Genomic DNA, 57,671 nt, shown 5'->3' on the forward strand with positions numbered 1-57,671 from the left:
GGCCACGGTGGAGGTGGTCATGGAGGAAGCGGAATTATATTCTAAGTTTTAGACACAAAAAAAGGAAACCGAGGAGATTCGGTTTCCAACTTGAGCTAATGAAAATTATATAGAGGAAATTTACTTCGCAAATCCTATTTGAGAGGTTAGATCAGTTTTTGTATAATCTTCCTTCTTCTCTGCTACCTCATCAAAATAGGTTTCGTAATTCGGGAAATTTGTTCCCATGATCCTGTCCCAAAAATTGAAATAGAGGCTATAGTTCCCATGAAACTTTTGGTGATGAAGGTTATGATGAGTAGAAGTATTGATCCATTTTGTGATCGGATGACTTGCCCAACCTTTTGGGAAAAATTCATATCCTAGATGCCACCAGATATTCATTATCATCGCATAAAATGTATGGAATATAAATACTCCGAAATGGATCGGAACCAAACTGATAAACGGCACCACGTAAATCGCTTCTAAAAAGGCTTCTGCCCAGTGGAAATTATAAGCTGCTAAAGGAGAAGGGTTTACGGATTTATGATGGATTGCATGGACGAAAGTATAAACCTTTTTATGATGCATTAGCCTATGAGCCCAATAGAACCAAGTCTCATGCCAAACTGTGATCAAGATAAAACTAAAGATTGTATAAGCCCAACTATGTTCGGAGATATTGAAGTAGAGAGCTCTCGGGAGATATCCTAATTTTTGAAGACTGAACGAAATGACTGCAACTAAGCTAAACATTACCATCGTAACTGCAGATTGTTTGATCTCGTATACTACCTTCTCCCATTTTGGGAAATTTTTCTGGATTCTATATTTCTCAAAGTATCCTTTTTTCCAAACCCAGAATATAAAGAATGCAAGTCCTGCTAAAGGATAGTATCTAATAAAGTTCATTGAAAGTTGGAATAATCCGAAATTCCGAACACATTCCCAACCGAAATCACAAGCGTTGATTGCCATTTTTCCTCCGATCTCTGCATTCAGTTTACAGCGGATCTAAAAAGAAATCGTCCTCCCCGATCGGAGCGGAATAAAATATACGTCCAGACCGATCGAAACGGACTATTTGGACTTATTTTTTCGTATTTTATTTCTGTATTCGGAAGGTGTAAATCCGGTCTCCTTTCGGAAAACCTCGTTAAAAGCGGATTTGGAGCCGAATCCTGAAGAATATGCAATGGATAATAAAACTTCCTGAGGATCTGATTCTATTTTCTTTTTGGCCTCTTGTACCCTGTATTCATTCAATAATTGAAAGAAATTTTTTCCAATCTCGTTGTTCAGATATTCTGAAAGTTGGTGAGTGCTGATCTCTAATTTGCCTGCTAAAAATCCCAGGGTTAGATCTTCTTTTAAGAAAACCTTCTCCTTTTGAAATAGGCTTTCTAAGTTTTGTTTGATATCCTCTAGATCTAATCCGTTAAGTTGTGACGCTCTGTATTTTTTCTCTTCTTCTACTACTCTTTGCACTTCTAAAAAGAATTCGGGGTATCCTTGGCGTAGAATGTACAAAGAACATAAAAAAATCCCCACTAAGGAGCCGACTCCTTCTAAACCTCTGATAGACCCTATCGATACCGATATTGCTCCGTATAATAAAATGATTAAAATACAAACGCTTACTCCTAAGATTGTAAGCATTCTTGGGTCCTTGTATATAACTGAGAATCTAAAGCCCGAAAACAAACGAAAGAATGTAGAAAGTAAGAATACGAACATGAGTCCAAGTGTACTTAATACCGGGATTTTTAAGAATAAGGGAAGGCCGGTTGTCTGTAGATCTTTGAGTAATTCGATCTTTTCTATTCCTCCTAAAAAATAGAAATTAGACATCCATAGAAATATCGCGAGAGCGGGAAGCATCTTCAGGTAGAAAATTTTTTTTGATTCAGGAGTGTTTCCCATGGCAAGGAGAAGATAACGTTCTATAAAAGGACCCATAAGCGCTGATATAGGAAGATGGGTTAGATACAAGCCGGGAAAACGTACGATCATCTTGCACGTAATCAAAAATGCATGAATAAGAAAGAGCCCGACTAATAGGAAAATGAAGGCGAGTAAGTTTTGTTTTTCTCCTTTAGGAGAAGAAAATATTTCTCCCAAAGAAAATAAAAATGCTAGTCCGATCGAAAAGACTAAAAATAGGGAAGTATAAGATTGGGTTCCGAACTCATTCATGGTGTAATTTCCGAGATGCCAACCTTCTCCGCAGCCTTTACTAAGGATAGGTCTGCAGAATATAGTTTTGCACTTCCTAATACACAGCTTGCAAGCAAATGCGCGTCTATCCAGCCGATTCCTAGTCCGGCTAGTGAATTTCTTTCTGAAAAGATCATTGTCTCTTTATGGTTTGCAATCGGAACTTCTTTTAATTGCACATATTCAGTTAGAAAAGAACTCTTATTCTTAAAATTTCCCAAACTGAGTTCTCCTTCTACCATAGGATGACGTCTGACCAAGCCTAAGCGGAGAAGTTCCATAAGTTTCGGATCCGATTTTCGCAGATGATTGATCCAAACAGAAGTATCTACAAGCACTACACTCATTTAGAGATTTTTTTGCGGATTGGACCTTCTGCTTTCGGATCGCTTCCGCCTAAAAGAGCCATTCTTTCTGCGGATTTTTCCCGAATAAGTGCGCGCAATCCCTCTTGCACGAGACGTGTCTTTTCTTGGATCCCGGTGTAGTCTTGGGCGCTGGAGATCAGTTCGTCTGGGATATATAGGGTGGTTTTGACAGCTACCATATAAGGTAATATATGGCAATATATGCCATATGTCAAGAAAGCTGAGCCGGAAAAGTGATTCATGAGCGGAAATGTTGTTCCGCATTGCAGTTAGCAGGGAAAATTTAGAAAGTACATTATCTTCTCCCGAATGAATAGCTCACTTATGTCGCATAAGACTGAAGACATCACGCTAAAGTGGAGTGACGCTCCGGGATACAGGCGGAAAAAAACTTCTCCCTTGCATAAATAATGCCAGCAACTAGGGAATAGCCGCTAAAACCTTGACCAGGGACCCTGGGTAAAAATACTGTGTATTTCTAGCTCCTCTTCTGGGAGCGGGTAGATAGACATGCCCTCTTAGCTCAGTGGTAGAGCACTTCCATGGTAAGGAAGGGGTCACCAGTTCAAGCCTGGTAGAGGGCTAAGTTCGAATAGGTCTGTAGTTTAATGGTAGAACAAGGATCTCCAAAGTCCTTGGTGGGAGTTCGATTCTCTCCAGACCTGGAGTTTTTTCCGCAGGTTCTTTGAGTTTAGGAAGGATTTATATAGTGAAGTTTGGCGCATTTGTACAAGAATGTAGAGAAGAACTTAAAAAAGTTCAATGGCCGAATAGACAAGAGGTGATGCAGTCCACCATCGTTGTTCTAGTCACGGTGTTATTTTTCTCTGCCTTCCTATTCTTTTCGGATACTGCGATTGTGAAGTTGCTTACCGGATTCTGGAATCTGTAAGAACTTAGGGTAAAATGTGATTATGATGGCTGATTTGAAATGGTATGCGTTACAGACTTATTCCGGTCACGAGAATAAGGTCCAGAAAAATCTGGAAAAGCTGATCCAACAGCGCAAGCTGGAGGAGAAGATTTCTCAAGTGCGCATTCCTACCATGGAAGTCGCCGAGATGAAGAACGGCAAAAAGAAGGTCACTAAGAAGAAACTTATGCCGGGCTATGTTCTTGTTGAAATGGATATGGACGAAGACCTTCGATTCATGATCCAAAGTCTTCCTTCTGTTTCCACTTTTGTGGGATCAAAAGATGGGGGACCAGAGCCTCTTTCCGTAGACGAAGTGAAAAATCTTTTCGCGGAAACCGGAGAGTTCCAATCTGAGGAGCCAGTTACTCCTAGATTGTTGTTTAAAGTGGGAGATAGCCTGAAGATTATCGATGGCCCTTTCGCGAATTTTACTGGAGTCGTAGACGAGATCTTCCCGGACAAAGGAAGACTCAGAGTGAAGGTGGAGATTTTCGGACGCTCTACCCCTGTGGAATTAGATTATCTACAGGTCAAAACCGAACCCTGACCGGTGGGAGAACCGGGAGAAACAAATAAGGTGTTTCGCCAATGGCAGCAAAAAAAGTAGTAAAGCAGATTAAGCTCCAGGTTGAAGCCGGTAAGGCCAACCCTGCTCCTCCAGTCGGACCGGCTCTTGGTCAGGCAGGATTGAACATCATGGAGTTCTGCAAGCAGTTCAACGAAAGAAGTAAGTCCCAGATCGGGTACAAACTTCCTGTTGTAATCACAGTATTCTCCGACAGGAGTTTTACATTCATTACCAAGTCTCCTCCGGCAGCTCTTCTTGTTAAGAAAGCAATCGGATTAGAGTCTGGTTCCGCAACTCCTCATACCACTAAGGTAGGGAAGATTTCTCGTAAGCAATTAGAAGAAATTGCTAAAACCAAAATGGAAGACTTAAACGCGAACGATCTGGACGCAGCTGTTCAAATTATCGCTGGAACTTGTCGTTCTATGGGCGTTACGGTAGAGGGTTAATTCATGAAACGCGGAAAAAAATATCGCGCGGCTAAAGAGAAAGTCGACGCAACTAAAGTTTATCCGATCGATAAGGCTGTAGAATTAGCTCAGGCTTCTTCTTACTCTAAGTTCGACGGAACGATAGAAATCGCTACGAAAGTAAATTATAAATCTCTCCAAAACGTGAGGGGAACTATTTCTCTTCCTCACGGAACCGGTAAACTGGTTCGGGTTCTTGTTTTCTGTAAAGGAGACAAACAAAACGACGCGAAAAACGCAGGTGCGGAATTCGTGGGCGATATTGACCTGATCGAGAAAGTTGCTGGCGGTTGGACCGACTTCGACGCTTGCGTTGCTACTCCTGATATGATGAAGGAAGTAGGTAAACTTGGACCGATCTTAGGACGTAAAGGTTTAATGCCTAAGCCTAAGGCTGGAACAGTTACTAACGACGTTGCGAAAGCAGTTGGCGAACTAAAATCAGGACGTATCGAATATCGTCCGGACAAAGGCGGAGTCGTTCACCTAGGTGTTGGTAAAGTCAGTTTTGATCATACTAAACTAGTAGAAAACATTCGTACAGTAGTTCAAACTCTTCTCCGAGATAAACCTTCGGATGCTAAGGGTGATTATCTGAAAACTTTCTCCGTTTCCCCAACTATGGGTGCAGGCGTGAAAGTAGACGTTAAGGAACTGGTCAACACATCCATTTAAGGATGTAGTAGACGGGAGTAGGAACAATGCCCAGCCAGGAAAAAATTGAAGCAGTTGCCGAATTAAAAGGCAGATTAGAAAAACGTAGCGACTTTATCCTAGCCAGCTACAGCGGACTCACAGTAGAAGAGATCACAAATCTTCGCGCGAAACTTCGTAAAGAAGGATCCGAGATGAAAGTGATCAAGAACAATCTCTTTCTACTCGCACTTAAGGAATCCGAGAAGCATAAGGATAAGAACATCGCCTTTGGATCCGAATACAAAGGACCTCTAGCGGCGATTTTTGCGGATGCAAATCTTCCAAGCGCAGCCAAAATTCTAAAAGAATTCGCTAAGACGAATAAGAATCTTATTCTGAAAGCGGGATATTTAGATGGATCGGTTCTGAACGGAGAAGATGTGGAAGCAATTGCGGGTCTTCCGAGCAGAGAACAACTTCTTGCTCAGATCGCAGGCGGTATCAATGGTCCGGCAAGAAGTATTGCTTCTGGCTTGAACCAAATTATCGCAGGACTTGCACGTGCTATCCAAGCAGCGGCAGAAAAGAATAATCAGTAGAACCAATTTAGTAGTTAAAAGGACCAAACGGAATCAAAGGAGCACCAAATGTCTACCACTGAAGCGTTATTAGAACAACTCGGCAAACTTACCCTAGTAGAAGCAGCCGACCTAGTTAAAAAAATGGAGGAGAAGTTCGGAATTTCCGCAGCGGCTCCAGTAGCAGTTGCAGCAGCAGCACCTGCAGGCGGCGGAGCAGCGGCAGCAGATGAGCCTGCTTCCTTCAACGTTGTATTAAAAGGTTTCGGCGATAAAAAAATCGAAGTTATCAAGGTTGTTCGCGAGATCACTGGTCTTGGCTTGAAAGAAGCAAAAGATCTAGTAGAAGCTGGCGGAAAGTCTGTTAAAGACGGCGTTGCAAAAGCAGAAGCTGACGACATTAAAAAGAAATTAGAAGCTGTCGGAGCTCAAATCGAACTTAAGGCTGTCTAATCAGGGAGCCGAGGCTTTGTCTCCTCGATATCTGATTAAAATCCTTTCACTCAGGCAAGGAGGCCAGCGTACTTCCTTGCCTTATTGCATTTTTTCGCGCAGTTATAATTTTCCATCATCCCAGGGAGCACACGAATGTACGGTCAAGTAGAAAGAAAACGGGTAAACTTCGGTAAAATCACCAATTTGGATTACCTTCCTAACTTGATTCAGATTCAGAAGAAGTCTTTCGATTGGTTTCTTCAATCAGAAGTTAAGGATCCCACTAAAAGAAAAAATCAGGGATTAGAAGCGGTTTTTAGAGAAACCTTCCCTATTGAAAGTCCGAACAACGACATGGTGATGGAATACAGTCACTATGTTTTAGGAGACGCTAAAAAATCTCCGCAAGAATGTAAGGACACAGATGCTACTTTTGCTCTTCCGTTAAAAGCAGTCATTCGACTCATTATCAAAGAAACCGGTGAGATCCGCGAGCAGGTCGTCTATATGGGCGATCTTCCAGTGATGACTGAGCAAGGAACTTTTATCATCAATGGAGCTGAACGTGTTGTAGTTTCTCAGCTCCACCGTTCCCCAGGTATCTTCTTTTCTTATGATGAAGAAAGAGATACTTACTCAGCGAGAGTAATTCCGTACCGCGGATCCTGGTTGGAATTTGAAATGGACAATAAGGGAATCTTGGTCGCTAAAATTGACCGTAAGAAAAAATTCCCTGCAACTCTTCTTGTTAAGTCCTTAGGACATGGAACAAACGAAGAAATATTACGTTTATTTTATAAATCCTCCAAAGCAAAAATCGGCGGAGCTTCTACGAAGGAACTCAAACGTCTGATCGGACGTAGAGTGATCGCAGACGTGATCAACATGGAAACCGGAGAGGTAATGCTCGATGCCGGTTCCAAGATCAACGAGGATAATATCTCCATCTTAAAAGAGATGAAGGTGAAGGAAGTTGAACTCGTAGAATATCCTAAAGATAAGGATAATCCTGTATTAGTTAACTGTTTGGAAAAAGACGGGGTCAACGATTACGAAGACGCAGTTCTTAAATTCCATGGGATCATGAGACAGGGCGAACCTTCTACGATTGAAAACGCAGAAGCAGAACTGAATCGTCTATTCTTCTCTCCTAAATCTTTTGATTTGGGCGATGTAGGTCGTTATAAGATCAATAGCAAATTCGAGTTTAATAACCCGAAAGAATTCACAAGTGCGATAGAAAGGGTTCTTCGTCCTGCAGATATCATCGAGACTGTACGTTACCTTCTCAACTTGATATCTGAAACCGAGAACTACTATCCGGACGATATCGACCACTTAGGTAACCGTCGTATTCGTTCCGTTGGTGAGTTGATCGCTAACCAATTGAAAGTTGGTTTCACTCGTGTAGAAAGAGTGATCAAAGAAAGAATGACTGTTCAAGAAGTTGGAACTCAAACACCACAACTTCTGATCTCCATCAAACCGATCACTGCAGTTATCAACGAGTTCTTCGGATCCAGCCAATTGTCCCAGTTTATGGATCAGACAAACCCTCTGGCAGAGCTTACTCACAAACGTCGTTTGAACGCTTTAGGACCTGGTGGTCTTTCCAGAGATAGAGCAGGATTCGAAGTGCGTGACGTTCACTATAGCCACTATGGCCGTATGTGTCCGATTGAAACTCCTGAAGGTCCAAACATCGGACTCATTCTCTCTATGTCTTCATACGCGAGAGTGAACGATTATGGATTCTTGGAAACTCCTTACAGAGTAGTAAAAAACAGCAAAGTTTCTAATAACATAGAATACTTAACCGCGGATAAGGAAGAATATCATTCTATCGCGGTATCTTCTTCTCCTGTAGATGAGAAGGGAGAGTTTAAAAATAAACTGATCTCTACTCGTCACAGATCGGATTACCCGTTCCGCAACCCGAACGAGATCCAATACATGGATTTAGCTCCAATGCAAGTTGTATCCGTTTCTACTGCGCTGATCCCATTCTTAGAACATGATGACGCGAACCGTGCGCTCATGGGTTCTAACATGCAACGTCAGGCGGTTCCTCTTCTTCGCCAAGAGGCTCCTTTCGTTGGAACTGGAATGGAAACTCGTGCAGCTTATGATTCTCGTATTTGTATCATCTCCAGACATGAAGGTGTGGTTACATACGTAGATGCGGAGAAGGTGGTAATCGAGCGCAAGGGCGGAAAAGAGTCCGACACTTACGATCTTACTAAATTCAAGAAGACCAACCAAGGTACTTGTTTCAACCAAACTCCAGTTGTCGGGGTAGTTCACTCAGAGATCGACGGTAAAGTTACTAAAGTCGGAAAAGAGAAGATAGAAGTAACTGCAGATAACGGAAACGTTCGCGAATACAATCTGATCTCCGGTAATAAACAATACCAACCGATCGTTTCCAACGGCGAAGAAGTTCGCAGAGGAACTACTATCGCAGGACAAATCGTTTCCGGCGAAAGAATGGATGAGAATGGTAACATTCTACAAAAGGGTACTGTTCTTGCCGACGGTCCTGCCGTAGACAATGGAACACTCGCACTTGGACGTAACGTTCTTGTGGCATTCATGCCTTGGGAAGGTTACAACTTCGAGGATGCGATCCTAATCTCCGAAAAAGTTGTAAAAGACGATATTTTCTCTTCTATCCACATCGAAGAGTTCGAGATCCAAGCAAGAGAAACCAAACTTGGACAAGAACAAATCACAAGAGATATTCCGAATCTTTCGGACAAAGCTTTCCGTGATCTAGATGAAACCGGTGTGATCCGTGTTGGTGCAGAAGTAAAACCGGGAGATATCCTGGTAGGAATGGTGACTCCTAAAGGAGAAACTGATCTAACTCCTGAATACAAACTTCTTCACTCCATCTTCGGAGAAAAAGCGAAGGAAGTAAGAGATTCTTCTCTTCGTATGCCGAACGGTTTTGAAGGAACTGTAATCGATATCAAACGTTTCTCACGCGAGAAGGGGGATGAACTTCCTGCTGGTGTAGAAGAAATGGTGAAAGTTTTCGTAGCTCGTAAACGTAAACTTCTGGTCGGAGATAAAATGGCAGGACGCCACGGTAACAAGGGTGTCGTTGCACGTATCATGGCAGAAGAAGACATGCCTTATATGGAAGACGGTACTCCAATGGATATCGTTCTGAACCCATTAGGTGTTCCTTCTCGTATGAACCTCGGACAGATTTTCGAAACTCAACTTGGACTTGCTGCAAGCAAATTGGGAATCAATTTCGAAACTCCAGTTTTCGACGGAGCTACTGAAGCGGATGTAGAGAAGTATTGCAAAGAAGCAAATCTTCCTCTCAGCTCTAAATTCAAATTATACGACGGACGTACTGGATTACCTTTTATGAACGAGGTATTCTGTGGTTACATCTACATGTTGAAACTCGCTCACTTGGTGGATGACAAGATCCACGCTCGTTCTACCGGACCTTACTCTTTGGTTACTCAACAACCACTTGGAGGAAAGGCTCAGTTCGGTGGTCAGCGTTTGGGAGAGATGGAGGTCTGGGCTCTCGAAGCTTATGGCGCTTCTCATACTCTTCAGGAACTTCTTACCATTAAGTCGGACGATATGCTCGGAAGAGCAAGAATCTATGAAGCTATCGTTAAGGGAATCCATTCCATTAAACCTGGAATTCCGGAATCCTTCAACGTATTGGTGCAGGAACTCAGGGGACTTGCATTGGATATCGTCATCACCGACTCGGAAGGTAACAGCGTTGATATCTCCGACTACGAAGACGAATATTCCAAGAGCAAGAAGAAGATTAAGTTCGAAACGATCGAGAACGCCTAAGGGTAAGGTAGCATGAGATCCAATAACGATTTTGAATCAATAACAATCAGATTAGCATCTCCGGAAAGGATCAAAGAATGGTCTTACGGAGAAGTCAAAAAGCCTGAGACAATCAACTACCGTACTTTAAAGCCGGAGAGAGATGGTCTTTTCTGTGAGAAAATTTTCGGAACTACTAAGGACTGGGAATGTTACTGCGGAAAATTTAAGTCCATCCGTTATAAAGGTGTGGTTTGCGACAAATGTGGCGTTGAGGTAACTCACTCTAAAGTTCGTCGTGAGCGTATGGGTCATATAGAACTTGCTGCTCCAGTTTCTCATATCTGGTACTATCGTTCCGTTCCTTCCAGAATGGGACTTCTGCTGGATATGACTATCAACCAGTTAAAGAGCGTTCTTTATTTCGAAAAATATGTGATCATCGATCCGGCTGATACCGGAAGAAATCGCGGCGAGTTAATCGACGAGGAAGAATATCACGCATACCTAGACGAGTACGGCGACAAGTTTGTTGCCGGTATCGGTGCGGACGCGATCAAAGAACTTCTTTCTCGTATCGATGTTGATGCAGAAGCTCGTATCATTCGCCAAAAGATCCAAGAAAAAGAAAAGATCTCCGATAAAAGAATCCTGAAACGTTTGGAAGTATTAGAAGCTTTCCGTGATTCAGGAAACCGTCCTGAGTGGATGGTTCTTGATGTGGTTCCGGTCATTCCACCTGAACTTCGTCCAATGGTTCAGTTAGAAGGTGGACGATTTGCTACTTCTGACTTGAACGATCTATATCGTCGTGTTATCAACAGAAACAACCGTCTAAAACGCCTTCTCGCGTTAAAAGCTCCTGAGATCATCGTTCGTAACGAAAAACGTATGCTCCAAGAAGCGGTTGACGCGTTATTCGATAATAGCCGCCGCAAACGTACAGTAAAAGGTAAAGGTAACAGACCTCTTAAATCCATTTCAGACATGCTGAAAGGAAAGCAGGGACGTTTCCGCCAGAACTTACTTGGTAAACGTGTGGATTACTCCGGTCGTTCCGTAATCGTAGTTGGTCCTGAGCTGAAATACCACGAGATGGGTCTTCCTAAGAAGATGGCTCTCGAGTTATTCAAACCTTTCATCATGAAACGTTTGGTGGATCTGGACCTAGCTCCTAACATCAAATCTGCTAAGAAGAAAGTAGAAGCAGAAGAGAAAGAAGTTTTCGACGTTCTTGAAACAGTAGTGAAAGAACACCCGGTTATGTTAAACCGTGCTCCTACTCTTCACCGTTTAGGGATCCAAGCATTCCTTCCGGTTCTTGTAGAAGGAAAAGCGATTAAACTTCACCCGTTAGTATGTCACGCATTCAACGCGGACTTCGACGGTGACCAGATGGCGATCCACGTTCCACTGACTCCAAAAGCTCAGTTGGAAGTATGGATGCTCATGCTTTCTCCTCACAATATTTTGAACCCTGCAAACGGTCACCCGATCTGCGGACCTACTCAAGATATCGTACTCGGAATTTATTATCTTACTTCGGAAGTTCCTTCCGAGGCTGGAGTTCCTCTTAAATCTTTCGCAAACCTAGACGAGGTTACTTACGCGATCGATAGAGGAGTAATAGAATATAGAACTAAAATTTCGGTTCTACACCAAGGTAAAATTCTGGAGACTACTCCGGGCCGTTTGATCTTCAACACGGTTCTTCCTGAAGGATATCCGTACGTAAACCGTGCGCTTTCCGATAAAGAGACAAACAGAATTATCGCAGAAGTGTATGAGAAATACGGACCGGCTCAAACCGTTCTGATGCTGGACGATATTAAGAAATTAGGATATCGTTATGCAACTATCTTCAGCCCAACTATCTCTATCGAAGACATCAGAGTGTCTCCAGGTAAGGTTACTCTTGTTGGCGACGCTAACAAAGAAGTCGAAAAAGCCGACGGAGAATATCGTAAAGGTATTATCACAAACGAAGAACGTAAGAAAAAAGTAATCGAGATCTGGACTAAAACCAACGACCTCATCACTGACTCAATGTTCAAGGAATTGGAAAAAGATAAGGGTGGATATAACCCTGTCTTCATCATGGCAGCATCCGGTGCTCGTGGATCTAAACAACAGATCCGCCAGTTGGCTGGTATGCGTGGTCTGATGGCGAAACCTTCCGGAGAGATCATCGAGCTTGCGATTCGTTCCAACTTCCGCGAGGGATTAAGCGTTCTCGAATTCTTCATCTCAACTCACGGTGCTCGTAAAGGTCTTGCGGATACCGCTTTGAAAACTGCGGACGCAGGTTATCTGACTCGTCGTTTGGTTGATATTTCCCAAGACGTGATCGTAGCAGAAGATGATTGCGGAACCGAAGAATGTATCACTCTTGGAACCGTAAAAGAAGGAGAGAACGTTATCGTTTCTCTAAGCGACCGTGTATTCGGACGTTATACTTCTGAAGACATCGTTGACCCTGTTACTGAAAGTGTGGTTTATCCTAAAGGATCTTTGATCACAAGAGAAGTAGGACAGAAACTGGAGAACCTTGGTTACGAAAAGATCAAAGTTCGTTCTCCTTTAACCTGCGAAGCTCGTTGGGGAATCTGTATTAAATGTTACGGTATGGACATGGCTCGTCTGACTCCTGCTGAGATCGGAGAGGCTGTCGGAACTATCGCAGCACAATCTATCGGTCAGCCTGGAACTCAGCTTACAATGAGAACATTCCACATCGGTGGTGCCGCTTCCGCAAAAGTTCAAGAGAAAGAACATAAAGTAGGATACCGCGCAATCGTGAATTCGATTAACGGTAGAATATTACAAACTACTGATAGAGGTTTGATCTTCTCTCGTCGTGGATCCATCGTAGTTCAAAGATTGATCCAACAGTTCAATTCTTCCGACTTAACCAACTTAAGAGTTGAGAACGGACAGAAAGTGGATAAAGGGGAGTTGGTTGCAACTCTTGCTTCTGGAGAAAACGTAACTTCCGAAGCTCCAGGAACAGTAAAAATCGCAGACGGACTCTTCAGAATTCTGGGAGAAGAAGCGGTTGTTCCTGTAAAAACTTCTACCACTTTGAACGTAAAAGTAGGACAGATCACTGAGCCGAACCAAGCATTAGGGGAATTCGACCCGTTCAACGAGATTGGAGTTTCCGAAGTAGAAGGAACCGCTGCATGGGTGGATCTGGAAGTCGGTAAGAACGTTCGTAGGGACGAGGACGTTAAGACGTCTAACGTTAATTATAAAGTAATCGAGCAACGTAGGGAAAAATTGATCCCAAGGATCGTAGTATCTTCTGGCGGAAGCAAAGAAGAGTATCTGGTTCCTGTGGATGCGATCATCTCCGTTCAAAACGGAGACAAAGTGAAAGCGGGAGATATCCTCTTCAAGATCCCAACCGTTGCAGAAAAAACCCGGGATATTACCGGTGGTCTTCCAAGGGTAGACGAACTTTTCGAGGCTCGTCGTCCTAAAGACGCAACCACTCTTGCAGAAACTGACGGAAAGATAGAAGATAATGGAGAGATCGTAAAAGAAAAACGGGTTCTCTATATCGTTCCTGATAACGAAGAGCTGGATAAAGTAAAAGTAACCATTCCGATCGGAAAACAATTACGTGTTCGTCACGGAGACTTCGTAAAACGCGGAGATCAAATGGACGATGGAAACTTGGATCCGCATGATATCTTGAGAGTAAAAGGTGTAACAGCACTTCAAGTATATCTTGTGCAAGAGGTTCAAGAGGTTTACAGACTACAAGGGGTGCATATTAACGATAAGCACATCGAAGTAGTTGTTCGCCAGATGATGCGTAAGGTTTTAATTACCGATTCCGGAGACACATCTTTCGTGAACCAACAACAAGTGGATCGTTTCGCTTTCTTGGAAGAAAACAAGAGAGTGGTAGCTGAAGGAGGATCTCCTGCTCAGTGTGTTCCGATCTTATTAGGTTTAACGAAAGCATCTTTGAATACTGAGTCGTTCTTCTCTGCTGCTTCCTTCCAGGAAACAACTAAGGTGTTAACTGACGCTGCAATCAAAGGAAAAACTGATAACTTAGCGGGACTTAAAGAGAACGTTATTATCGGACACATGATCCCTGCAGGAACCGGAATGAGAAAATATCGCGATGTCGCGGTGTTCAAAGAAACTTACGGGGATCTAGATCGTCCTCTGGAAGTGGAAGAGGAAGAAATTCCGATGGCCATACCGGAAGACAACGAGAATTAAAGGAAAGCTTTACAATAGAGCAGGGTCGGTAGAACTGGTAAAATAGGTCACCGGCCTGCTAAAAAGAAGAAACTCATGCCTACAATTAGCCAACTTATACGTCATGGCAGGAAGAAACAGGTTAACAAATCTAAATCTCCTGCATTAAAAAGTAGCCCGCAGCGTCGGGGAGTGTGCACGAAGGTGACTACCTTCACACCGAAAAAACCGAACTCAGCTTTGAGAAAAGTTGCAAGGGTTCGTTTAACAACCGGTATTGAAGTGACCGCTTATATTCCCGGTGAGGGACATAACCTGCAAGAGCACAACGTTGTTCTTATCCGCGGGGGAAGGGTAAAAGACCTTCCAGGGGTTCGTTATCATATTATCCGTGGTACCTTGGATACTCTCGGTATCGATAAACGTCGTAAGAGTCGTTCTAAGTATGGAACGAAAAAACCTAAGGCGTAAGGGAGTTAGGAATGTCTAGAAGAAGAGGAAAAGTCGAACCACGCAAGATCCAACCGGACTCGGTTTATGGAGATGCAAACATCGCGAAATTCATCAATTGCCTAATGCTGGATGGAAAAAAATCAGTAGCTGAAGGTTTATTTTACGACGCTCTTGATTTAATTCAAAAGAAAACCGGAAATGATCCTTACGTTACTTTTAAAGAAGCATTAGAAAACGTTAAACCACAAGTGGAAGTAAAATCTCGCCGAGTGGGTGGTGTGACTTACCAAGTTCCGATCGAAGTTCGCCCGGAAAGACGTTTAGCTCTTGGAATCAGATGGTTGATCCGTTATTCTAGGGACAGAAACGAAAAAGGTATGGCTAATAAGCTTGCTGCTGAATTTATCGAAGCTCAGAAAGGTACCGGAGCAGCAATCAAGAAGAAAGAAGATATCCGCAAAATGGCAGATGCTAACAAAGCATTCAGCCACTATCGCTGGTAAGAATCTTTTTACTATCGTTCGCGGTTGCATGAGACCGCGAGCATCTTTAACGAAGGGACTCCTAAAGAGTCCCTTTTTTATTTTTAGAAACTAGTTTCTCGATTAGATCTGTAGAATTTTTCAATATGGACTCCGATCATTACAAAAACCAAAAGTAGTGAATACCATAGTATTAATCTTATTTCGGTCCCATTTACAAAAAAGGAGTAATAAAGAAATTTAAGATCTATACCTGTTTTGCTAAGAAAAAATTCACACATGATAAATCTATGATCGAAATGGGTATAATAATTATCCGGTATATTTATGAAAGTCCATGTTTGAAGCAGGGATAAACAAGCAAGGAACCCGATTAGAAAATTCAAGCCGTACTTTACCCATTCGTTTGATCTTCTTTCCCTTATATAGTCGAAGGTTTGCCGAATTCCTAAAAAAGAATAATATGCGATTAAAGGATATACTGCTATCCAATATCGTCCGACGGGGCAGGAGCCTAACCAAAAAATAGTGTGAAATAAATTTGGGAGATGCCCTGCAAAGATCAATGCTAAGGGAAAAATCGATCGAACAAGATTTTTTCTGAATAAGCGAGCAATCTCTATCAACGAAAAAAGAAGAAGGGGATTTAAGGCAAATAAGCCGCGATCCGTATCAAAAAGATATCCTGCATAACGACCGATTAAATCTCTCACAAGTAAATCTTTGGATTGATAAGGAGAGATTGATCCGAATACATATTGGTTATAAAAAATAAATCCAATTATACCTAAGCCATACACGATTGTTCCGAGCATCAATTTGGTTCTTTCATTGCGGAAGATGTAAGCCCAATATAATATTAAGATAACGGAAACTCCTAAGAACTTGATATGTAAAAACGGAAAGATGATCAAAATCGCCGGAATATAACTTTTGAATCGGCTAAATTTATTTTCATAAAGAGAGTAGAAAGAAACGAAAAGTAGAATAGAGATTAATACTTCGGGAAATATTTGACTGGAATAGGCTATATAAGGCATTCCGAATATTGCAGAGACTATAATGAATGATTCAAATTTGGATCTGATCTCGAACAGAACAACCGTTAACATTAAGGCTAAAAAGGCGGAAAAAGCGATGGTGATTAATACTTTAGCGGTCAATACAGGGACAGGTTTGATAGCTCCTTGCTGATTTGCAAATGCAGGAGAGATAAACAGGGCTAAAAAAGGATAGTGTATTGAATATTCTATTCCATTCTTTGAAACGCCATGGTCCCTGAAGTCCCGGAATAATAAAGATGGTTTATCTATTCTTGATTGATTATTTATTTCTAAATCAAAATCCTCGATTAATGATTCACTTAGAATCATATAATGAGGTTCATCTCCGATAAATGGGACCGATGAATTTGCAAAAGAGATATAGAACAAAGGATAGCATATAAGAAAAAAAGAAACAAAGAGTAAGATGGATTTTTGTCTAACTTTGTCATAATTTTGGATCAATATCGAAAGAGAGATGATCAATGAAAGGATCATCGCCTTATAATATATTTTGTATTCGGTAGTTTTACCCTGAAATAAATACAGGTTGATTTCTGGCGTAATCGGTTCTTTTAAAATAAATTTTAGATTGGCCGTACTGTTTTTAGTCGGGATCTCTATGTTAGTATATCCGTTTGCGACAGTCCATTCTCCGATTTTGGACCCATTATTAAAAATTGATAAATTGAATTTTTTCTCTGAAGAATTCCCTAAGGAAAATTTGAAATTTTTATCAATACCTTTGACAAAACATCCTGAAAAAAAGCGATCCTTTATGGTATACATATCGCCGGTTTGAACGAGTCCCGAAGGAGATATTGTGCAAACCGAATCCCCTTGGCTTAAAAAGACAAAAGGTATGAGAATTGATAAAAGAAAAAGGGTTATTGATACCCATATGGATTTTACGGAACGAAAGAATGCAAGAATAGATATCATATCTTCAATACAAAACCCTATACGCTCCATTTGTTCCTGCGGGAACGTCTTTGATTGTTTCGAACTTTAAACCAGTTTCTTGTGCATTATCGAAAACGGTTTGAGTGATCAAAATATCTCCTGCTTCTGCAGTATCTTCCCCTAGTTTACTTGCTGTGTTCACTTCTGAGCCGAAAACATCGGAGTCTCCTATTTTCAAAACTTTTCCGTAGCCTAATCCAACACAAAGAAGTATCTTTTCTTCCGGGATTTTGTCCTTATTATATTCTAATAATTCTTTTTGCATTCTGATCGCCGCTTGAAGTCCTTTCCCAACATTTCTAAAGATCACTAAAAAACTATCCCCCTCCGATTTGAGAAGGATCCCGTCATGGTCCTCTATGATTGGCACTAAAACTCTTTCGGATTCATGGATGGTTTGTAAAAAATGGATAATCCCGAACTTTTCAACACCTCGCGAAAATCCGGAAAGGTCGGTAAACATAATACACCAAACTTCTCCGAATAGGTCCCAGATGCGGGCGTCTATTTTTTCCTTATCTGCTCCCGGTTTTAATCTTTCTAAAACTAGGTTTTCCAGTCTGTCTTCGGACGCACTTGCGAATATACTTCTTTTGAATGCCATAGGATCGATTAGTGGAGCCTTTTTGTTCGGATCCGTCGACCTATTTTTTGAAAGACTAAATCTTTAAAATCGGTTATTCTAATCAAGGAAGGTCGGAATGAGATTCGTTTGTGAATTAAGTTGGGAATACTGTGTATCCGGTTTTGCTCTATACCAATTAAAAATGAATTTTTTGCGTTATTATCCAATCGCAGGAATAGCATTTCTGGTTTTCTGGGTTTGGAAAAAAGACTTATTTCAAAAGTTTAGGATCCAAAAAGATTTTCCTAAAAGGGAAAGGATCATCTTCGAATTAAAACAATCCGCTATTACTCTTATAATGTTTTGTGCGATTGCAGTTTCTGTTTATGTTCTCGGGAAGTTGAAGATACTTCATATAAAAACATATAAGGATTTTGCTGAATATGGATTAGGGTATGCGATATTCAGTTTTGTGCTACTTACAATATGGCATGAGACTTGGTTTTATTGGGCTCATAGGATCATGCATCATCGAAAAATTTATCCTTTTATTCATTCCGTACATCATAGGTCCGTAAATCCTTCTCCCATGGCGGCATATAATTTTCATTGGGTCGAAGCTTTTCTGGAAGGTGTGTATGTTGTTCCTGCTCTATGTATCCTCCCTCTTCATTTTTATGTATTTTTAATCCATACTTTTTATGCAATGATCATGAATATTTGGTGGCATTTGGGGTATGAGTTCTTTCCGAAAGGTTGGACTACTCATCCGGTATTAAAATGGATTAACACTTCTACCCATCATAATCTTCATCATCAGAAGTTTCATGGGAATTATAGTCTCTATTTTAATTTTTGGGATAAGGTAATGGGGACAAATTTTAAGGATTATTCGGAAGTTTTCGAGAATAGTGTAGGTGGGGAGAAAAAAGAGACAATCTCCGTTGTTCCCTCCACCTACTTGCAGAAATCTTAATTTATTCTTTGATCCTGACTTTTAACAATCTTCTTCTGAGGCGTATTTCCTCTTCTAACGATTTGGATAAGGCTCCGAACTTTTTGTTTTCAAGATCTATGTTCTGCACTAATGTTTCATACATCGGGTTGGTCTTTCCATCTGGAACTAAGAAATTTGGTTTTATTTCTCCTTCGGTATAAACCTTAAAGGAAGCCACGTTTGCATCTTCGTCTATGAACAATACTGCTCCTCCGTGAGAGGACATCGGTTGGATCGTATCGACTACCCAGCCACCAGTATTAAATACTTCTTTCCCGGAAATTTTTAAACCTAAGTCTTGGGTTTCGACTGCAAAAGGTTTATGCGTATGACCAAAAATGAATGTGTAATCGTTCGGGAATTCTCTTTTGGTTTTTTGTGTCTCCGCTTTCCATTGCGCCGGAAGAGTCTCTCCCAAATAAGAATCCATATTGTGGACGACTTCATCGCTTAGCACTGAATCGGACATTCCTCTTTCTGCCTGTCCCACTTTGACTACGACTTTAGTAAGAATCGACTTAAGGACCCATGCAAAGATCGTTTTGAGAAAGAGGGCAACTTTTAGATTTCGGACCGCATAATCCGCTACATTCTTCGCGAGTCTACTCACTGCTTTTTCATCTTGCAGCATATCATAAATGAGTCCTATACCTGTACCTACTTTTCCGGATCTCCCGAGTGTAGACCAAAAGAAGTCGATCCATGCAAAGTTCTCTCTTTCTAACACGTAGATGGATGTAGGATTCGGAACTTCTTTTTGTTTTCGGAAAGGGATATAATTCCCCATCTTCGTCCAAATAGATTGAGTAGGTTTCGGTTTATCCTTGTCCTCATCTATTTCGGGCAACAGAACTCTTTGGACGGTGCTCATCAAAGAATAGATGTTTTCCAAAAAATGTCCGTGAGTTAAAAACACAGATCGTTTTCCATTTTTAGAAGGGATTTCTAAATTCGGATAAGCGATAACTGCTTCTGCTCTCTTTAACTTTTTATTCCTTCTTAAAATTCCGGTAAGCAGATCGGATTGTATGAAGTCTGGGTTTACCATCTTTGTGGTATGCCAAGTTTGATTGATATACTGGTTCGGCTTTAGGCTAGCTATATATTCCATGTACTGCTTTTCTCTAGCAGTTTCCCAAAGATGGTGATCATGGTTTCCAGGGATATAAAGAATACTTTCCGAAAAGTGATGTTTAGTTTCCTTATAAGCGATCTCTAAAAATCTTTCGAAGGTCATAGATGCTTCGTTAATATCACCTAATGCTAATTCAAGCACGTCGCCTAATAAGATGAACTGAGGCGGCTTGGAAGAACCATTTATCGAGTGGACGATATGTTTTAAACAGTTTAGAAGTTCAGCAAGTGCAGGAGAAGTTTTCTGAGGATTTACTTTGAATCTATCTGAATCTTTTACCGGATCCGGAAACTCTTCGATGTATGTAAGTAAACTGTTATATGCTCCTAGGTGAATGTCGGAGATAACGATATATTTAATTTTACTCTTAGGCATTTAGGAAGTGAATCATTCAAAAAACGTTAATAAAATCAATTAATTATTGCTATTTTTAGGTAAATGCGGCAAATAAGTAGATTTTTCGACGTTAGGAGGTCTACTTGAAATCTTACGAGGCTATAATCATCGGAACCGGATTCGGCGGTTCGATCAATGCCTGTCGTTTATCTAAAAAATGGCCAGGTAAAGTTTTAGTACTCGAACGAGGGAAAGAATATCCTAAAGGTTCTTTTCCAAGATCTCCAGAAGGAATGTCCAAAAACTTCTGGAATATTCCGGAGGAAGGTCATATTCCTAGATCTTCCAAGTTCAAAAGAGCAGGTAGACAAACTGGATTATTCGATATTCGTAATTATCCAAAGATGGATGTGGTGCTTTCCGCCGGTTTAGGTGGAGGTTCTTTGATCTATGCAAACGTGTTTTTGGAGCCACCTGACCATATTTTTGATCATCGCTGGCCAGAAACTATTAAAAAGAAACATTTAAAACCTTATTATAAAATAGTAAAAGATATCTTGGGTTCAAGACCCATTCCGGATACTAAAGAAGAGAGACGCCAAGTAGTTCGTACTGAATTATACGAAAATTTCGCTAAACATGAATCCAAGGTTTCTAAAAGAGCGGACATCAACGTATTCTTTGGTAACGATTTTAAGAAACCGACTCCTATTGGAGTCCAGGAAAAAAACCGTTTTGGAGCGATCCAGACTTCTTGTACGTATTGCGCAGAATGTGATGTAGGATGTAATACCCATTCGAAGAATACTCTGGATCTGAATTATCTTTTTGTAGCTAGGAATTCCAACAAGGCTGAGATAAAGACCGAACATCTTGCAACTAAAATTATTCCTTTGAATAGCAAGGGAGAAGAAGATCCTTCCAAATCTGGCGAACACGGTTATAGAGTTCATTATCTGAATTTGCAAGATGGAAAAACTTCTGAGTCTTTTGCGGATACAAAACGTATCGTGGTTTCTGCAGGGACTTTGGGGTCTACGGAACTTCTACTTAAATGTAAAACTAAGTTTAAGACATTAGCTAAAATTTCGGATAAACTGGGGACACAATTCTCAGGTAACGGCGACTTTCTTTCTTTTACCGCTAAAGGGAAGAAGCCTGCGGATCCAAATTATGGTCCAGTGATCACTCAATATACGGATTATAATTTATTCTCCGGCTTCGATTCTAAAAAAGCATTCTTACTGGAAGATGCAAGTTATCCGGTATTCGCTTCCTATTTTGTTTCGGGTGCGATCCCTATCGTCTTCAAATTGAAGTATATTTTCCACTTTATTGGAGAGTTATTTAAAAGTATCATTAGTGGGAAAATTTTCGGTAGAGTAGGATTTCTTTTAAGCGAAGCTCTAAAAGGGGATCTTTCTTATACTTCTGCAGTTCTTCTTTGTATGGGGATAGATACTTCGGATGGGAAGATGTATTTGGATAAGAACGGGAATCTTCAGATACAGTGGCCTCAAAAAGAGAATCTAACACTTTATAATACCATAATGGACGTGAACAAAAGGTTCGCGAAATTCACCGACGCAAAGACCAGATTTCCGATGCCGACTTATTCTTGGCCCGTCCGAAATAACGTTACTGTTCACCCTTTGGGTGGTTGCGTTTTGGGACCTTCTGCGAATGTGGGAGTTTGCTCTTCGGATCCTAAAACTTTCGGTAAGGTTTTCGGTTACGAAGGTTTGTATGTTGCGGATGGCAGTTTATTGCCAACCGCAGTAGGTGCTAACCCTTCTATGACTATTTCTGCTCTTTCGGAAATGGTGGCGGAAGGAATTACAGGCAAGAAGCCGAATGCAAGTTTAAGGTAGGATATTCGATTGGCTACAGCGACGAAAAAGAAATCAAAAAAAAATGCCAGCAAATCTAAGTTAGGCAAAACGGGAGTCAATTCCCATCCAGTAAGTTTAGAATTTACTGAGGAAATGAAAGGTTTCGTTTCCATGCCTGGATCTTTTAATTATCAGGAAGATTATTCTGCGGGGAAGAAGGCAGGGAACTATCTAATGTTCCACCTAACGATTCGTGTGAATGACACTCAGTTTTTTGTGTATGACCCGGATGAAACTGGCGAAGCTATCGGTTGGGTAGAATGCCAACCTTTAGGCGGAAGATTCGAAGTAGAAAAAGGGGTCTTCAATTGTTTTGTGGATTATGGAAAACCTTCTGCTAACGAAAAACATATGAAATACCGTTTGTTCTTAAAGAACAAAGTGGGTAAAAAAATTACTTTAAACGGGTTTAAGAAGGTAGTTGACGATGGTATTTTAAATATCTGGAGAGATACTTCTACACTTTATACTACCGTGTATGACGGATATGTGGATGAAAAAGCAGAGCCTAAAGCTAAGGTTCTTGCTAAAGGTATCTTACATATATTAGAAAAAGATTTTATTAAACAGATGACCACCTTCAAATCGAACGGTCGCACTTTTTCGGAAAGAAAAGATGCATTGTTCAGATTCGGTGAATTGTTCATGGGGAATCTTTGGGAAATTTACGGTGCTCAATTCAGAAGAGCAGAACCTGAATTATGGCGAGAAAGAGATATCCCTGTATTCACTTTAGATGGAGTCAAAAATTCTAAGATCACTTTCCATCCATTCACTACGGAAGATAAAATTTCCCTTAATCTAGTTCGTTTTCAGAAGAAGGAGAGTAAGGATGTCGTAATCCTTATGCACGGACTTACTACTTCTACAGACATGTTTGTTATGCCAGAGCATAAGAATCTTGTAACTTATCTGCATGAGAATGGATTTACTGATGTTTGGAGTTTTGATTGGAGAGGAAGTTTACGCTTTAATTATAATCTTTTCCCTCACAGATATACCTTAGATGATATCGCTCTTTATGATGTCCCCGCCGCTTTAAAAGTAGTAAAAGATGCAGTTGGAGCCGGGAAAAGGATTCACTTTGTCGTACATTGTGTCGGATCTATTTCCTTCTTCATGAGTTTGTTCGGAGGAAAGATCGATGGAGTAACTAGCGTTGTTTCTAACAGCGTTTCTTTGACTCCTAATGTGCCTACTTGGTCCAAGATCAAATTAGCATTCTCTCCTTTCTTAATGGAGTCCGTTTTCAGATTCCCGAATGTAAATCCGCGCTGGTACTATCTGCCCGGCATAGCTTCGGGAAAATTATTGTCTAGATTTGTAAGTCTTTTTCATCATGAATGCGATGAACCCGCCTGTCATATGCTGAGTTTGATGTGGGGGACTGGATGGCCTGCTTGTTATGAGCACGCGAATCTTCCGGATATTACTCATAGAAGGGTAGGTGATCTGTTCGGGGCAACTTCTATGAACTATTATCGACATATCAGGAAAGCTGTTGGTCGCAAAGCTATGATCAAGTTTAGGCCTACAGATCGTCGTTATGATGCTCTTCCGAATAATTATCTGGATAAGGCATCTGAGATCAAAACTCCTGTCCTATTTATGACCGGAGATCAGAATAAAGTATTTAAAGATTCTAATATTATAGCTTACGAAACATTAAATCGTTTAAATCCGGGAAATAAAAACGAACTATTCATCGCCGAGGGTTATGGCCATCAAGACACTCTGATGGGAAAGAAAAGCGATAAGGACGTATTTCCTAAGATAGTGGAGTTCCTACGTAAGAATTCCAACGGAGTGAAAAAAGGATAAATATGTCTAAGGAAAGCCGGCCAGTCGTTTTTCTAACTGGAGCAGCTGGAGGGATCGGCAGAGAAACTGCCTCCCTTCTCTCTGAAAAAGGATATCTTCTATTTTTAACCGATCTGCAGAAACAATCTGCAGATCTAAAAAAGTTCGCCGACTCATTAGGAAAAGATCATATCGTTTTTCCTTGTGATATCTCTAAGGCTGCAGATTCAGAAAAAGCGATCAAAGAATGTATAAAACAATTCGGAAAGATCGATGTGCTTGTGAATAATGCGGGGATTATGAGGCCTTCTAAGTTTGAAGACCTTACCCAAGACGAGATCGACGAACAAATAGAGATCAATATTGTAGGCACCATTCGATTGACTAAATTGGGAATGCCTTCCCTTAAAAAGTCGCAAGGTAAATTGGTAATCTTATCTTCTTTAGCGGGGATCGTTCCTGCGCCTCATCATTCCATTTATAGTGCGACTAAATTTGCACTTAGAGGTTTTGCTTTAAGTTTATACTTGGAGTGGAAAGAGATAGGCATACGAGTTAGTTCTATTTTGCCGGGAACCATTCAATCTCCAATGACCAAGTATATGGCGTCTAGAGATAGTTCTCCTATGGCTTATATCAATCCACCTTTACCTCCTTCTGCAGTAGCAAATGCAATTTGGAAAGCGATCAAAACGGATAAGGCCGAGATCTATGTTCCATACTCCCAAGGATTATTAGCTAGAATTGCGTTATTATTCCCTTCTTTATTGTCTTTGATCTATCCGATCATGGCCAAAAAAGGAGTTCGAAATTTCGAATCATGGAAAAGAAAAGGGGTTTTTGACTAAGGCGAAATTAGAAATTATCTTCGCTTAACTCTTTTAATTTTTGATTCATTTTTATATGTGAATTACGCACTGCGGTTTGGATATGCGAACTAAATACATTAGGCATAATTCCGGTTAAGATCGCAGTGTGACTGAATTTGGTGCGACCGGGAGTTATCTTTTCGAAAGTGAAACGATGATCTCCGGCAAACATGTATTTGAAAAAGAGCGGAAAGGCACCTTTCCAGGATATGGATTTAGAATTGGCGAGTTCGTATATCAATGCCTTGGTGGGCAGATACACTCCCGTAAAATAATAATCGAAAACAATAATCGTTCCGTCTTGCACCGGTTTGCCGAGAATCCTTTTTAAGAATGGGTTCCAGGAAGGAAACTTGGAGAAGTCGGTAAAAATACTCCAAATTTTTTCAGGGGATGCCTGGATTTCTATCGAGGTGACGATTGTTTGAGGATTCATTCGTCACATATCTGATGTTCTATCTGAAAAATGTCTATCTAATAAATGTTTAAAATTTGGTAATTTATGAATTGTAAAAGTTTTATTCTCTATATCGTTAGCACTGCGTTATTCGCAAGTTCTTCTTTATCTGCAGAAGATAAGATCCACGTTAGCAAAGATATCGAAAGATTACCTTTAGGTAAGTCAGTCTATTATCTGGAAGATCCGGAAAGGAAATTAACATTCGAAGATGTTTCTAAGCCAGATGTAGAATCGAAATTTATAAAATCCGATCAGGATTCTTTGGATTTTGGGCAATTGAATTATAATTACTGGTTTCGTCTAACTTTCGAAAATGATACTCCTGAATCCGTTTCTAAACTTGTAGAAATCAATTACAGTAATATAGACATAGTTCAATTCTATAAACCGAATATAGATGGGGTTTATTCGAAGGAAGAAAGCGGGATGCTTTTTCCTTTTTCTGCCAGAAGTTTTAAGAATAGAAACTTCGTTTATCAGATAGATTTGGCGCCTGGGCAACAAAAAACTTATTATCTAATGACCTGGACCAGTGGTGGTCTAAAAGTCCCTCTGACCTTATGGGATAAGGAAAATTTTGTACAGTACAACGCCGATGTTCAGCATGGATTAGGTTTATATTATGGAGTCATGGTTGTTATGATTCTTTATAATATATTCATTTTCTTCTCCGTTCGAGACGTAAGCTATTTTTATTATGTAAGTTATATATTAGGGTTTTTAGGAATCCAGTTAGTTCTTACTGGCCACGGATTTCAGTATCTTTGGCCTGACTTTCCGTTCTTACAAAGGAATTTCTACGTTATCTTCACCGGAATCTGTATGGCGGCGGTTTTACTTTTTACCAAAAGATTCTTAAACACAAAGCAGAATGTTCCGGCTTGGTTAGATAAATCTATGAAGGTGATGATTGTAGCTCATGGTCTTCTTTTGTTTACTCCATTGGTTTTGCCTCCTGAAATTACGGTAAAGTTGGCATTGGTCCTTACCATTCCTGTTCTTATCTTTATTCCGATCGCAACAGTAATTAGTTTCCTCAAAAAATTCAGACCTGCACGTTATTTTCTCTTGGCATTTACCGTTCTTACCGTTTCGGGAACTGTTGTGGTTTTGGGATTTATGAATGTCATAGGGTCTTCTTTCCTTACCGAATACGGATTATATCTTGGCTCTACGATGGAAGTTATTCTTCTTTCCATCGCCTTGGCAGACCGTATCAATATTATGAAAAAGGAAAAAGAAGAAGCCCAGGCAAAAACTTTGGAAATGCAAAAGATACTCACGGAGTCTTACGCTCGATTTGTTCCAAAAGACTTTTTGGCAAATTTAGGAAAAGACTCCATCTTGGATGTGAGGCTTGGTGACCAGATCCAGAAAGAGATGGCAGTTCTTTTCAGCGATATTCGGTCGTTTACCACATTATCAGAACAGATGACTCCTGCTGAGAATTTCAACTTTATCAATTCTTACTTAAGCAGGATGAGTCCGATTATCCAACGACATAACGGATTTATAGATAAGTTTATCGGCGACGCAATCATGGCTCTATTTCAAAGAAACGTAATAGATGCGGTTTCCGCCGGCGTGGAAATGCAAAGGTATTTGAAAGAATACAACGAACACAGAAATCGCCAAGGATATATTCCTATTCAGATTGGAGTCGGTATACATTCAGGATCTCTGATGCTTGGGACAATTGGAGCGGAAGAAAGGTTAGAAGGTACTGTAATTTCAGACACAGTCAACCTTGCTTCTAGGATCGAAAGTCTCACTAAAGTATACGGTTCTAGAATTGCAGTCAGCGAAAGTACGATTGAAGAAGTTAAAAAAGACGGTAAATTCCATTTCCGCTTCTTGGATCGAGTAAAAGTAAAAGGTAAACAAAGGCCAGTTTCCGTTTATGAAGTGTTCGATGGGGACGAGCCTCAACACCAGGATCTGAAACTTAAAACCAAAGAATCCTATGAAAAAGGTGTGAAGGCATTTTATTCTAACTCATTCGAGGAGGCAAAACAACAGTTTGAGAATGTAATCTCAATCTTCCCGGATGATAAGGCTACCCAACTTTACTTAAAACGTTTGTACCCTGTAACCCATGATCGGAAGTTAGAAGAAGTAGAAGAATAACCTGTGCCGAACGGCATCCGGTAATGATAAATCATCCGCTATTGGGAACGTGAAAAGGCTATTTTATTCTTTCCTAAAGAAGGGAGGAGTAAAATATTCCTACAAACGTATTCCAATGTACCTAGTCAGGGTTTTCGTTCTAATTTTATGTTTTTCGGCCTCGTCTTTGTTTTCGGAGGAGGCCATTCCTTTATCTTCCCAAGTAGAACGCAAAAGAATTAGTACTGAGGTCTATTTTTTAGAAGATCCTAATAAAGGTCTTGGAATTGAGAAGGTCTCTTCGCAAGAGTATTCCGGAAAATTCAAAAAATCGGATATGGATCCTTTAAATTTCGGACAGACTAACTTCGATTATTGGATCAGGATTACCCTTAAAAACCCAGAAAAGACACAGATCCGAAAAATTTTAGAAATAGATTATACGAATATTGATCGAGTGGACTTTTTTGCCGAGGACATATCCGGCAAACAGGAGTTAGTCAATTCGAGTGGGATGGCTTTTCCTTATCCTGTTAGAAAAGTAAATCACAGAAATTTTATCTACACTTTGGATTTTAAACCGGAGCAGATCCGTACTTTTTATCTGAAGTTGAACACTAGCGGTGGTTTGGTTTTTCCGCTGATCGTATGGAACCCAGAGACATTCTATCATCATAATGCCGATATTCATTTAGGCCTTGGATTGTATTACGGGATCATGTGTGTGATGATCCTTTATCATTTATTGATATTCTTATCCACTCGAGATATCAGTTATCTTTTCTTTGTGACCAATATTTTCGGATTTTTTGGGATACAATTGGTACTTACCGGACATGGTTTCCAATATTTATGGTCAGAACATCCGGATCTACAGAGGAATTTGTACGTAGTTTTTACTGGTATATGTATGTCCTCTTTGGTTTTGTTCGCCCAAAAGTTTTTAAATACTGAAGAGAATATAAATCGTAATCTGAATTATTCTCTTCATTTAACTTGGGTGCTTCATGCTTTTCTAATATTTACTCCTCTGTTTTTACCTCCTGAATTTACCGTAAAAGTAAGTCTGGCTTTAAGTATCCTTGCTCCTTCTTTGGTTTTGATTGCTGCATCTATTTGCTTTTTCAAAAATTATAGACCGGCTAGATACTTTCTATTGGCGTTTAGCTTTTTATGTATCTCTGGAATGTTTGTGGTTTTGAAATTCGCGAACTTGGTTGGGGTATCCAATTGGGCGGACGATGGATTGTATATAGGCTCTTCTATGTCCGCACTGATATTTTCATTTGCGTTGGCAGATAAGATCAATATTCTCAAAAAAGAAAAAGAAGATGCACAACGCAAGATTTTCGAAGCACAAAAAGAAAATCTGGAAATGCAGAAAACCCTGAACGACTCTTTGGAGACCTTGGTAATCGAAAGGACCAAGACGATAGAAGAGCAAAAACTGGATATTGAAGCTAAGGCAAAATTGATCGAGAAAGACCTTGCTATAGCCGGAAAAATCCAATTTTCACTTCTTCCTTCCGTTCTTCCAAAAACACATAATGTAAGAATCGCATATAGATGTATTCCGATGTTGCACGTAGGCGGTGACTTTGTAGATCTCATCTCCGACAGAACTGGTAGAGCTCTCGGAGTATTTATCTGCGATGTAACTGGACATGGGACGGGAGCTGCTATGGTTGCTGCAATGGTCAAGATGGCTCTTGCGGATTGGTCCGATTATTTAAGTGATCCAGGTTACATGCTTGCAAAAATGAGAGCCCAGCTTATGGGAAAACTGAATGGAAACTTTGTGACAGCTACTATGATCACATTCTATCCAGAATCAGGAAGGATTTTAATTGCGAATGCAGGTCATCCGGAAGCGATATTGATACGTAAATCTAATGGAAAACATGAGACCTATCGTCCTTCTGGAATTGCGATCAATGAGTTCTTATCCACTCCAAATTACCAAACCTTAAAGACTGAATTGACTAAAGGTGATAAACTCATTCTATACACCGATGGTCTTCCGGAAGCAAGATCCAGAGAAGGAGACTTTTACGGAGATGATAGATTTTTAGATCTGCTCAAAAATTTCTCTGAATTAGAACCGGAACTTTTTTGCAACTCAGTGATCGGTAAGATCCAACATTTCACACAAGAAGAACAAAGTTCTCATGACGATATGGCAATGGTTGTTCTAGAATATCTAGGATAATCAGTTTTTCATACGCAACGCTGTAGAAAGCCCTCTACTTAATCCGATATTTAAGTCAGCTTCTTAGGCCAAGTTATGATAAGCTCGAATAATCGCTTTAGAGTATATTGGGATTTACTTGTATTCGTTTGTATATTTTGGGCTTCCTTAGAATCACCTCTTAGGATCGTTATTTCTTACGATCAGGATCTCCTTCTTACCGGTATTTACTTCTTTATAGATTCGGTCTTCGCGTTAGATATCATTTGGAATTGTATCACTCCTGAATATAAGGAGGGTAAATGGGTGGTGCTGAGGTCCGAAGTGATCCGAGGTTATCTAAAATCCTGGTTTATTATAGATCTGATTGCGGCAGTTCCTTTCGAATATGCCACCCTTAAAATTTTCGGCCTACAACAATCCCAATATCCTTATCTTTATCTCATTTTGGGAGTTACCCGGATCTTAAAAGTATTTAGAATTTCGGATATACTTCATCGGATCAATCTGGCCTTTCAACCAACGCCAGGGATCTTAAGACTAGTACTTTTTGCCTTTTGGGTCACATTAGTTGCTCATTGGTGCGCTGTTGGCTGGTTGTATATGGATGATCTTCAGGATTATCAAACAGGTCAGTCAGAATATATCAGGGCCTTATATTGGACCGTGACTACTATTGCCACCGTGGGTTACGGGGACATTACCCCTTCTACCGATTTACAAAGAATATATACAATATTCGTAATGATGTTAGGGGCGGGTGTTTATGCTACTGTTATCGGTAATATCGCAAGTATATTAGGAAATCTTGATCTCGCTAAAGCCGCACAAATGAAGAAAATGGCGCAAGTGGATTCTTTCTTGAAAGCAAGGAGTATTCCGCCGAATATGCGCAGAAGAGTGAGAGATTATTATATGTATATCATAGATAGAGGATGGGGAGAAGACGAAAGTGTACTTTTGAACGACCTACCTCTATCTTTAAGAAAAGAAGTGAAAATACAATTGCATCGGAGTTTATTAGAGAAGGTCCCTTTTTTAAAAGGTGCCGATCCTGCTTTGGTGTCGAGTCTTGTTTTTTCTTTAAAACCTACGATCTTTTTGAAAGGAGATACAGTTTTTAAAAGAGGAGAGAAGGGTGATGGTCTTTACATTCTAAGCGAAGGCTCTGTGGATATATTAGGTCCTGATGATAAAACTGTTTTGTTGAACTTACAAGAAGGACAGTTTTTCGGAGAATTAGCATTGGTGACAGAGGAACCAAGGTCCGCAACAGTTCGGGCTAGTAACACTTGTGAAATTTATACTTTAAGTAAATCGGACTTCGATCATTCTTTAGAAAGATTTTCAGAATTCAGATCCGCTATAGAAGAATCTGTTGCTAATTTAAAAAAATAATCGTTCAAATTCCTTTTCATAGATCGATCCCGAAATTACTTGACCGACTCATAAATTCTGCTAAAAAGCTCGGGCGGAAACAGGAGATTTTATGTTACCGGTAATACCGTTAAATTATTTAGCAATTTTGGTTGGAGTTCTTGCAAACGTAGTGATCGGATTTCTTTGGTTCGGCCCGATCTTCGGTAAGGTTTGGGCAAAAGAAATGGGTTATGAAAATATGGAGCCCGATACTAAGGCGATGTTGAAATCCATGGGTCTCATGGTCATCGGTTCTTTTTTAACAGCTTATGTTTTAGCTCATAGTTTATTTGTTTGGAAACCTTCTTCTTGGAATCTTCCTGGAGATGGACCTGCTTGGATGTATGGAGCCTATGCTGCATTCTATACTTGGCTAGGTTTTTATATACCGATGCTTTTAGGTTCTGTTGCTTGGGAATCAAAATCCTGGAAATTGTTTTTTATCAACGCCGGATACAATTTGGTTTCTTTGGCAGCTATCGGTCTCATCCTCGCTGTTTGGCCTGCTTAATAAAAAGAACCACATTCCTAATTTATAAAAAAGGGATTCCAAATCGGAATCCCTTCTAATATCCTAAGCTAAAACCAGAAATTTGTTTCCGAAGGAAGTCCGGAAGTTCTCTTGAAAAGTAAGCATAACGTATTAATTTTTATTCCTTCGTTGATTGGGGCTTTAGTTCTGTTCGGCTGGCTATTGGACATTGAGATCTTAAAACGACCTAGGGATACTATGGTTGCGATGAATCCGATGTCAGCAGTTTCCTTTGTATTTATCGGATTAGCACTTTATCTCAACCTAAATCACTCGGATTTAAATAAATCCCGAATTGCGATTCGTTTGATCGCGTTATTCGTTCTTTCAATTGGCCTTACTAAATTATATTCGATTATCAGTGGATTTGATCTTGGAATGGATAAGGTCCTTTTTTCAGATAAGATAGCAAAAGATATCATAAAAGGTATTCCAAACAGAATGGCTCCGAATACTGCGTTCGATTTTGTAGTGCTTGGTTTTGCAGTTTTTTTGAGTTCCTATCGAAAGGAAGTTTTAAGTTCTATTTCTAATTATTTATGCATTTTGGTACTTTTGATAGGACTATTTTCGGTTATAGGTTATGTATACCAGGTACAGGAATTTTACGGAATTCTTTCCTATATTCCTATGGCAATTCACACAGCCATTAGTTTTATTTTCTGTTCTTTTGCTCTTCTTTTGATCAACGGTCATTTCGGATTTATGAGAGTGTTTACGAGTAAAAGTTCCGGAGGGATCTTAGCTCGGGTTCTAATTCCGTTTTTGATCATTGTCCCTGTTTTGTTCGGTTATATTCGTATTTATCTGAACAGATTGAATCCAGTTAGCTTGGAACTCGGAGTAGGATTCCTGATGACAGGGATCATACTTACTTTTTTTATCCTGGTTTGGTTCGTTGCTACTCAATTAGAAAAATCCGATATAGCAAGAACGGACGCGGAAAGGAAACTTTCGGAATTGAATCATGAATTGGAGATATTGGTCAGTTCTAAAACCATGGATCTATTTAAAAGTGAGAATAGGTTTAGGACTATTTTAGAACAATTTCCTTATCCTGTACTGACTTATGATCCTCAAGGAGTTTGTACAGGAACAAATTTTGCCTGGGAAGAAATGTGGAATACCAGAAGAGATGTATTAGTCGATTATAATATATTAAAAGATCCTCAGATAAAGGAAGCCGGATTTTTTCCTTTTGTAGAAAAGGCATTTGGTGGGGAACCGGCAATTTCAGAACCTTTCCCTTATGATCCGAAACTAATTGGAAGTTCGGGAAGGAATCGTTGGTTGCAGATGGTGCTTTATCCGGTTAAAAATACCGCAGGTAATATCTTAGAAGTGATCGTAGTTCACCAAGACATTACTGCAAGTAAAGAAGCGGAGAATGAGATCCGCTTACTGAATAATGAATTAGAGGAAAGAGTAAAGGTCCGCACAGAACAATTAGTTTTGGCGAATAAGGAATTAGAATCCTTCTCCTATTCTATCTCGCACGACTTAAGGGCGCCTATCCGAGGGATCAGCGGTTTTACTCAGATCTTGATGGAAGATTATGGAGTGAATTTTGACGCGGAAGGAAAAAGGATAATAGGCAAAATTATAGAGAATGCCAAGCAGATGGGCCAGCTAGTGGATGATCTTTTGGAATTCTCCAGGTTAGGAAGAACTGAACTCGCCGAAAGAGAAATTTCAATGAAAGAATTGGCTACAACAGTATATAAAGAATTAATAAACTTAGAATCTGGAAGAGAGATCCGTTTTGAGATAAAAGATATTCCTAATGTTAGAGCGGACCAACCTGCGGTTCGCCAACTTTGGGTGAACTTGATCTCAAATGCGATCAAATATACTAAAAAAGCAGAAGCCCCTCTTATCCAAATTGGTTTTATAGAATCAAAAGAAGGAACCGTCTTTTATGTAAAAGACAATGGTGCTGGTTTCAATATGCAGTATTATCATAAATTATTCGGGGTCTTCCAGAGATTACATTCAAATGCGGACTTTGAAGGTACAGGAGTTGGTCTTGCAATTGTCAAAAGGATTGCTTCTCGTCACGGAGGTAATGTTTGGGCAGAGTCTAAAGAAGGAGAGGGTGCTACTTTCTATTTCACCCTCCCAGGACAAGATTCTAAATTAAAGTGATTCCAAAAATCTGACTAGTTGATCTCTTTGAGAGGAAGAAAGTCCCAATACATATTGTTTACTTCTCTCTGCTTCTCCCCCATGCCATAGGACTGCTTCCATAAAATTTTCCGCTCTTCCATCATGCAATAATTGTAATGTACCATTTACCTTGAAGACGAGTCCTATTCCCCAGAGAGGAGGAGTTCTCCATTCTTTTCCGGAGGCTAAATGATCCGGTCTGCCGTCCTTAAGACCTTCTCCCATATCATGCAATAAAAGATCCGTATATGGTCGGATGATTTGTCCCGATATTTCAGGGGCGCCGGAAATATTACCAGTTAGTAATTTAGGAATATGGCAAGAATTACATCCGGCTTGAAAGAAGATCTTTTTACCTGCAATAGTTTCGGAAGAAGAAGGTGACCTTCTCGCAGGAACCGCGATCAGCCTCATATACTTTTCCATCATATCTATTTTTGCTGAATTCAGCTCAGGTAAGGTGCCATGAGGAGAAGAATCGCATGCGGTTTGAGCGGATGTACAATTTTTAAAAGGAAAAAGAGGACTGCTCACTCCTATATCTTCTAAAAATGCGCGAGAACCTTGTTGTTTCAAATTAGGTTCATTTGCTTTCCAGCCGAATCTGCCTATCTTGTTGGTTCCTGTTGTGATGTCCCGGACCGAATTGACTCTTCCGGAGATTCCATCTAAATTGGAATCATATTCATCTTGTAAAGATAACAAAGTTTCATCGGAGATTGCTTCTAATAACCCCATTCCGATTACCTTGGAAGTATTTCTGAGCGAATATATTTCTCCTTCGGAGGCCAAAGGTCCGTAATTTAAGTTGGAAAATTCTACTTTAGGCTTCCTTAATGTATAGGGAGTCCCATCTTTAAAAACTCCTTCGATTTGAGAATATGAAACGGATACCTTTCCTTCTGCAGGAACACCGCCCAGAGAGAATGGTTGGAATTGTCCTCCATAATTCGGATCATTGCTGAGTCTTACCAATGCAGTTAACATAGTCTCTGTCGGGCCAGAAGGAACTTTTCCTATTCCATTCCCTACATGGCATGCTAAACAGGAGTTTGCATTGAATAAAGGTCCGAGACCCCTTCTATCTATTTGTCCTGAGCTTGAATTCTCCCAAGGAACTTCAAAGACGGATTGTCCCACAGTAAAATCTGAAATTTTATCCAAAGGAAGTCCGGGTGCAAATTGTAAGTAGGCCTTGGAAGTAAAATCGTAAGAGGTCATACCTTGACCTCCAGACAATTCTTCTCCTTCTTCATATTCCCAGGAATCTGTTTGGTTCCCGGAAGCGGAAACCAAATAGATCTCTGAAAATCCACAGGCCAGATCTTGAGGGCTACATTTCCCATTTCCAAAAACTTGTTTTCCGATTTCGGAACATCCTATTAAGGAAATAGAAAATAGTAATATGGATCTTTTTATATTAAATGACACTATTCTTATGGAAATGTTAAAGCAACCGGAGTTTTGGCCGCCCAAGAATCTTGCAAATCAGACCTACCTAAAGAACCTCTAAAATTCCAACCCCAACCATAAACGGAACTGTCAGGCAATAATACAAAACCGTGAAGTGCACCTATTCCTAAGCTGGATCCTTTGGCAATTCCGACTACGCTTAAGTTTGGTTCGGTGACCTTAGTAGCGGCATCCGGGTTTCCTAGATTACCTTGTCCGTTTTCTCCCCAGCCTTGGATACTTCCGTCGGAGAGTAGGGCAAAACTTTGGGTCCCACCGGCGAACACTCGGATCGCATTTGTTATATTATTTACTTGTAATGGAGAATTTTTAGGACTGTCTTGGTTTCCTAAACCTAACTGACCGCTTGCATTTAATCCCCAAGCAAAAACTGTTCCGTCGCTTTTTAATGCGAGGATATGATCTCTCCCGTTTGCGATATGTTTTACACCAGTGAGTCCCGGAACCTTTGCAGGAGTTGAGGTAATTGCAGTACCAGTGGAAGTAGTTCCATTCCCTAAATTCCCGTACTGATTTCTTCCCCAAACATAAACATCACCATTTGAATTTAGAGCAGCTGAATGTTGAGAACCCGCAATTACTTGGATGATATTAGTAAGCCCAACCACGGTTACAGGATTGGAAGAGACTGTTGTAGTAGTAATTGCTGGATCTGCATTTCCTAACTGGCCCACATTATTCTGTCCGAATGAGACTACTGTTCCGTCGGACTTAAGGATTACTGCATGATTAAAACCGAATGCTCCCATAACAGCGTCTGTGATTCCGGGAACTTCTGTAGGAGGTGTTTGTGAGGCGGGATTTCCTGCGGTTCCGACTGCAGGTTCAGTTGTGTTTCCAAGTCCTAATTGCCCTTGAGCATTTGCTCCCCAAGTATACACTTTTCCATCGTCTTTGATCGCTAATGAATTGTTTTGGTTAAATGAAATGCTTACTATCCCTGAGATGGAAGTGAGTTTTACAATATTCGGATTGCTTATATCTCCTTCTGAGAATCCGGTTCCTAGTTGGCCTTTATTATTCCTTCCGCAAGTATAAACGGATCCATCTATTATAAATCCTGAATGTGATCCTCCCGCTGTTAGTTTGTTTCCAAAATAGAAGGAGACGGATTTTTCTAGTACGTTACCTTCTTCATTTGTTAAAACCACTTTGAGCGTGTTTTGACCTCTTTTTGGTTTAAGGCTCGGTACTTGGAACTCAGTGTTTTCGCCTTCTACTTCCGTTTCCTTGCTTTCATTCAGAAAGACTTCGTAGGTCCCGGAGCTTGCGCTTCCGATCCCCAGGTCGAACTGGTAAACGGATAAAATCTCTCCTTCGGATGGGGAGGTTATCTCGAAATGGGGGCTAATTGTGGAGGTAGTTCCGCCTAAAAGCCCCATTGGGGTTTTGGAGGAGGAGTTGGAGCAGGTCCAAAGGAATAGAAAAACTAGGGGTAATAGGCGTTTCATGGCTTTCTCTCTAGATAATGAATCTAAGTCTCAATATCAAAATTACCAAAATCGAAAGAATCCACTTTTGGTCAAACCATTAAAAATAGGAATTTTCGAGCAGAGGTATGTGAGAAAGAGGAAGGTTAGGTTTTAGGCTCCTTCTTCTTCCAATTGAGAACATCTATCTTTTTTTGGGATTGGGAGTCTGAGATGAGGATATCCAACCTTTTAAGTCTGGTTTCTTCCTTTTTAGGGCTGATCACCCACCAAATTGAAGTTCGTTGGTAAGATGGAGCCTGGGTATTAAAGAACTCCCAGGCCTTTTTATTTTTCTGGAATTGTTTTTTATAATTAGAAGGTAGTTCTATCTTATTCTGCTCGAATGAATATTGCGCGGTCTTTTTCCTTTCGGAATGAAAGGCTTGTAGGCCGGATTCTAGGACTAAACCTTCCTGGATCAACTCTTGGACACGTTTAATATTGACCCTGCTCCAAATACTTCCTGTTTTCCTGGGAGTAAAGCGGGCAGAATAACTCTCTTCGTCTATATTCTTTCGGATCCCATCTATCCAACCGAAACATAATGCCTGGTCTATTGCCTCTCCATAAAGAATTCCTTTTTTAGAGGACTTTACTTTATAAAAGCCTAGAAGAAGTTCCGTTTCTTTTTTATAATTTTTGGAAAGCCAGGAGCGGAATTCCTTTCCGGTCTTAAAGAACTTTGGTATCATTAGGAATTTCTACTTGGCAGAAGTTTGAAGTATATATTACTTTATGAAAGTTATTTTCGGTAGGTAGCATGAGTATAATAGGTTCAAGGTCCGGTTTTTTTAGTCTTTTGACCGCGGTCTTATTATTGCAGAATTGTCTGACTGCTTCCGCAAATATCCAGGACTATAAGGAACATTTTATAGGAAATGATCCCAAGGATCTTTCTTCAGAGATCCCAAAGGGAAAAGTAAGAGCGGTATTTTTAGGGACAAGCTCTATTTTATTGGATGATGGAGAGACCCAGATCTTGACGGATGGATTCTTTTCCAGGCCTTCTCTTTTTAGGACCATGTTCTCTAAAATTTCTTCCGATGAACAAGAGATTAAATACGTTATGCTTCTTGCGGGTATTAAACGTTTAAAAGGGATCTTAGTTTGCCATTCTCATTACGATCATTCTATGGATTCTCCGTTTATCGCTAAAGAGACCGGAGCAAAATTATACGGTTCTCTCTCTACCATCCAAATTGGAAAAGGAGGAGGATTACACGACGAACAATTGGTATTATTCCAACCTGGAAAAAAGATCCAGATAGGTAAGTTTAAGATCACCGTATTGAATTCTAAACACACTCCTCCTTTTAAAATTTTAGGAAAAACAAATGCTGCAGATCCAAATAGACCGGATTTAACGGAGGCTCTGCCTCAACCTGCTAAGGCAGAAGATTATATAGAAGGCGGGACCTATGACTTTTTGGTTGAACATGGAAAACATTCCATCTTAATAAAAGGAAGTACGAATTTTATAGAAAACGCTTGGGAAGGTCTGAAGGTAGATGTTCTCTTCTTAGGGATTGCAATGCTCGGCAAGCAGGAAGAAGAATTTAAATCGAAATATTATGAAGAGACAGTTATCAAAACTTCTCCTAAGATGGTGATCCCTGTGCATTGGGATAATTTTTTCAAACCGTTAAGCGCACCTTTGGAGCCTAATTTAAGTCTGGGAGACGATGTGAAAACTGGTATGGAATATCTGATACGTAAAACTTCCCAAGATGGAGTCCAGTTTAAGATCCTGAGAGGTTTCGAGAGCATTCTGTTATTTTAATATACTGGTTTTTAAGAATCAAGGCGGCTATGCTATATGGAAGAAGAGGATACGATGGAGAAAGTTTTAGAATATTTAGAACCTTTCGGTCCTGATCTAAAAAACGGACTCAGCAATCATGCTCCTATGGCTTGCGAGGCATTGCTCACAATGGGAAAAAGAGAAAGTATTTTCCCTTGGTTGGAAAGATATGGAAACCAATTCTTAGAAAAAAAGAAACCTAGAAACAAGATATACAGCGGTGATTGGAAAGATTTCCTCGGAATTCCAGATACATATCCCGAATGGGAAAACTTTTTTAATTCGGAGCTGGAAGAAGGTTCCTGGCAAAAAACTATCTCTGAATGGGCGGTCAAACTGGCTCCTGGAATTTGTGCGGACGCTACTCATGGAGTAATCCGTACCGGGCATGCGGTCAGAAGTTTGACTCGAAAGGAGTCAAGACGTAGGAAAAGAGAACTTGCTTCCGGACTAGCGGTTTGGGCTTCTACTTATTTGGAATTGCCTACTTCTTTTGATTCTTTGTTGGGTCTACAACCGGTAGATGCCATACAAAAAGTGGACTTTATTCCGGAAGAATCCAGGAACTTTTCCGGTACAATCGTTTCTTCCCTGCAAGGCTTGGGGGATTATGATCATTTTTCTCCCGTGATCGGATATCTAAACGTTTCTAAAAGACCTGAAGAAATTATTTCAGGTCTATCGGAAGGATTTTCCCGTGTAGTACTGAATAATGTGGAAGATAATCTATCTGCGATCGTTTTTATCCATTCTGTGACCAGTGTTTCTGCTCTCAGAAGTATATTACCTTTTCTGAATGAGCATGAAAAAAAGTCGGTATTACGATATTCCTGGCAGTCAGGAGCGGCCTTATTTTCAGCATTCGGTAAGAAGTTAAATCTGGAACTTCCTGAAAAAATAGAAAAAGAATCCAGAGAAGAGATGATAAACGGAGCAATTGAGCATGGAGATGAGCATGCGATCAAATTTACTGAAGTATGTTTGAAAGAATACGAATTCAATCCTTCTCCCGCTTACTATGCGGCGGCTAGTTTTGCTAGAAAGTTTTTGGAACCTTTGTCTTAATAACGCATTGTTCTAAACGTCAGATTTATTCTGGGTTGTTTGAGTGATTTACTTTTAGGAAGACTATGCAGCCATGATTCTTGGGCTCCTCGCATAACTAATAAACTTCCATGTTCTAAAATTAAGGAAATCTGCTCTTTTGTGGATTTATGTTTGAAGTAAAATTTTCTTTCTGCTCCAAATGATAAAGAAGCGATAGTGGAATTTTTTCCCAATGCTTTTTCATCGTCACTATGCCAGGCCATTCCTTCTTCTCCATTATTATATAAATTGAGTAAGCAGGAATTAAATTTGGTTTCAGTGATTTCTTCCGTTAAATCTTTGAGTTCTGACAGTTCTTTTGTCCAAGGTAAAGCTTTCTTGGTCGTATTCGAATATGTATATTGATAATCCGAATCTCCATACCAAGCCACTTTTCTTTTTGTTACGATATGTTTCCCGAAAATAATGGCTTCGTCATTCTTCCAAGGGATGTCTTCGAGTAGAATTTTTAGGAGATTATCTGAAGCACTCCTGGCAAGGACTGTTCCGTAATAAGTAACGGTCCCGTCATAAGGAAGTAAGTTCCGTTTCCTTTCAGATTCAAATAGTTCCATGTCGCCAAACTTTATATTTTTCTTTTAAACAATGCCCACAAGGCCGGAACCCTAAATGGATTGCTTCCTTCTCGGAGGAGAAAAAGACACGATTTTGTTTATTCATTCTTTTGCCTGATTTACAGGAAAGGGTTCCGTAAATTTTTAGTTTCATATTTCCAGCTAAACTCAATTTCCTTTTTCGGATCAAAGATCTTATTTCCTGAGGTTGAAATTCTAAATGAAGAAACATCAAGATACTGCGTAGTGAAAGATTACGCCTAGAGTATGTCTACTTCCGCTAAGAACCTCACTGACTCCATGTTTTACCTGGGATCTATAATATCCTTTTGCTCCTTTGACCGGAAAAAAATCAGTAGTGAATATGATCATGTCTCCTCTTTCCGGACGGAACACTATCGGTTTAGACTGGGCTCTTGGTCTGGATTGAGTTAATACAAATTCACCACCTTCATAGTCTTTACCTGGGCTATTTAAAAAGAACGCCAATTGGATCGGAAAATAAATATCTCCATATAAATCTTGATGAAGAGTATTAAATCCTCCTTTTCCATATTTGAGTAATAGACTTGTAGGCTGAGTTTGCCCCTTCTCTTTACATAGATCTTGAAAAGTATTCAGTTCGAGTGGAAATCTGTTTTCGATTCCCAGGTTTTCCATCCATTGATTCGCTAAAGTAGAAAGTTTAGGATAGATCTCTTTTTTGATCCTAGTGATTTGTTCTGGTTCTGGATTTTTGAAATATTTATATTCTCCGGAACCGAAACGATATTTTTCCATCACCACAGTTTTACGGAATAGATCTGATTGATCGTATGAAGAGATCCACTTCGAACAGCTCGCCTCATCCAAAACTTTCTTTTGAAGGACAGCGCCAGAAGAATTCAGATTTTCTAATAGACTATCCCAGTTTAATTTAGAAAAGTCCGGGTTCATATGAATAATGTGTTTTTTTGCCCTTTCATGGTTTTATAGTATAGGTGAGAAAAGGTAAACCCGAAACCCGATACTTGCTATTTGTAATAAATCTTATTGGAAAAATTAGAGGAGAGATTTGTTAGAAAGTATTTTGGTAAAATTTGTGCTAAATAGATCTCTTTTTTGTTTAGAATCGATTGATTATTAAGGTAATTCGGACATTTTTTGATCCGAATTACCTTCTTAAATAAATAGTCTACTTTAAAGCCTGCAATTTTTTTTCAGCTTGGGCTTTCCAGTGACCGTTTGGATATGATTGAATTAAAGTCTGATAGAATTGTTTTTCAGCACCCTTTTTATCAATCGAGTTGTCACCATAATACATTTTCTTTAAATCATTAGATTCCATACTCTTTATAAAATCATCACCTGGTTCTAGAGTAAGTGATACTTTATTACCGGAAAATATTTCCGTGATTCCTGCGGTATCATCGGGAATACCATACGGATCATCTTTTTTTGTTGGAACAACTTTGCCCATCAAGACACCGCCGAAAGTAATTTCACCGGCTTTTACTTTAATTGGAAAAGCTTTATACGATTTTGCAGGTTCGATTGGAAATTCACGTACTACTACTTTTTGGCAGTTTTGGCCGCAACTTACTTGATATGAATACGTGATGGTCGAAATTAAATATTCCTTTTTAGGATCTACGGACAAGAGTAGATAGAATGGAGATAGATAACCTGTTTTTGATTCCAAATATTGAATAGATCCTGTTTTTTCTGCGGGTACTGGTCCTTCAGTCGGATAAGGATTTAATACAAATGTGTTTGCAGCATTTTTTGAAACAATCTCGGAGAATTTTACTCCATAATTTCCCAAATCTTCAAAAACTCTTCCCGAATCCTTACTGAATAGATTGAGTAGATCCTTATGATTGGCGTTGTAAGCATAAAGCCCAAAGGCAACTACTCCGTGATTCTTTTTATCCTTATCATTGGCTGGACTATGTACTCTAATTACTTCTTGAGTACAATTTACGGAAATTGCGAAAACAACGAGTAACGCAATTCTATTAAAAAAATTTGACATACTAAATCTCCTTTTGTTAAAAAACGAAAATCTGTATTACTGGCAAGTATTTTGCGGCGAAAATTACTAATTCGATTACCGTTTCTTTAATCAGGCCTATTTAGTATATCTCAATTGGGGTACGACCTAAGAATTATATATTAAACTTAAAGATCATTCCTATTTACCATGTCTGTCTTGGCGGCTTCCCAGCCGATCATCGCAACTTTACGAGAATCTCCCCAATGATATTCTCCGAACTCTCCGGATGAACGGATGATTCTATGACAAGGGATCAGGAATGCTACAGGGTTATTGCCGATCGCAGTTCCTATAGCTCTTGTTGCGTTAGGATTTCCCATTTGTTCTCCGACTTGTCCGTATGTGGAAAGTTTTCCCATAGGAACTTTCAAAAGAGTTTCCCATACTTTCAGTTGGAAGTCAGTTCCCTTAAGGTGTAATTTAATTTTATTTAATTGGCTCCAATCATGAGTGAATATGAACAATGCGTTCTGTTGGATCATATCTACAGTCTGGTTATAGGTTGCATTCGGAAAGATGGACTTTAGTTCCTGGAATATCTTCTTCTCATTTTCGAAAAATGAAATATAACAAATTCCTTTTGGAGTAGAAGCCACAAGTAATTTTCCGAAAGGACTCTCTGCATAACTGTAGTTAATCGAAAGATCCTTTCCTCCGTTCTTGTATTCTCCAGGAGTCATTCCTTCTATATTGATAAAAAGATCATGTAATCTACCTGTTCCGGAAAGCCCGGAATCCAGAGCCGTGTCCAGCAAGGAGGGGCCATTCTCTTTTAATAAACCTTTTGCATATTCCAAGGTGATGTATTGCAAAAACTTCTTAGGACTTACTCCTGCCCAATCGGTGAACATTCTCTGGAAATGATGAGGACTGAGTTTTAATTTACCCGCCACATCTTCCAAGCTCGGTTGTGTTTTGAAATTTTTACGAAGATAGAAGATCGCATCTGCAATCCTATCGAAATCTGTGCTTTTTTGTCCTTTCATGGTTTTGAAGTATAGGCAAGAAATAGATAACTCGAAACCCGATACTTGCTATTTGTAATAGAATTATACAAATAATAAATTTTTCCTAAAAGCTTTTTTATCTTTTAAGAAAAATCGATTTGTATGGAAGGAAAAATCCGGGCCGAAACCCGGACTCAAAAGTTATTGAATGGCGCCTGTTATGCCGGTAGGTGCCTGCAAATATTTTAATGCACCATAAGCATCTACTGCTGTTCCATATTTGGTCTTGGTACTAATGGAAGAAGTCGCTCTACCTCCATTTCCAATCGCCTCTATTACATCTTGGGAATTTAGTGTTGGGTTATAGGAACGGACAAGCGCTGCGACTCCTGCCACATGAGGTGTCGCCATTGATGTACCATCTATCACTTTATATTGGGTAAGATTATCTTTATCCAAAGTGGTTAACTCGAATAAAACAACTCCGATCCCAGCTTTCGATACGCTAGCATCCGAATAAAAATAAAAAGCAAAGGTACATGCTGTGGCTGAACCTGTACAAAGCGGTAAAGAATATTCTACAGAACCTAAAGCACCGTTCATTTCTCCCGAATATATTCCTAATCCATACGGAGATTGGCTGGGATGAGGAACTAAATTATCCCCACGATAGGAAGTATAAAGTTTATCAGTTGCCTCAGTGTCCAAGTAAATTAACGCGCTAACTTTTGCCAGATCGGTTCCGCTTCCAATTGAAAACGTTTTGTAGGCATAACTGGTCGTATTTGCATTATAACCACTCGTAGATGTTCCCGCCATCACGGTTGTACAATTGTTCGGAAGCAGCAGCATGCTATAACTAGAGCCGCCTATTATACAATTATTTGCTCCCCAGGTTGTACCAGAGCTTAAATAAATTGTCCAAGTGGAGAAGTCGGTTAATTCATATCCTTCTAATCCTGTCCAAGAACTTCTGATATTTGTTCCAGGAGCTCCCACATCTACGGAACGATTTGCAGGGCCGCTATTTGAATCGTAATTAGAAAAGTTAGCTACTAGATATGCTTGGTCCAATGCCCCGACACATAATAGATTTGTACTAGAGAATTCACATGGGAAAGATTGCTGATAAAGAGAGGTATTCGAACCTTGCAGATCCGCACCGTCGTTACCTGCTGCTACTACAAATAAAGCTTCATAAGGAGTTCCTGCAGCAGCGGAATTGATTGCGTTTGCAAATGAACTATCGTAAGTGCTTCCGCCGAGACTCAAATTGATTACCTTGGCTCCATTACGTAATGCGAAATTGATCCCTTTTACGATCTCCGCTGTGGTTCCGGAACCGAATTCATCTAAAACTCTAACCGCCATTATTTTGGCATTCCAGCAGACTCCTGAGGATCCAAGATTATTATTTCCTTTTGCAGCAATCGTTCCGGCCACATGAGTTCCATGTCCGTCTAAATCCATCGGGTCCGAATCTAAATCGGCATAATCGTAACCATTTGAACATGCTCCGAGAGAAACTCCCGTGTCGCTCACGCAGCTTGCGCTCGACCACATATTGGAAGCTAGATCCTCATGATTATAGTTAACTCCAGAATCAATGACAGCAATTACCGTGGTTGTACAATCCGTTTGTAGATCCCATGCGTTCTCCATATTCATGTCATTACCGCTTGTCCCTGGGTTAGATGTTGAATAAGAAGGAGAAGATATTGTCTGCCCGGAGTTTTTTAGACCCCAAAGTTGATTGAACCCCGGATCATTTGGTGTAGTTGCGGTTTTTTGATACACATAATTAGGCTGAGCAAATTCCACTTCAGGTTGGTTATTATATTCTTGGATAGCTTCTTCTATGGAAGAACCTTCTCGAATAGAAATTCTACTAAGTCCGTTTGAGTGAACAGATTCTAAAACGGAACCTCCTAACTTGTTTGCTGCAAAGGTTTTAACGGATTCCCCAGAATTTCCCTTAAATTTTACTAGGATCTCTCCTTGTACGAATTTTTGATTCTTTGCAAATCTACGTTTTTTAAGACCTTCTGAGCCTGAGTCAGTTTTGACTAATGATTCGAACTTATTTTTGACCTTTTGTAGGAAATTAGAGTCTGAACCTTTCGCAGTTAGACCTCCTACAAATGAGATTGTAAGTATAAATATAAAGATTTGAATCTTAGTATTTTTTTTGAAGAATTGGATTAAATTATTCATGTTATGGACCAGTTACATTAATAGAGAATTGGGAAGAAAAAGCGGAACCTGTATTTAAAGTTGAGTAAGACTTTAACTTAATATAATATGTTCCGGAAGAAGTGACGGTGATTAATTTGCTATTCGGAGCATAAGAACCGTTTGTCCAAGGAACATTCGCGCAAGTTACTCCGGAGTCTCCTTCTGCCGTAAAGGTTGATCCTTTTTTATAGCAGAGTTTAAAGCCCCCTCCGGATTTATTAACATCCTTTTCTTTTGCATTATTCCATTGTATTAGAACATCCTTACTGCCGCCAACTCCGCTCAAATCAATGGAAGAAGAAGATGCAGAACCTAAATCTCCGTTGGAGGACGCAAGCGTCACTTTTGCTGTTCTACTACCGTTAGCAGATGGACTGAATTTAATCGTAAACGTAGTGGAAGAATTTGGTGAAAGTGTCAAGAGCGGAGGTTGAGTCACTGAAAAGTCACTTTGATTTGTGCCACTTAAAGTAACTGGAGAGCTCGGAAGAGTTAAATTGGCTGTCCCTGAATTTAAAATTGTAACAGAGATTGAGCTGGAACTTGCTCCAGGGAGAATGCTTCCGAAACTAAAAGTATGTCCTGTTCCGGTCGTTGCATCTTCTGTGATACTACTGTTATTTACGTATGATACTTTTATATTAGGGACCGGGCCGGAAGTGCCTGTGCCGTTTAATGTCACTTGGAAAGGAGAGGAGCTATCGTTACTTTGGATACTAAAACTTGCGGAATATGAAGTAGAAGCAGTCGGCGCAAAAGTGATCGAGATAGTTCTGCTTTCTCCCGAAGCGATGGTGCTGCTTCCGGATAAGGAACTTAGGCTGAACTTAGAACTATCTGTTCCACTTATGCTTGTATTCGTAATAGTCAGATCTTGGTCGCCTATATTATAGATTGTTAATTGATTTGTCTGAGTGGTTCCAGAACTGGTCGCGAAATTCAGATTAGAGCTGCCGGAAGTTAGGAAATTATCACCATAACTTAAGTTTATATCCGGGCCAGGTAGAGGGGTTGCGGTAACTTCGATATTTAAAAGGAAATTTGAACTCAAGGGATCGTCCGAAACAATCTTTAAAGTCGCCTTTTTTACACCTATGGTCTTAGGCGAAAAGGTAAGGGTAAATGTTTGGGTCGCGCTAGCGCTTAAAACGTTTGAGGTTGGCTGAGTTAGGCTGAATTGGTCTGCATGACTTCCGCCTAAAATAACGTAGTTTGGAGCACCACTGAGCGTTATACTTTCTGGGCTTGTATTCGTAATTACCATTGTATATTGATTTACGCTGCTAGCATATAAACTACCCAACTTTAAAGTTCTTCCTGTCGGCAATCCAGCGTAACCTTGTCTTCCGACCTTTAGGGAAGAGTTTGTTACAGTGGGAGGAGTTGATCCTCCACCAAGGAAAAATTTAAGTCCACCGCCTCCTCCGCCGTCGCATGTCACAAGCGTGAGAAGAAAGAGAACAAATAAGAAACAGAATCGAATATTTTGCAAATTGGGGAGTTTTATTGTCATAAAAATAAAATAGAATTCCAGAGAATTTCATACTTGATAGAGCGCGAATCTTTTCCGCGAGAATCAGGCAAAAAAACAGATCCTGCTATACCTAATTCGAGATATTTCACTTAAAGAATTACGTTATGTGCCCTAAGGGATAATTAACTTAAAGTTACCGGTCTCATTTTTACTTTTCCGCGTATTTGCAAATGGCTTGACGATTCTTCGATTCCGATCCATTTTTAGAAAAATGTCACAATATGTGACATTTTGAAAAGAGGGGATGTGGGAATAAGGGAGCAAACCAGAGAGCTTGTATTAGAAGCCGCAGAATCCCTATTTTTGGCCAAAGGACTCTTGGAAGTTTCCATGGAGGATATTGCTGCAAAAGCATCTTGTACCAGGCGAAATCTGTATCGTTATTTTGATACGAAGGAAGCGCTAACGGTAGCTGTACTTCGTAAACTCATTGAACCTTGGAATACTTTTCAAGAAGAAACCTTTCGTTTACTCAGGGGATCAGGTTTAACCGGACGCCAAGAACTTTCTTCATTTTTAGAGACCTTGACCAGATATTTAGAAATTCATAAAGACTTAATTCGATTTTCCGCAGAGTTCGATTTCTTATTTCGAGATCATAATGCTTTCCAATTGGATCTTTCTTCCGAAAGATCCATGTATGCCGAATTCCAAGTAACGGAAAAACTTATCGTACAGATTTTAGAAAAGGGAGAAATTGATGGAAGTCTTAGACTTCCTTCTCCGCCTTCTATCATAGTTCCTACGATCACTACCGTACTTTGGGCGCTTGGTCAAAGAGTTGCACTTCGTGAAAATCTGATCCGCATAGAATTCGGAATAGATGGCATGACCATCATTCAAAACCAGATAGATCTTATCATACTAGCGCTCACACCAACAAAAGAGCCGGAAATAAAAGAGGAGAATTAAAATGAAGAATAGTTTCGAACTTCCAAAAGAATTTTTATTAGGCTCTGCAACTGCAGCAACCCAGATAGAAGGAGGGGATATTCATAATAATTGGTATGCATGGTCTCTTGCAGGAAAAGTTGGTAATGGAGAATCTTCCATTACCGGGGCGGATCATTATCGTAGATATATAGAAGATATAGAACTTCTCTCTCAACTTCACCAAGAATGTTATAGAATGAGTATCGAATGGAGTCGTATAGAACCCAAACAAGGAGAATGGTCAGCAGAAGGAGTAGAACATTATCGCGACGAGTTCCAAAGACTTATCAAAGCAGGCATCAAACCGCTTGTAACTCTTCATCATTTTTCTTGTCCTCAATGGTTCCAGGAAAAAGGAGGTTGGCTCTCCAAGAATGCGGTAGATGACTTCATGAGATTTGTGGACTTCTCCGTTAAAAGTTTTGGAGATTTGGTTTCAGAATGGTGTACTATCAATGAACCGAATGTATTCGCAAATGATAGTTATATGGATGGAAAATATCCTCCGGGAAGTCACGGTGATATTGCGGCTTACATGAAGGTTACTAAAAATCTGATTATAGTACATTTGAAATCATATAAGCTGATCCATAAAATCCGCAAGGAACTCGGATTTACAGGAGAAACAAAAGTTGGTTTCGCTCATCATCTTGCTATCTTTGAACCTTTTAATTCTCATCCACTCGCTAAATTAGGCTGTTTCTTAAGCGATTATCTATTTCACGAGATCCATATGAAAGGATTTGTAGAAGGTAAACTATGTTTTCCAGTAGGCTTCGGTTATCCAGAAGGGAAGGGGATCTTCTGCGATTTTATAGGGATCAATTATTATTCCAGACATCTATTTAAGGCTAGTTATAATCCAGGAAATCTATTCGCTACTCCACTCGTAGATCCTAAAGTTTCTGAATCGGAGAAAAATGATCTAGGCTGGGAAATTTATCCGGAAGGTATCTACAAAGTTTGTCATCGCGCCTGGGATAAATACAAACTTCCAATTTACATCACAGAGAATGGAATTCCGGACGAGAAAGATGAAAAGAGAGAAAAATATATCGTAGACCATCTATATCAAATCAAACTTCTCTTGGACGAAGGTGTGAAAGTGGAGCGTTATTATCATTGGTCTTTTCTGGATAATTTAGAATGGAATGATGGTTATGGCCCTCGATTCGGTTTGGTAGAAGTAGATTATACAACTATGAAAAGAAAACCTAGAATGAGTGCACTTCGTTACGCAGAGATCTGTCGAACTAAGAAGATCCAATTTCGCGGATAGGTTAGATCCAGAGCGAATTTCCTCAGTCGAAGGAGTTTCTAAACTCCAAGGGAGAAAGTTTCGTTTTTGCCTTGAAGAGTCTGCTGAAATATTGAGGGTATTCGAATCCAAGCTGAAATGCGATTTCGTTTATGGATAAGGATGTAGTGGTCAATTTTTCTTTGGCCTTTTCGATGATCCAGTCATGTATATGTCGCTGGGCGTTCTGGCCGGTAATATTCTTTAATAAATCGCTTAGATAGCTTGGGGAAATATTCAATTGAAAAGATATATACTTTACAGTCGGTAATCCAAGCTCAGAAACCTTATTCGATTCGAAATATTCTTCTAAAATTTTTTCGAGTCGGATCAAGGTATCATGATTCGAATTTTTACGAGTTATAAACTGCCTGTTGTAAAACCGATTAGAGTAATGGATGAGTAATTCTATTTGCGAAACCATTAGATCCTGACTAAATGAATCAATTGAAGTCAGATGCTCCTCCTGGATATTTCTCATAATGGAATCTATAGTTGCCTCCTCTTTTTGTGAGAGATGTAACGCTTCATGGAGTTCGTAAGAGAAGAAATGGAAATTCTTAATTTTTCTCGCGAGATCATAATTTCTAATAAAATCTTTGTGAAAGATCAAATACCAACCTGACAGCTCCGAAAGATCGATACTATCATCAAAAGAAAATATCTGCTTTGGCGAACTGAACGCCATGACCCCTTCTCGAAAGTCTAGGTTTTGTCTACCGTATCGAATATTTCCTTTTATATTTTTCTTAATTGAAATACTGTAAAAATCGAATACGAATTTGTTCTCAAGTAAGAAGGGTTTCATTTGCGAATTAATTCTCTTGAGTTCAGTTATGCTGAGCAAGGGATGAGATGGTCTGGGGAGTTCGAATATCTCATGATATTCTGAGATCGAATTGATTGTGATCAGATTCTTTGGGCTCATAATTTTTTGACAGATGCTGAATCGGATTCTCCCGGTTTTTCCCGATCTTATTTCGAAAAAACCGGAAGTAATCGGATCCAAATCCTATTGGTTGACGATAGACATTCCTCGATCATCATAACGATTTCCAGTGGATAACTCCATAGGAATGATCGATTCAATTTTTTCTAATTCTTTTGAAGTTAAGGAGATATTTGCTGCTGCACTATTTTCTTCCAGATACCGGATCTTCTTAGTTCCGGGGATTGCGACGATGTCTTTCGCAAAAACCCAGGCCAGAGCTAGTTGAGAGGGGGTAATCCCTTTGGCAGATGCAATATTTTGGATCTCTTTTACCAATTCTAAATTCTTTTGAAACTGATCTCCCTGGAATCTAGGAATATTTTTTCGGAAATCGTTCTGATCCAGATCTTCTGCAGATTGGATTCTTCCCGTTAGAAAACCTCTACCCAATGGAGAATAAGCAACAAGACCGATCCCTAACTCTTTAAGAGTATTCAAGATTCCTAATCTTTCTATATCCCTTTCAAAGAGAGAATACTCGGATTGGATTGCGGAAAGAGGGTGGACTCTATGGGCCTTCTGGATGGTTTCTGATCCCACTTCAGATAAACCGATGTATTTCACTTTTCCTTCCTTCACTAATTCCGACATTGCTCCTACTGTTTCTTCAATCGGGATGTTCGGATCCATACGATGTAGATAGTAAAGATCGACATGATCCGTTCCTAAGTTTTTCAAAGAACGTTCCGCAGCTTTCTTTACATATTCAGGATGACCGTTAATATTCCAGGTGAGCTGATCTTGATCGTTTATTTCAAAGCCGAATTTGGTCGCTATAATATATTTATCCCGATTTCCTCGGATCGCTTTGGCGATCAATCTTTCATTAACTAAAGGTCCATACAGGTCTGCAGTGTCCAAGAAATTGACTCCGAGTTCCAGGGACCGATGGATCGTTGCAATCGATTCCTTTTCTTCATTGGGACCGTAAATGTTTTGTCCCGCGATCTCCGACATTCCCATACAACCTAATCCTTCGATTGGAACGATTAGCCCTTGGCTTCCTAATTTGATTTTTTTGATGGTGCTCATATGTAAAATCTGACTCTATGCTTGATCGGATTTGAATCCAAATCCAGTCGGAGGGAGTATACGAATCCACTTTATTCCTATACGAAAAGAAGGAACTAAGCCTTTCGATTTCTTTCTCTTTAAAAAATCTCCGTGACTCTGTGCATCTGCGTGAGAAAAATGCGTTGTGTCTGTACCATTCTTAAATCCTGGAATCTTCGCACATATTGATGCGGGCAAAACCACTCTTCTGGAAAGGATCCTATTCGAGACCGGCAAAATTTCGGCACCCGGAAGAATTGAAGAAGGTACGACAGAGTCTGATTATCTTCCGGAAGAGATAGAAAGAGGAATTTCTATCCAGTCCACTGTGGCTCGGATCCCTTATCCAAATCCCGAAAAGCCTCGAGTTATTCTTCAGTTCGTGGACAATCCTGGACATTTGGATTTTCAATCCCAGGCAAATGCTTCTCTCCTTGTTTCCGACTTTGGCCTTGTCCTTATAGATTCATTCGAAGGGTTAAAGTCCCAGACCTTTCAGAATGTGGAAGCTCTTCGAAAGGCCGGGAAACCAATATTATTTTTTCTAAATAAACTAGATCGTCCTGGTGCAGACATTCTCTCTCCATTGGTTGATCTGGAAGTCGCCTTAGGAAAAGAACCAATCCTTTTATTCAAAGAAGATGGAACTATTCCAGTTTTAAAGGGAGAAGGAGGGGAGTCTGAACTTCTACCATTGATAGAATGGGATCACGGGCTTTCGGAAGAATATCTAAAGGATCATGACCTTCTTCCTAAACTTGCGATTAAAGGTTTGGTAAAAGGGTTCTGGGAAGGGCAAATTTTTCCAGTGCTCGGAGGTTCTGCGCTCCAAGGACTTGGGGTAAGGGAACTACTTTCTCTCTTGGAAGTCCTCGCTCAAGGAAAACCTAGTTCCCCTTCTTCCAAGGAACAAGCAGGGGTTGCATTCAAAAGAGAGATTCATCCTGAACTTGGAAAACTTCTTCATTTCCAAACTTTGGCATCCATTAAGGTCGGAGACTTCTTCTTACATGGCGAAACAAGACATAAGATAGAGAACTTATACCAAATTTCTGCAAGAGATTATGAAGAAGTTTCTTCGGGAGAAGTTGGAGAACTTCTCGCAACTACCTCACTCTTGGATTGGATCCCGGGAGAAATTCTTTCGAGACATAATGCAGAAAACAAAACTCTGCTCTCTCCCATCAGAAAACAATTTCAGATCCTAATAGAACCGGAAAAAGAAGAAGATCGACAAGAACTTTGGGATCGTTTACGGGATCTGGCTTGGTTGGATGAAGCAGTAAGTGTAGATATTCTCTCTGAAACAGGGCAATTTCGTTTATCAGGCACCGGTGAGTTACATTTAGAGATCTCTCTTTCTCGTTTGAAAGAGTCTTTTTCGAAAAGCTTTCAAACAAGTGGAATCAAGGTTGCAAGATTTGCTCTATGGAAAAATTTGGTTCAAAAGGTCGCATTTCAGCATACCGCGTTCGATCAAAAGATCTCGAGCGGTCAGGTGCTCGCGTCCTTGGAAAGTTCTCACAACTTTTCTAAGGGAGTGCGGTTTAATGTTCAGCTAGCTGATCCAATCAAAGAGGCGATTACATCCGCGTTTACGGAAGTCACCGCCCGGGGGATAGACGGAGAAGAAGTTCTCGGTCTACAAATGATTGTCGAAGGTTACGAGTCTCCAAGTGAGACAACGTCTTTCGATCTTTCTTCTCTGATCAAAGTAGCTGTCATCAAAGGTTTAAAGGACATAATTCCGAATCATTCGGGTTTCATTGGTCCCCTTTCCGAGTTAGAGATTCTTACACCGAATCAATATCTCGGAGATATATTGGCCAGTTTGGCTAAGAGGGACGCGAAGATTCGTAAGGTCACTGAGTTGACCGAAGGGCGTCATTTGATCCAGGCAAGCGCTTCTACGCAAAACTTGCTTGGCTTTAGCGGTGTCCTTAGAAATATGGCACAGGGAAGGGGCGTCCTATCTTTGGACACCCTTTTCGACTTTGATAACCATTCTGTATTGTTTTAACAAACAAGTCTGTATTCAGATTTGTTAATAAAGTAAGGAGTTAAAAACGCTATGGCTAAGGAGAAATTCGACAGGTCCAAACCACACTTAAACGTTGGTACAATCGGACACGTTGACCATGGAAAAACCACGCTAACGGCAGCAATCACCACTACGCTTGCAAAAGTATTGGGTGGAAAAAACAAAGCCGTAGCGTACGACCAAATCGATAACGCACCTGAGGAAAAAGCTCGTGGTATCACCATCGCTACTTCTCACCAAGAGTATGAGACTGCGAACCGCCACTATGCTCACGTAGACTGCCCAGGTCACGCTGACTATGTTAAAAACATGATCACCGGTGCTGCTCAGATGGACGCTGCGATCCTAGTTGTATCTGCAACTGACGGACCAATGCCTCAAACGAAAGAGCATATCCTGCTCGCTCGTCAGGTAGGCGTTCCTTACATCATCGTATTCATCAACAAAGCTGATATGCTTGCTGCTGATGAGCGCGAAGAGATGATCCAAATGGTTGAGATGGACGTTCGTGACTTGTTAAACAAGTACAGCTTCCCTGGTGATGACACCCCAATCATCTACGGATCCGCTCTTAAAGCTCTTGAAGGCGACGAGTCTGAGTTAGGAGCTCCATCTGTTGTTAAACTAATGGAAGCTTTGGACACTTACGTTCCAAACCCTAAGCGTATCGTTGATAAACCTTTCCTAATGCCAGTAGAGGACGTATTCTCTATCACTGGTCGTGGAACTGTTGCAACTGGAAGAGTAGAACAAGGAACTTTGAAAATCAACGACGAAGTTGAAATCGTTGGTGTTCGTCCTACCACTAAAACAGTTGTTACTGGTATTGAGATGTTCCGTAAACTTTTAGATTCTGCTGAGGCTGGAGACAATATTGGTGCTCTTCTTCGTGGAACTAAAAAAGAAGACATCGAAAGAGGACAGGTTCTTGCTAAGCCAGGATCAATCACTCCTCACAAAAAATTCAACGCGGAAGTTTACGTTCTTACTAAGGACGAAGGTGGACGTCACACTCCATTCTTCAATAACTACCGTCCACAGTTCTATTTCAGAACTACCGACATCACTGGCGTCTGTAACCTGCCTAACGGTATGGAAATGGTAATGCCTGGTGACAACGTTACGATGAGCATCGAGTTGATTCACCCGATCGCTATGGACAAAGGTCTTAAATTCGCGATTCGCGAAGGTGGAAAGACTATCGGTTCTGGCGTAGTGGCTGAGATCACCGAGTAAGAGAAAGGGAATGGCTGGCCAAAAGATCAGAGTAAAGCTTAAAGCTTTCGATCATAAGTTGATCGACCAATCAACTTACGAGATCGTTGCGACTGCCAAAAGGACCGGAGCTACTGTCTCCGGTCCGATTCCTCTTCCAACGAAGAAGGAAATATACACAGTCCTCCGTTCTCCACACGTAAATAAAAAATCAAGAGAGCAGTTTGAGATGAAAACTCACAAAAGGCTCATAGACATTCTGGACACCAATGAAGACACAGTTGAGGCTTTAATGAAGCTACAACTCCCTGCAGGTGTTTCAGTGGATATTAAATCCTAAGGGAAGAAAAAATGGCAAAGGGATTAATCGGTAAAAAGATAGGGATGTCCCAAATCTTCGACGAGCAAGGAAACATTATTCCTGTGACCGTCTTAGAAGTAGGTCCCTGCGCAGTTTCCCAAGTCAAGTCCGCCGCTACGGACGGTTACGACGCGATACAATTAGCTTATCAGGATGATAAAGAAAAACACCTGACCAAAAGCGAGATAAAGCATTTGGCAAAAGCTGGACTAACTCCTAAGAGAGTGTTGAAGGAATTCCGGAATTTCGGCGAAGAGCCGGCAGCGGGAGCTGAATTGAAAGCACAAGACGTGTTTGCAGTTTCGGATATTGTAAAAGTTACAGGAACCAGCAAAGGTAAAGGTTTCCAAGGTGTTATCAAAAGATACGGACACCATGGTGGACCAGGAGCTCACGGTTCTCGTTTTCATAGACATCCAGGATCCATGGGATCCAACACCACTCCAGGTAGAGTATTCAAAGGTCGTAAATTGCCGGGCCGTATGGGTTTTGATACAAAGACTGTATTGAACCTGAAAGTGGTTCGTATTCACGAAGCAGAAAATTTGGTTTTTGTAAGCGGATCCGTTCCGGGACGTGCAAACTCCATCATCACTATTGAGAAGATATAAAGACCGCGGTTAGTCATGAAAGCACAGAAGTACTCAAAAGAAGGAAAACTGCTCTCGGAAATCGAACTTCCTGCAGCGTTGTTCGAATCCAAATATAGCAGCGGCGCGATTTACGACGCCATCAAAGCGGAGAATGCTAACCTTCGCTCCGGGAATCATCATACCAAAACTCGCTCGGAAGTTTCCGGCGGTGGTAAAAAGCCTTGGTCCCAAAAAGGAACCGGTAGAGCTCGTCAAGGTTCTATCCGTGCTCCTCACTGGGTGGGCGGTGGTACTGTTCACGGACCTCGCAAAAGAGATTATTCTTATAACGTTTCTCCTAAAGTAAAACGTAGAGCGGTTCTTTCCGTTTTGAATAAGAAAGCTCAAGACGCGGTCATTAAAGTAGTAGAAGATCTGGATCCAAAAGAATTCAGCACTAAAGCGTTCTCTACTTTATTCAGCAATATCGGACTAAAGAACACCGGAGTGATCGGCTTCTTAGTAGATGGAGAGAACGACTTCCTCAAAAAGTCAGTTCGTAATATCCCTACTGTAAAATACATCAACTCTAAACGTATCGCGGTTCGTGACATTCTATATAATAGAAATCTTGTAATCACCGAAGCAGCTTTGGGAGAAATTCTCAAACATTACGGAGAAGGAAAATGAATCTTAACGAAGTAATTTTATCTCCGATCATCACCGAAAAGTCTCAGGATCTGGAGACTATCGGTGAGAAAGCCGGTAAAAGAACCGTAAAATATACTGTGGAAATTCACCCTAGAGCTAACAAAACTCTAGTGAAGGAAGCTTTTCGCAAAATTTATAACGTAGTACCTTCTTCCGTAAACATCCAAGTGTATCGCGGAAAGATAAAAAGATTCCGTCATCTACCTGCTCCTAAAGCTCATTGGAAAAAAGCAATCGTGACTTTCCAAGACGGTGCGAGCATCGACTTCGGAAAGGAAGCATAAGAAATGGGAATTAAAAAGTTTAAACCCGTTACTGCCGCCAGCCGTTTTAAATCGGTATTAACCTTCGAGGAAATCACCGAGACAGAACCGTATCGCCCTTTAACGATCAGCTTAAATTATAAAGCGGGTCGCGGAGAAGGTGGTAAAATTGCGGTTCGCAGAAAAGGCGGAAGAGTAAAACGCAAATATCGTATCATCGACTTCAAACGTCGTAAAGTAGGGATTACCGCTACAGTTAAGACTGTAGAATACGATCCGTACCGTTCGGCATTTATTTCTCTCGTTAGTTATTCTGACGGAGAATACGCTTATATCCTAAATGCGGAAGGCATGAAAGTTGGAGACAAAGTTTCCAATGGAGAAGGCGCTGAAATTAAAGTTGGAAACGCACTTCCACTCGGAAAAATTCCTCCAGGCACTAACGTGCATAACGTGGAATTGAAAATTGGAAGAGGCGGACAAATTGCAAGAACCGCAGGATCCTTCGCTACTATCGCAGGTAGAGACGGAGAATACGTTCTTCTTAAACTTCCAAGCTCTGAAGTTCGTAAAGTTCACCAGAACTGTTACGCTACTATAGGAATTTGCAGCAATAGAGATCATAACCTTGTTTCCATCGGTAAAGCTGGTAGAAACAGATGGTTGGGAAAACGTCCTAAGGTCAGAGGGGTTGTAATGAACCCAGTTGATCACCCACATGGTGGTGGTGAAGGACGTACTTCCGGAGGACGTCACCCAGTGACTCCTTGGGGTATTCCAACTAAAGGATACAAAACTCGTCGTAGGGCTAAACCTTCTGACAAGTTTATTATCCAGAAGAGAAAGGGAAATAGGAGCAGGTAATCATCATGAGATCTTCTAAAAAAGGTCCGTTCATCGACAGTCACCTCATGAGCAAGGTGATCAAGCTGAACTCTGAAAACCAAAAGAAACCGTTTAAAACCTGGTCTCGTAGAAGTACGATTTTCCCGGACATGATCGGTCACACCATCATGGTTCATAACGGAAACAAATTTATCCCTGTTTTCATCAATGATAACATGGTAGGACACAAGTTGGGAGAATTCGCTCCAACTCGTACTTATCGTGGTCATGGAAACACTGATAAAAAGGCGGCTAAGAAATAATGGAAGCCGTAGCAATCGCAAGATTTATTAGAATGTCCCCTCGCAAACTTCGTCTTGTTGCGGATGAGATCCGTGGATACGAAGTTGCTGAAGCTCTGGATATTCTAAAATATACTAATAAGAGAGCGATCGAGCCTATCTTCAAACTTATCAAATCTGCTTCTGCAAACGCAGTAGTAAAAAGTGATAATGCTGATCCGGGCAAGATGTTCATTAAAAAGATCCTAGTGGACGAAGGCCCAATCCTTAAACGCTTCCGTCCTCGCGCTCGTGGTAGAGCTGCAAGGATTCGTAAGAGAACCAGCCACGTTACAGTGGTAA

At 40.4% G+C, this 57,671-nt stretch carries 52 protein-coding genes and 2 tRNA genes (1 of these 54 running past the window's edge); 34 read left to right on the forward strand and 20 right to left on the reverse strand.

Going from position 1 to position 57,671, the window contains the following annotated elements; genetic code table 11:
- Nucleotides 1-120: 120 nt before the first annotated feature.
- From CH377_RS13545 to CH377_RS13560, 4 genes are all read right to left on the reverse strand, one after another.
- Nucleotides 121-960, reverse strand: a complete 840-nt coding sequence (locus CH377_RS13545; protein ID WP_100724320.1) for a sterol desaturase family protein — start codon at nucleotides 958-960, stop codon at nucleotides 121-123.
- A gap of 102 nt (nucleotides 961-1,062) precedes the next feature.
- On the reverse strand, nucleotides 1,063-2,178 hold the full coding sequence (locus tag CH377_RS13550; RefSeq protein ID WP_100724321.1) for a helix-turn-helix domain-containing protein: 1,116 nt from the start codon (nucleotides 2,176-2,178) through the stop codon (nucleotides 1,063-1,065).
- Nucleotides 2,175-2,546 carry a type II toxin-antitoxin system VapC family toxin gene (locus CH377_RS13555; RefSeq protein ID WP_100724322.1) on the reverse strand — a complete coding sequence of 124 codons (372 nt, stop codon included), beginning with the start codon at nucleotides 2,544-2,546 and terminating at the stop codon, nucleotides 2,175-2,177. The genes CH377_RS13550 and CH377_RS13555 overlap by 4 nt, the downstream gene beginning before the upstream one ends.
- Entirely contained in the window at nucleotides 2,543-2,809 is a 267-nt protein-coding gene (locus CH377_RS13560; protein ID WP_207797684.1) for a type II toxin-antitoxin system VapB family antitoxin, read from the reverse strand. Before CH377_RS13560 ends, CH377_RS13555 begins: the two co-directional genes overlap by 4 nt.
- Before the next feature lie 270 nt (nucleotides 2,810-3,079).
- Here CH377_RS13560 and CH377_RS13565 point away from each other — a divergent pair.
- The 12 genes from CH377_RS13565 to rpsG all read left to right on the forward strand — a co-directional run bounded on the left by CH377_RS13565 (nucleotide 3,080) and on the right by rpsG (nucleotide 15,157).
- Nucleotides 3,080-3,151: transfer RNA gene (locus CH377_RS13565), tRNA-Thr, on the forward strand.
- Nucleotides 3,152-3,161: 10 nt separating this feature from the next.
- Nucleotides 3,162-3,232 (forward strand) — tRNA-Trp (locus CH377_RS13570).
- Between the two features lie 44 nt (nucleotides 3,233-3,276).
- Nucleotides 3,277-3,459: a preprotein translocase subunit SecE gene (gene secE, locus CH377_RS13575; protein ID WP_086448612.1), complete on the forward strand. Its 183-nt coding sequence runs from the start codon at nucleotides 3,277-3,279 to the stop codon at nucleotides 3,457-3,459.
- A 25-nt stretch (nucleotides 3,460-3,484) separates the two neighbouring features.
- Nucleotides 3,485-4,030, forward strand: a complete 546-nt coding sequence (gene nusG / locus CH377_RS13580; protein ID WP_020770487.1) for a transcription termination/antitermination protein NusG — start codon at nucleotides 3,485-3,487, stop codon at nucleotides 4,028-4,030.
- 41 nt (nucleotides 4,031-4,071) lie between these two features.
- Nucleotides 4,072-4,500 carry a 50S ribosomal protein L11 gene (gene rplK / locus CH377_RS13585; RefSeq protein WP_100709196.1) on the forward strand — a complete coding sequence of 143 codons (429 nt, stop codon included), beginning with the start codon at nucleotides 4,072-4,074 and terminating at the stop codon, nucleotides 4,498-4,500.
- A gap of 3 nt (nucleotides 4,501-4,503) precedes the next feature.
- Entirely contained in the window at nucleotides 4,504-5,196 is a 693-nt protein-coding gene (rplA, locus tag CH377_RS13590) for a 50S ribosomal protein L1 (RefSeq protein WP_100724323.1), read from the forward strand.
- Between the two features lie 26 nt (nucleotides 5,197-5,222).
- The gene (gene rplJ, locus CH377_RS13595) at nucleotides 5,223-5,756 is read left to right on the forward strand and encodes a 50S ribosomal protein L10 (RefSeq protein WP_100724324.1); all 534 of its coding nucleotides are present in this window, start codon (nucleotides 5,223-5,225) and stop codon (nucleotides 5,754-5,756) included.
- Between the two features lie 48 nt (nucleotides 5,757-5,804).
- Nucleotides 5,805-6,188, forward strand: a complete 384-nt coding sequence (rplL, locus tag CH377_RS13600) for a 50S ribosomal protein L7/L12 (protein WP_086448169.1) — start codon at nucleotides 5,805-5,807, stop codon at nucleotides 6,186-6,188.
- Nucleotides 6,189-6,323: 135 nt separating this feature from the next.
- Nucleotides 6,324-10,004: a DNA-directed RNA polymerase subunit beta gene (gene rpoB / locus CH377_RS13605; RefSeq protein ID WP_100724325.1), complete on the forward strand. Its 3,681-nt coding sequence runs from the start codon at nucleotides 6,324-6,326 to the stop codon at nucleotides 10,002-10,004.
- A gap of 12 nt (nucleotides 10,005-10,016) precedes the next feature.
- Nucleotides 10,017-14,222 (forward strand): DNA-directed RNA polymerase subunit beta', encoded by a 4,206-nt coding sequence (gene rpoC, locus CH377_RS13610; RefSeq protein ID WP_100724326.1) that lies wholly within the window; start codon nucleotides 10,017-10,019, stop codon nucleotides 14,220-14,222.
- A 75-nt stretch (nucleotides 14,223-14,297) separates the two neighbouring features.
- On the forward strand, nucleotides 14,298-14,672 hold the full coding sequence (rpsL, locus tag CH377_RS13615; RefSeq protein ID WP_008596375.1) for a 30S ribosomal protein S12: 375 nt from the start codon (nucleotides 14,298-14,300) through the stop codon (nucleotides 14,670-14,672).
- A gap of 11 nt (nucleotides 14,673-14,683) precedes the next feature.
- Nucleotides 14,684-15,157 carry a 30S ribosomal protein S7 gene (gene rpsG / locus CH377_RS13620; protein ID WP_100724327.1) on the forward strand — a complete coding sequence of 158 codons (474 nt, stop codon included), beginning with the start codon at nucleotides 14,684-14,686 and terminating at the stop codon, nucleotides 15,155-15,157.
- 83 nt (nucleotides 15,158-15,240) lie between these two features.
- Here rpsG and CH377_RS13625 read toward each other — a convergent pair whose 3' ends face one another.
- A complete protein-coding gene (locus tag CH377_RS13625) occupies nucleotides 15,241-16,968 on the reverse strand; it encodes a hypothetical protein (protein WP_125172177.1) in 1,728 nt (575 codons plus the stop codon).
- A gap of 157 nt (nucleotides 16,969-17,125) precedes the next feature.
- Complete coding sequence (locus CH377_RS13630; protein ID WP_100724329.1) at nucleotides 17,126-17,746, reverse strand: adenylate/guanylate cyclase domain-containing protein; 621 nt, start codon at nucleotides 17,744-17,746, stop codon at nucleotides 17,126-17,128.
- Between the two features lie 97 nt (nucleotides 17,747-17,843).
- Here CH377_RS13630 and CH377_RS13635 point away from each other — a divergent pair, with 97 nt between their 5' ends.
- Nucleotides 17,844-18,683 carry a sterol desaturase family protein gene (locus CH377_RS13635; protein WP_100724330.1) on the forward strand — a complete coding sequence of 280 codons (840 nt, stop codon included), beginning with the start codon at nucleotides 17,844-17,846 and terminating at the stop codon, nucleotides 18,681-18,683.
- A 1-nt stretch (nucleotide 18,684) separates the two neighbouring features.
- On the opposite strand, the gene CH377_RS13640 is transcribed toward CH377_RS13635, so the two are convergent.
- Nucleotides 18,685-20,214 (reverse strand): metallophosphoesterase, encoded by a 1,530-nt coding sequence (locus CH377_RS13640; RefSeq protein ID WP_100724331.1) that lies wholly within the window; start codon nucleotides 20,212-20,214, stop codon nucleotides 18,685-18,687.
- Nucleotides 20,215-20,318: 104 nt separating this feature from the next.
- On the opposite strand from CH377_RS13640, the gene CH377_RS13645 reads away from it, so the two are divergent.
- The 3 genes from CH377_RS13645 to CH377_RS13655 are packed head-to-tail and all read left to right on the forward strand — an operon-like array spanning nucleotide 20,319 to nucleotide 24,715.
- A complete protein-coding gene (locus CH377_RS13645) occupies nucleotides 20,319-22,046 on the forward strand; it encodes a GMC oxidoreductase (RefSeq protein WP_100724332.1) in 1,728 nt (575 codons plus the stop codon).
- Nucleotides 22,047-22,055: 9 nt separating this feature from the next.
- On the forward strand, nucleotides 22,056-23,888 hold the full coding sequence (locus CH377_RS13650) for an alpha/beta fold hydrolase (protein ID WP_100724333.1): 1,833 nt from the start codon (nucleotides 22,056-22,058) through the stop codon (nucleotides 23,886-23,888).
- A gap of 2 nt (nucleotides 23,889-23,890) precedes the next feature.
- On the forward strand, nucleotides 23,891-24,715 hold the full coding sequence (locus tag CH377_RS13655) for an SDR family NAD(P)-dependent oxidoreductase (RefSeq protein ID WP_100724334.1): 825 nt from the start codon (nucleotides 23,891-23,893) through the stop codon (nucleotides 24,713-24,715).
- Nucleotides 24,716-24,722: 7 nt separating this feature from the next.
- Here CH377_RS13655 and CH377_RS13660 read toward each other — a convergent pair whose 3' ends face one another.
- Complete coding sequence (locus CH377_RS13660; RefSeq protein ID WP_100724335.1) at nucleotides 24,723-25,172, reverse strand: SRPBCC domain-containing protein; 450 nt, start codon at nucleotides 25,170-25,172, stop codon at nucleotides 24,723-24,725.
- 66 nt (nucleotides 25,173-25,238) lie between these two features.
- Here CH377_RS13660 and CH377_RS13665 point away from each other — a divergent pair, with 66 nt between their 5' ends.
- The 5 genes from CH377_RS13665 to CH377_RS13685 all read left to right on the forward strand — a co-directional run bounded on the left by CH377_RS13665 (nucleotide 25,239) and on the right by CH377_RS13685 (nucleotide 33,586).
- On the forward strand, nucleotides 25,239-27,323 hold the full coding sequence (locus CH377_RS13665) for a 7TM diverse intracellular signaling domain-containing protein (RefSeq protein WP_100724336.1): 2,085 nt from the start codon (nucleotides 25,239-25,241) through the stop codon (nucleotides 27,321-27,323).
- 49 nt (nucleotides 27,324-27,372) lie between these two features.
- Complete coding sequence (locus CH377_RS13670) at nucleotides 27,373-29,511, forward strand: 7TM diverse intracellular signaling domain-containing protein (RefSeq protein ID WP_100724337.1); 2,139 nt, start codon at nucleotides 27,373-27,375, stop codon at nucleotides 29,509-29,511.
- 75 nt (nucleotides 29,512-29,586) lie between these two features.
- Nucleotides 29,587-30,888 carry a cyclic nucleotide-binding domain-containing protein gene (locus CH377_RS13675; RefSeq protein ID WP_100724338.1) on the forward strand — a complete coding sequence of 434 codons (1,302 nt, stop codon included), beginning with the start codon at nucleotides 29,587-29,589 and terminating at the stop codon, nucleotides 30,886-30,888.
- Nucleotides 30,889-30,979: 91 nt separating this feature from the next.
- The gene (locus CH377_RS13680) at nucleotides 30,980-31,420 is read left to right on the forward strand and encodes a DUF1761 domain-containing protein (protein WP_100724339.1); all 441 of its coding nucleotides are present in this window, start codon (nucleotides 30,980-30,982) and stop codon (nucleotides 31,418-31,420) included.
- Between the two features lie 111 nt (nucleotides 31,421-31,531).
- Nucleotides 31,532-33,586, forward strand: coding sequence for a sensor histidine kinase (locus CH377_RS13685; RefSeq protein WP_100724340.1), 2,055 nt, complete (start codon nucleotides 31,532-31,534; stop codon nucleotides 33,584-33,586).
- Here CH377_RS13685 and CH377_RS13690 read toward each other — a convergent pair.
- From CH377_RS13690 to CH377_RS13700, 3 genes are all read right to left on the reverse strand, one after another.
- Nucleotides 33,578-35,038, reverse strand: coding sequence for a di-heme oxidoreductase family protein (locus CH377_RS13690; RefSeq protein ID WP_243402054.1), 1,461 nt, complete (start codon nucleotides 35,036-35,038; stop codon nucleotides 33,578-33,580). The two genes, CH377_RS13685 and CH377_RS13690, sit on opposite strands and share 9 nt — an antisense overlap.
- A gap of 5 nt (nucleotides 35,039-35,043) precedes the next feature.
- Complete coding sequence (locus tag CH377_RS13695; protein WP_100724341.1) at nucleotides 35,044-36,531, reverse strand: RCC1 domain-containing protein; 1,488 nt, start codon at nucleotides 36,529-36,531, stop codon at nucleotides 35,044-35,046.
- Between the two features lie 125 nt (nucleotides 36,532-36,656).
- A complete protein-coding gene (locus tag CH377_RS13700; RefSeq protein WP_100724342.1) occupies nucleotides 36,657-37,244 on the reverse strand; it encodes a YdeI/OmpD-associated family protein in 588 nt (195 codons plus the stop codon).
- Between the two features lie 68 nt (nucleotides 37,245-37,312).
- On the opposite strand from CH377_RS13700, the gene CH377_RS13705 reads away from it, so the two are divergent.
- Together CH377_RS13705 and CH377_RS13710 are read left to right on the forward strand one after the other, a co-directional pair.
- On the forward strand, nucleotides 37,313-38,332 hold the full coding sequence (locus CH377_RS13705; protein WP_100724343.1) for an MBL fold metallo-hydrolase: 1,020 nt from the start codon (nucleotides 37,313-37,315) through the stop codon (nucleotides 38,330-38,332).
- A 36-nt stretch (nucleotides 38,333-38,368) separates the two neighbouring features.
- On the forward strand, nucleotides 38,369-39,418 hold the full coding sequence (locus tag CH377_RS13710; protein ID WP_100724344.1) for a questin oxidase family protein: 1,050 nt from the start codon (nucleotides 38,369-38,371) through the stop codon (nucleotides 39,416-39,418).
- Here CH377_RS13710 and CH377_RS13715 read toward each other — a convergent pair.
- The 7 genes from CH377_RS13715 to CH377_RS13745 form a co-directional block, all read right to left on the reverse strand.
- On the reverse strand, nucleotides 39,415-40,014 hold the full coding sequence (locus tag CH377_RS13715) for an alpha-ketoglutarate-dependent dioxygenase AlkB family protein (protein ID WP_100724345.1): 600 nt from the start codon (nucleotides 40,012-40,014) through the stop codon (nucleotides 39,415-39,417). The genes CH377_RS13710 and CH377_RS13715 overlap by 4 nt on opposite strands.
- Nucleotides 40,001-40,204: an Ada metal-binding domain-containing protein gene (locus tag CH377_RS13720; protein ID WP_207797617.1), complete on the reverse strand. Its 204-nt coding sequence runs from the start codon at nucleotides 40,202-40,204 to the stop codon at nucleotides 40,001-40,003. Before CH377_RS13720 ends, CH377_RS13715 begins: the two co-directional genes overlap by 14 nt.
- Nucleotides 40,205-40,245: 41 nt before the next feature.
- Nucleotides 40,246-40,950: a 2OG-Fe(II) oxygenase gene (locus CH377_RS13725; RefSeq protein ID WP_100724347.1), complete on the reverse strand. Its 705-nt coding sequence runs from the start codon at nucleotides 40,948-40,950 to the stop codon at nucleotides 40,246-40,248.
- Between the two features lie 238 nt (nucleotides 40,951-41,188).
- A complete protein-coding gene (gene lp30 / locus CH377_RS13730; protein WP_100724348.1) occupies nucleotides 41,189-42,028 on the reverse strand; it encodes a plasminogen-binding receptor Lp30 in 840 nt (279 codons plus the stop codon).
- Nucleotides 42,029-42,174: 146 nt separating this feature from the next.
- Entirely contained in the window at nucleotides 42,175-43,035 is an 861-nt protein-coding gene (locus CH377_RS13735) for a bifunctional helix-turn-helix domain-containing protein/methylated-DNA--[protein]-cysteine S-methyltransferase (protein WP_100724349.1), read from the reverse strand.
- A gap of 162 nt (nucleotides 43,036-43,197) precedes the next feature.
- Nucleotides 43,198-45,210: a S8 family serine peptidase gene (locus CH377_RS13740; protein ID WP_100724350.1), complete on the reverse strand. Its 2,013-nt coding sequence runs from the start codon at nucleotides 45,208-45,210 to the stop codon at nucleotides 43,198-43,200.
- 1 nt (nucleotide 45,211) lies between these two features.
- Entirely contained in the window at nucleotides 45,212-46,744 is a 1,533-nt protein-coding gene (locus tag CH377_RS13745; protein WP_100724351.1) for a choice-of-anchor D domain-containing protein, read from the reverse strand.
- A 267-nt stretch (nucleotides 46,745-47,011) separates the two neighbouring features.
- On the opposite strand from CH377_RS13745, the gene CH377_RS13750 reads away from it, so the two are divergent.
- Both CH377_RS13750 and CH377_RS13755 read left to right on the forward strand, forming a co-directional pair.
- Nucleotides 47,012-47,677: a TetR/AcrR family transcriptional regulator gene (locus CH377_RS13750; RefSeq protein WP_100724437.1), complete on the forward strand. Its 666-nt coding sequence runs from the start codon at nucleotides 47,012-47,014 to the stop codon at nucleotides 47,675-47,677.
- 1 nt (nucleotide 47,678) lies between these two features.
- On the forward strand, nucleotides 47,679-48,977 hold the full coding sequence (locus CH377_RS13755; RefSeq protein WP_100724352.1) for a glycoside hydrolase family 1 protein: 1,299 nt from the start codon (nucleotides 47,679-47,681) through the stop codon (nucleotides 48,975-48,977).
- A 22-nt stretch (nucleotides 48,978-48,999) separates the two neighbouring features.
- On the opposite strand, the gene CH377_RS13760 is transcribed toward CH377_RS13755, so the two are convergent.
- On the reverse strand, nucleotides 49,000-49,803 hold the full coding sequence (locus CH377_RS13760; RefSeq protein ID WP_243402053.1) for a helix-turn-helix domain-containing protein: 804 nt from the start codon (nucleotides 49,801-49,803) through the stop codon (nucleotides 49,000-49,002).
- Nucleotides 49,804-50,007: 204 nt separating this feature from the next.
- Nucleotides 50,008-51,018: an aldo/keto reductase gene (locus tag CH377_RS13765; RefSeq protein WP_100724353.1), complete on the reverse strand. Its 1,011-nt coding sequence runs from the start codon at nucleotides 51,016-51,018 to the stop codon at nucleotides 50,008-50,010.
- A 166-nt stretch (nucleotides 51,019-51,184) separates the two neighbouring features.
- Between CH377_RS13765 and CH377_RS13770 the strand changes: the two genes are divergently transcribed.
- The 9 genes in view from CH377_RS13770 to rplV are tightly spaced (at most 51 nt apart) and all read left to right on the forward strand, a layout consistent with a single transcriptional unit that may run on beyond the window.
- Nucleotides 51,185-53,059, forward strand: coding sequence for an elongation factor G-like protein (locus CH377_RS13770; protein WP_100724354.1), 1,875 nt, complete (start codon nucleotides 51,185-51,187; stop codon nucleotides 53,057-53,059).
- Between the two features lie 51 nt (nucleotides 53,060-53,110).
- Nucleotides 53,111-54,316 (forward strand): elongation factor Tu, encoded by a 1,206-nt coding sequence (gene tuf, locus CH377_RS13775; protein ID WP_100710919.1) that lies wholly within the window; start codon nucleotides 53,111-53,113, stop codon nucleotides 54,314-54,316.
- A gap of 10 nt (nucleotides 54,317-54,326) precedes the next feature.
- Nucleotides 54,327-54,635, forward strand: a complete 309-nt coding sequence (rpsJ, locus tag CH377_RS13780; protein ID WP_008593919.1) for a 30S ribosomal protein S10 — start codon at nucleotides 54,327-54,329, stop codon at nucleotides 54,633-54,635.
- Nucleotides 54,636-54,646: 11 nt separating this feature from the next.
- Entirely contained in the window at nucleotides 54,647-55,267 is a 621-nt protein-coding gene (gene rplC / locus CH377_RS13785; protein WP_100724355.1) for a 50S ribosomal protein L3, read from the forward strand.
- A 15-nt stretch (nucleotides 55,268-55,282) separates the two neighbouring features.
- Nucleotides 55,283-55,918: a 50S ribosomal protein L4 gene (gene rplD, locus CH377_RS13790; RefSeq protein ID WP_100724356.1), complete on the forward strand. Its 636-nt coding sequence runs from the start codon at nucleotides 55,283-55,285 to the stop codon at nucleotides 55,916-55,918.
- Complete coding sequence (locus CH377_RS13795; RefSeq protein ID WP_086448201.1) at nucleotides 55,915-56,223, forward strand: 50S ribosomal protein L23; 309 nt, start codon at nucleotides 55,915-55,917, stop codon at nucleotides 56,221-56,223. The genes rplD and CH377_RS13795 overlap by 4 nt, the downstream gene beginning before the upstream one ends.
- A 3-nt stretch (nucleotides 56,224-56,226) precedes the next feature.
- Complete coding sequence (gene rplB / locus CH377_RS13800; protein ID WP_100724357.1) at nucleotides 56,227-57,066, forward strand: 50S ribosomal protein L2; 840 nt, start codon at nucleotides 56,227-56,229, stop codon at nucleotides 57,064-57,066.
- A 2-nt stretch (nucleotides 57,067-57,068) separates the two neighbouring features.
- Nucleotides 57,069-57,350 (forward strand): 30S ribosomal protein S19, encoded by a 282-nt coding sequence (rpsS, locus tag CH377_RS13805; RefSeq protein ID WP_024863921.1) that lies wholly within the window; start codon nucleotides 57,069-57,071, stop codon nucleotides 57,348-57,350.
- Nucleotides 57,350-57,671 carry the 5' portion of a 50S ribosomal protein L22 gene (gene rplV / locus CH377_RS13810; protein WP_086448203.1) on the forward strand. Its footprint extends 11 nt past the window's final position, so 322 of the gene's 333 nt are visible here — the first part of the coding sequence; the start codon lies at nucleotides 57,350-57,352; its stop codon lies beyond the right edge, outside the window. Before rpsS ends, rplV begins: the two co-directional genes overlap by 1 nt.

Source organism: Leptospira haakeii (assembly GCF_002812045.1).
GTDB classification, from domain to species: domain Bacteria; phylum Spirochaetota; class Leptospiria; order Leptospirales; family Leptospiraceae; genus Leptospira_B; species Leptospira_B haakeii.

Coding starts and splice junctions, on each gene's coding strand:
- CH377_RS13545 (WP_100724320.1), bottom strand. CDS start 960: ATGGCAATCAACGCTTGTGATTTCGGTTGGGAATGTGTTCGGAATTTC.
- CH377_RS13550 (WP_100724321.1), bottom strand. CDS start 2,178: ATGAATGAGTTCGGAACCCAATCTTATACTTCCCTATTTTTAGTCTTT.
- CH377_RS13555 (WP_100724322.1), bottom strand. CDS start 2,546: ATGAGTGTAGTGCTTGTAGATACTTCTGTTTGGATCAATCATCTGCGA.
- CH377_RS13560 (WP_207797684.1), bottom strand. CDS start 2,809: ATGAATCACTTTTCCGGCTCAGCTTTCTTGACATATGGCATATATTGC.
- nusG (WP_020770487.1), top strand. CDS start 3,485: ATGGCTGATTTGAAATGGTATGCGTTACAGACTTATTCCGGTCACGAG.
- rplK (WP_100709196.1), top strand. CDS start 4,072: ATGGCAGCAAAAAAAGTAGTAAAGCAGATTAAGCTCCAGGTTGAAGCC.
- rplA (WP_100724323.1), top strand. CDS start 4,504: ATGAAACGCGGAAAAAAATATCGCGCGGCTAAAGAGAAAGTCGACGCA.
- rplJ (WP_100724324.1), top strand. CDS start 5,223: ATGCCCAGCCAGGAAAAAATTGAAGCAGTTGCCGAATTAAAAGGCAGA.
- rplL (WP_086448169.1), top strand. CDS start 5,805: ATGTCTACCACTGAAGCGTTATTAGAACAACTCGGCAAACTTACCCTA.
- rpoB (WP_100724325.1), top strand. CDS start 6,324: ATGTACGGTCAAGTAGAAAGAAAACGGGTAAACTTCGGTAAAATCACC.
- rpoC (WP_100724326.1), top strand. CDS start 10,017: ATGAGATCCAATAACGATTTTGAATCAATAACAATCAGATTAGCATCT.
- rpsL (WP_008596375.1), top strand. CDS start 14,298: ATGCCTACAATTAGCCAACTTATACGTCATGGCAGGAAGAAACAGGTT.
- rpsG (WP_100724327.1), top strand. CDS start 14,684: ATGTCTAGAAGAAGAGGAAAAGTCGAACCACGCAAGATCCAACCGGAC.
- CH377_RS13625 (WP_125172177.1), bottom strand. CDS start 16,968: ATGTATACCATAAAGGATCGCTTTTTTTCAGGATGTTTTGTCAAAGGT.
- CH377_RS13630 (WP_100724329.1), bottom strand. CDS start 17,746: ATGGCATTCAAAAGAAGTATATTCGCAAGTGCGTCCGAAGACAGACTG.
- CH377_RS13635 (WP_100724330.1), top strand. CDS start 17,844: ATGAGATTCGTTTGTGAATTAAGTTGGGAATACTGTGTATCCGGTTTT.
- CH377_RS13640 (WP_100724331.1), bottom strand. CDS start 20,214: ATGCCTAAGAGTAAAATTAAATATATCGTTATCTCCGACATTCACCTA.
- CH377_RS13655 (WP_100724334.1), top strand. CDS start 23,891: ATGTCTAAGGAAAGCCGGCCAGTCGTTTTTCTAACTGGAGCAGCTGGA.
- CH377_RS13660 (WP_100724335.1), bottom strand. CDS start 25,172: ATGAATCCTCAAACAATCGTCACCTCGATAGAAATCCAGGCATCCCCT.
- CH377_RS13665 (WP_100724336.1), top strand. CDS start 25,239: ATGAATTGTAAAAGTTTTATTCTCTATATCGTTAGCACTGCGTTATTC.
- CH377_RS13675 (WP_100724338.1), top strand. CDS start 29,587: ATGATAAGCTCGAATAATCGCTTTAGAGTATATTGGGATTTACTTGTA.
- CH377_RS13680 (WP_100724339.1), top strand. CDS start 30,980: ATGTTACCGGTAATACCGTTAAATTATTTAGCAATTTTGGTTGGAGTT.
- CH377_RS13695 (WP_100724341.1), bottom strand. CDS start 36,531: ATGAAACGCCTATTACCCCTAGTTTTTCTATTCCTTTGGACCTGCTCC.
- CH377_RS13700 (WP_100724342.1), bottom strand. CDS start 37,244: ATGATACCAAAGTTCTTTAAGACCGGAAAGGAATTCCGCTCCTGGCTT.
- CH377_RS13705 (WP_100724343.1), top strand. CDS start 37,313: ATGAGTATAATAGGTTCAAGGTCCGGTTTTTTTAGTCTTTTGACCGCG.
- CH377_RS13710 (WP_100724344.1), top strand. CDS start 38,369: ATGGAAGAAGAGGATACGATGGAGAAAGTTTTAGAATATTTAGAACCT.
- CH377_RS13715 (WP_100724345.1), bottom strand. CDS start 40,014: ATGGAACTATTTGAATCTGAAAGGAAACGGAACTTACTTCCTTATGAC.
- CH377_RS13725 (WP_100724347.1), bottom strand. CDS start 40,950: ATGAACCCGGACTTTTCTAAATTAAACTGGGATAGTCTATTAGAAAAT.
- lp30 (WP_100724348.1), bottom strand. CDS start 42,028: ATGTCAAATTTTTTTAATAGAATTGCGTTACTCGTTGTTTTCGCAATT.
- CH377_RS13735 (WP_100724349.1), bottom strand. CDS start 43,035: ATGAAAGGACAAAAAAGCACAGATTTCGATAGGATTGCAGATGCGATC.
- CH377_RS13740 (WP_100724350.1), bottom strand. CDS start 45,210: ATGAATAATTTAATCCAATTCTTCAAAAAAAATACTAAGATTCAAATC.
- CH377_RS13745 (WP_100724351.1), bottom strand. CDS start 46,744: ATGACAATAAAACTCCCCAATTTGCAAAATATTCGATTCTGTTTCTTA.
- CH377_RS13755 (WP_100724352.1), top strand. CDS start 47,679: ATGAAGAATAGTTTCGAACTTCCAAAAGAATTTTTATTAGGCTCTGCA.
- CH377_RS13760 (WP_243402053.1), bottom strand. CDS start 49,803: ATGAAACCCTTCTTACTTGAGAACAAATTCGTATTCGATTTTTACAGT.
- CH377_RS13765 (WP_100724353.1), bottom strand. CDS start 51,018: ATGAGCACCATCAAAAAAATCAAATTAGGAAGCCAAGGGCTAATCGTT.
- tuf (WP_100710919.1), top strand. CDS start 53,111: ATGGCTAAGGAGAAATTCGACAGGTCCAAACCACACTTAAACGTTGGT.
- rpsJ (WP_008593919.1), top strand. CDS start 54,327: ATGGCTGGCCAAAAGATCAGAGTAAAGCTTAAAGCTTTCGATCATAAG.
- rplC (WP_100724355.1), top strand. CDS start 54,647: ATGGCAAAGGGATTAATCGGTAAAAAGATAGGGATGTCCCAAATCTTC.
- rplD (WP_100724356.1), top strand. CDS start 55,283: ATGAAAGCACAGAAGTACTCAAAAGAAGGAAAACTGCTCTCGGAAATC.
- CH377_RS13795 (WP_086448201.1), top strand. CDS start 55,915: ATGAATCTTAACGAAGTAATTTTATCTCCGATCATCACCGAAAAGTCT.
- rplB (WP_100724357.1), top strand. CDS start 56,227: ATGGGAATTAAAAAGTTTAAACCCGTTACTGCCGCCAGCCGTTTTAAA.